Annotated in this window: 59 protein-coding genes and 4 pseudogenes (2 of these 63 cut by a window edge); 39 read left to right on the forward strand and 24 right to left on the reverse strand. The window is 61.9% G+C overall.

The annotated features are described in order from the left end of the window. A protein-coding gene (gene mnmH, locus M3484_RS04175) for a tRNA 2-selenouridine(34) synthase MnmH (protein WP_249495839.1) crosses the window boundary here: on the reverse strand, positions 1-246 show its start. The gene continues 789 nt to the left of window position 1, outside the view; 246 of the gene's 1,035 nt are visible here — the first part of the coding sequence; the start codon lies at positions 244-246; its stop codon lies off the left edge, out of view. Positions 247-487: 241 nt separating this feature from the next. Between mnmH and M3484_RS04180 the strand changes: the two genes are divergently transcribed. The 8 genes from M3484_RS04180 (at position 488) to M3484_RS04215 (ending at position 9,262) form a co-directional block, all read left to right on the forward strand. Continuing rightward, on the forward strand, positions 488-1,660 hold the full coding sequence (locus M3484_RS04180) for a M24 family metallopeptidase (RefSeq protein ID WP_249495840.1): 1,173 nt from the start codon (positions 488-490) through the stop codon (positions 1,658-1,660). Positions 1,661-1,821: 161 nt separating this feature from the next. Then, positions 1,822-3,426: an ABC transporter substrate-binding protein gene (locus M3484_RS04185; RefSeq protein WP_092898183.1), complete on the forward strand. Its 1,605-nt coding sequence runs from the start codon at positions 1,822-1,824 to the stop codon at positions 3,424-3,426. Positions 3,427-3,504: 78 nt separating this feature from the next. Beyond that, entirely contained in the window at positions 3,505-4,512 is a 1,008-nt protein-coding gene (locus M3484_RS04190) for an ABC transporter permease subunit (RefSeq protein WP_092898185.1), read from the forward strand. Then, the gene (locus M3484_RS04195; RefSeq protein ID WP_092898187.1) at positions 4,509-5,411 is read left to right on the forward strand and encodes an ABC transporter permease subunit; all 903 of its coding nucleotides are present in this window, start codon (positions 4,509-4,511) and stop codon (positions 5,409-5,411) included. The genes M3484_RS04190 and M3484_RS04195 overlap by 4 nt, the downstream gene beginning before the upstream one ends. A gap of 4 nt (positions 5,412-5,415) precedes the next feature. After that, a complete protein-coding gene (locus M3484_RS04200; RefSeq protein ID WP_249495841.1) occupies positions 5,416-6,252 on the forward strand; it encodes an ABC transporter ATP-binding protein in 837 nt (278 codons plus the stop codon). After that, positions 6,249-7,103, forward strand: coding sequence for an ATP-binding cassette domain-containing protein (locus M3484_RS04205; protein WP_092898191.1), 855 nt, complete (start codon positions 6,249-6,251; stop codon positions 7,101-7,103). The genes M3484_RS04200 and M3484_RS04205 overlap by 4 nt, the downstream gene beginning before the upstream one ends. A gap of 629 nt (positions 7,104-7,732) precedes the next feature. After that, on the forward strand, positions 7,733-8,065 hold the full coding sequence (locus tag M3484_RS04210; RefSeq protein WP_092898195.1) for a hypothetical protein: 333 nt from the start codon (positions 7,733-7,735) through the stop codon (positions 8,063-8,065). A 573-nt stretch (positions 8,066-8,638) separates the two neighbouring features. Next, positions 8,639-9,262: a nicotinate-nucleotide adenylyltransferase gene (locus M3484_RS04215; RefSeq protein ID WP_249495842.1), complete on the forward strand. Its 624-nt coding sequence runs from the start codon at positions 8,639-8,641 to the stop codon at positions 9,260-9,262. Between the two features lie 61 nt (positions 9,263-9,323). Here M3484_RS04215 and M3484_RS04220 read toward each other — a convergent pair. Further along, positions 9,324-9,558: pseudogene (locus M3484_RS04220) on the reverse strand (IS5/IS1182 family transposase); the annotation flags it as partial. A 131-nt stretch (positions 9,559-9,689) separates the two neighbouring features. Here M3484_RS04220 and M3484_RS04225 point away from each other — a divergent pair. Beyond that, positions 9,690-10,529, forward strand: coding sequence for a hypothetical protein (locus tag M3484_RS04225; protein WP_249495843.1), 840 nt, complete (start codon positions 9,690-9,692; stop codon positions 10,527-10,529). Positions 10,530-10,631: 102 nt separating this feature from the next. On the opposite strand, the gene guaD is transcribed toward M3484_RS04225, so the two are convergent. Further along, positions 10,632-11,906, reverse strand: a complete 1,275-nt coding sequence (gene guaD / locus M3484_RS04230) for a guanine deaminase (protein ID WP_249495844.1) — start codon at positions 11,904-11,906, stop codon at positions 10,632-10,634. Positions 11,907-12,071: 165 nt separating this feature from the next. Here guaD and mgtE point away from each other — a divergent pair, with 165 nt between their 5' ends. From mgtE to M3484_RS04245, 3 genes are read left to right on the forward strand one after another with little or no spacing between them, the layout of a single operon-like run. Beyond that, positions 12,072-13,442, forward strand: a complete 1,371-nt coding sequence (mgtE, locus tag M3484_RS04235) for a magnesium transporter (protein ID WP_249495845.1) — start codon at positions 12,072-12,074, stop codon at positions 13,440-13,442. Beyond that, positions 13,439-13,984, forward strand: a complete 546-nt coding sequence (locus M3484_RS04240) for a 5-formyltetrahydrofolate cyclo-ligase (protein ID WP_249495846.1) — start codon at positions 13,439-13,441, stop codon at positions 13,982-13,984. The genes mgtE and M3484_RS04240 overlap by 4 nt, the downstream gene beginning before the upstream one ends. Continuing rightward, positions 13,981-14,538, forward strand: a complete 558-nt coding sequence (locus tag M3484_RS04245) for a hypothetical protein (RefSeq protein WP_249495847.1) — start codon at positions 13,981-13,983, stop codon at positions 14,536-14,538. Before M3484_RS04240 ends, M3484_RS04245 begins: the two co-directional genes overlap by 4 nt. Positions 14,539-14,545: 7 nt before the next feature. Here the strand turns inward: M3484_RS04245 and M3484_RS04250 are convergent, their stop codons facing one another. Then, positions 14,546-15,631, reverse strand: coding sequence for a substrate-binding domain-containing protein (locus M3484_RS04250; RefSeq protein WP_092898213.1), 1,086 nt, complete (start codon positions 15,629-15,631; stop codon positions 14,546-14,548). Between the two features lie 196 nt (positions 15,632-15,827). Here M3484_RS04250 and M3484_RS04255 point away from each other — a divergent pair, with 196 nt between their 5' ends. From M3484_RS04255 to M3484_RS23930, 4 genes and pseudogenes are all read left to right on the forward strand, one after another. Beyond that, positions 15,828-17,285: an aldehyde dehydrogenase family protein gene (locus M3484_RS04255; protein WP_249495848.1), complete on the forward strand. Its 1,458-nt coding sequence runs from the start codon at positions 15,828-15,830 to the stop codon at positions 17,283-17,285. A gap of 117 nt (positions 17,286-17,402) precedes the next feature. Beyond that, complete coding sequence (locus tag M3484_RS04260; RefSeq protein ID WP_092898217.1) at positions 17,403-18,365, forward strand: methionyl-tRNA formyltransferase; 963 nt, start codon at positions 17,403-17,405, stop codon at positions 18,363-18,365. A 276-nt stretch (positions 18,366-18,641) separates the two neighbouring features. After that, a pseudogene (locus M3484_RS23925) lies at positions 18,642-18,731 on the forward strand (hypothetical protein); the annotation flags it as partial. Then, positions 18,716-18,853 (forward strand): hypothetical protein, encoded by a 138-nt coding sequence (locus tag M3484_RS23930; protein ID WP_502942430.1) that lies wholly within the window; start codon positions 18,716-18,718, stop codon positions 18,851-18,853. The pseudogene M3484_RS23925 and the gene M3484_RS23930, both read left to right, overlap by 16 nt. A gap of 35 nt (positions 18,854-18,888) precedes the next feature. On the opposite strand, the gene M3484_RS04265 is transcribed toward M3484_RS23930, so the two are convergent. The 3 genes from M3484_RS04265 to M3484_RS04275 are packed head-to-tail and all read right to left on the reverse strand — an operon-like array spanning position 18,889 to position 20,466. Continuing rightward, positions 18,889-19,407 carry a periplasmic heavy metal sensor gene (locus M3484_RS04265; protein ID WP_249495849.1) on the reverse strand — a complete coding sequence of 173 codons (519 nt, stop codon included), beginning with the start codon at positions 19,405-19,407 and terminating at the stop codon, positions 18,889-18,891. A gap of 12 nt (positions 19,408-19,419) precedes the next feature. Continuing rightward, on the reverse strand, positions 19,420-19,854 hold the full coding sequence (locus M3484_RS04270) for a hypothetical protein (protein WP_249495850.1): 435 nt from the start codon (positions 19,852-19,854) through the stop codon (positions 19,420-19,422). 3 nt (positions 19,855-19,857) lie between these two features. Next, positions 19,858-20,466 (reverse strand): RNA polymerase sigma factor, encoded by a 609-nt coding sequence (locus M3484_RS04275; protein ID WP_249495851.1) that lies wholly within the window; start codon positions 20,464-20,466, stop codon positions 19,858-19,860. 339 nt (positions 20,467-20,805) lie between these two features. On the opposite strand from M3484_RS04275, the gene M3484_RS04280 reads away from it, so the two are divergent. Further along, positions 20,806-21,288, forward strand: coding sequence for a DUF983 domain-containing protein (locus M3484_RS04280; RefSeq protein WP_249495852.1), 483 nt, complete (start codon positions 20,806-20,808; stop codon positions 21,286-21,288). Beyond that, complete coding sequence (locus tag M3484_RS04285) at positions 21,260-21,892, forward strand: NUDIX hydrolase (protein WP_249495853.1); 633 nt, start codon at positions 21,260-21,262, stop codon at positions 21,890-21,892. The genes M3484_RS04280 and M3484_RS04285 overlap by 29 nt, the downstream gene beginning before the upstream one ends. Before the next feature lie 81 nt (positions 21,893-21,973). On the opposite strand, the gene M3484_RS04290 is transcribed toward M3484_RS04285, so the two are convergent. The 3 genes from M3484_RS04290 to M3484_RS04300 form a co-directional block, all read right to left on the reverse strand. Further along, positions 21,974-22,510 carry a lipocalin/fatty acid-binding family protein gene (locus M3484_RS04290; RefSeq protein ID WP_249495854.1) on the reverse strand — a complete coding sequence of 179 codons (537 nt, stop codon included), beginning with the start codon at positions 22,508-22,510 and terminating at the stop codon, positions 21,974-21,976. Further along, complete coding sequence (locus tag M3484_RS04295; RefSeq protein WP_249495855.1) at positions 22,498-23,082, reverse strand: hypothetical protein; 585 nt, start codon at positions 23,080-23,082, stop codon at positions 22,498-22,500. The genes M3484_RS04290 and M3484_RS04295 overlap by 13 nt, the downstream gene beginning before the upstream one ends. 95 nt (positions 23,083-23,177) lie before the next feature. Beyond that, positions 23,178-24,218: an aldo/keto reductase gene (locus tag M3484_RS04300; protein ID WP_249495856.1), complete on the reverse strand. Its 1,041-nt coding sequence runs from the start codon at positions 24,216-24,218 to the stop codon at positions 23,178-23,180. A gap of 330 nt (positions 24,219-24,548) precedes the next feature. Between M3484_RS04300 and M3484_RS04305 the strand changes: the two genes are divergently transcribed. From M3484_RS04305 to M3484_RS04330, 6 genes are all read left to right on the forward strand, one after another. After that, positions 24,549-25,298, forward strand: coding sequence for an SDR family NAD(P)-dependent oxidoreductase (locus tag M3484_RS04305; RefSeq protein WP_249495857.1), 750 nt, complete (start codon positions 24,549-24,551; stop codon positions 25,296-25,298). A 242-nt stretch (positions 25,299-25,540) separates the two neighbouring features. Then, a complete protein-coding gene (gene metG, locus M3484_RS04310; protein WP_249495858.1) occupies positions 25,541-27,259 on the forward strand; it encodes a methionine--tRNA ligase in 1,719 nt (572 codons plus the stop codon). 223 nt (positions 27,260-27,482) lie between these two features. Continuing rightward, positions 27,483-27,914: a hypothetical protein gene (locus M3484_RS04315; protein ID WP_249495859.1), complete on the forward strand. Its 432-nt coding sequence runs from the start codon at positions 27,483-27,485 to the stop codon at positions 27,912-27,914. 279 nt (positions 27,915-28,193) lie between these two features. Beyond that, positions 28,194-28,460: a hypothetical protein gene (locus M3484_RS04320; RefSeq protein ID WP_249495860.1), complete on the forward strand. Its 267-nt coding sequence runs from the start codon at positions 28,194-28,196 to the stop codon at positions 28,458-28,460. Positions 28,461-28,850: 390 nt separating this feature from the next. Next, complete coding sequence (locus tag M3484_RS04325; protein ID WP_216279343.1) at positions 28,851-29,489, forward strand: hypothetical protein; 639 nt, start codon at positions 28,851-28,853, stop codon at positions 29,487-29,489. 135 nt (positions 29,490-29,624) lie between these two features. Continuing rightward, complete coding sequence (locus tag M3484_RS04330) at positions 29,625-29,927, forward strand: DUF2218 domain-containing protein (protein WP_249495861.1); 303 nt, start codon at positions 29,625-29,627, stop codon at positions 29,925-29,927. A 711-nt stretch (positions 29,928-30,638) separates the two neighbouring features. On the opposite strand, the gene dusA is transcribed toward M3484_RS04330, so the two are convergent. Next, a complete protein-coding gene (gene dusA, locus M3484_RS04335; protein ID WP_283258279.1) occupies positions 30,639-31,622 on the reverse strand; it encodes a tRNA dihydrouridine(20/20a) synthase DusA in 984 nt (327 codons plus the stop codon). Between the two features lie 113 nt (positions 31,623-31,735). On the opposite strand from dusA, the gene M3484_RS04340 reads away from it, so the two are divergent. Then, positions 31,736-32,824 (forward strand): site-specific integrase, encoded by a 1,089-nt coding sequence (locus M3484_RS04340; RefSeq protein ID WP_249495863.1) that lies wholly within the window; start codon positions 31,736-31,738, stop codon positions 32,822-32,824. A 55-nt stretch (positions 32,825-32,879) separates the two neighbouring features. Continuing rightward, positions 32,880-33,233 carry a DUF1304 domain-containing protein gene (locus M3484_RS04345; protein ID WP_249495864.1) on the forward strand — a complete coding sequence of 118 codons (354 nt, stop codon included), beginning with the start codon at positions 32,880-32,882 and terminating at the stop codon, positions 33,231-33,233. Between the two features lie 19 nt (positions 33,234-33,252). On the opposite strand, the gene M3484_RS04350 is transcribed toward M3484_RS04345, so the two are convergent. Together M3484_RS04350 and M3484_RS04355 are read right to left on the reverse strand one after the other, a co-directional pair. Next, positions 33,253-34,020 carry an alpha/beta hydrolase family protein gene (locus M3484_RS04350; protein WP_249495865.1) on the reverse strand — a complete coding sequence of 256 codons (768 nt, stop codon included), beginning with the start codon at positions 34,018-34,020 and terminating at the stop codon, positions 33,253-33,255. A 29-nt stretch (positions 34,021-34,049) separates the two neighbouring features. Next, positions 34,050-34,211, reverse strand: a pseudogene (locus M3484_RS04355) (ClbS/DfsB family four-helix bundle protein); the annotation flags it as partial. Between the two features lie 50 nt (positions 34,212-34,261). On the opposite strand from M3484_RS04355, the gene M3484_RS04360 reads away from it, so the two are divergent. After that, positions 34,262-34,612 (forward strand): DUF1801 domain-containing protein, encoded by a 351-nt coding sequence (locus M3484_RS04360; RefSeq protein WP_198836431.1) that lies wholly within the window; start codon positions 34,262-34,264, stop codon positions 34,610-34,612. Positions 34,613-34,769: 157 nt separating this feature from the next. After that, complete coding sequence (locus tag M3484_RS04365; protein WP_249495866.1) at positions 34,770-35,030, forward strand: MliC family protein; 261 nt, start codon at positions 34,770-34,772, stop codon at positions 35,028-35,030. A 38-nt stretch (positions 35,031-35,068) separates the two neighbouring features. On the opposite strand, the gene M3484_RS04370 is transcribed toward M3484_RS04365, so the two are convergent. Then, positions 35,069-35,959 (reverse strand): LysR family transcriptional regulator, encoded by an 891-nt coding sequence (locus M3484_RS04370; RefSeq protein WP_249495867.1) that lies wholly within the window; start codon positions 35,957-35,959, stop codon positions 35,069-35,071. Positions 35,960-36,037: 78 nt separating this feature from the next. Here M3484_RS04370 and M3484_RS04375 point away from each other — a divergent pair, with 78 nt between their 5' ends. Continuing rightward, positions 36,038-37,048 (forward strand): SDR family oxidoreductase, encoded by a 1,011-nt coding sequence (locus tag M3484_RS04375; RefSeq protein WP_249495868.1) that lies wholly within the window; start codon positions 36,038-36,040, stop codon positions 37,046-37,048. A gap of 560 nt (positions 37,049-37,608) precedes the next feature. Beyond that, the gene (locus M3484_RS04380) at positions 37,609-39,357 is read left to right on the forward strand and encodes an AIPR family protein (RefSeq protein WP_249495869.1); all 1,749 of its coding nucleotides are present in this window, start codon (positions 37,609-37,611) and stop codon (positions 39,355-39,357) included. A gap of 297 nt (positions 39,358-39,654) precedes the next feature. Here the strand turns inward: M3484_RS04380 and M3484_RS04385 are convergent, their stop codons facing one another. After that, positions 39,655-40,590 carry an AraC family transcriptional regulator gene (locus M3484_RS04385; protein WP_249495870.1) on the reverse strand — a complete coding sequence of 312 codons (936 nt, stop codon included), beginning with the start codon at positions 40,588-40,590 and terminating at the stop codon, positions 39,655-39,657. 140 nt (positions 40,591-40,730) lie between these two features. On the opposite strand from M3484_RS04385, the gene M3484_RS04390 reads away from it, so the two are divergent. The 5 genes and pseudogenes from M3484_RS04390 to M3484_RS23580 form a co-directional block, all read left to right on the forward strand. Beyond that, positions 40,731-41,768, forward strand: a complete 1,038-nt coding sequence (locus M3484_RS04390; RefSeq protein WP_249495871.1) for an aldo/keto reductase — start codon at positions 40,731-40,733, stop codon at positions 41,766-41,768. A gap of 115 nt (positions 41,769-41,883) precedes the next feature. Continuing rightward, positions 41,884-42,441: a DJ-1/PfpI family protein gene (locus tag M3484_RS04395; protein WP_249495872.1), complete on the forward strand. Its 558-nt coding sequence runs from the start codon at positions 41,884-41,886 to the stop codon at positions 42,439-42,441. Between the two features lie 25 nt (positions 42,442-42,466). Next, positions 42,467-42,829, forward strand: a complete 363-nt coding sequence (locus M3484_RS04400) for a ribbon-helix-helix domain-containing protein (protein WP_198839191.1) — start codon at positions 42,467-42,469, stop codon at positions 42,827-42,829. 184 nt (positions 42,830-43,013) lie between these two features. Continuing rightward, complete coding sequence (locus M3484_RS04405) at positions 43,014-43,868, forward strand: Fic family protein (RefSeq protein ID WP_283258280.1); 855 nt, start codon at positions 43,014-43,016, stop codon at positions 43,866-43,868. Positions 43,869-43,883: 15 nt separating this feature from the next. Continuing rightward, a pseudogene (locus tag M3484_RS23580) lies at positions 43,884-44,102 on the forward strand (Fic family protein); the annotation flags it as partial. Positions 44,103-44,165: 63 nt separating this feature from the next. On the opposite strand, the gene M3484_RS04410 reads toward M3484_RS23580, so the two are convergent. Continuing rightward, positions 44,166-45,353: a benzoate/H(+) symporter BenE family transporter gene (locus M3484_RS04410; protein ID WP_249495873.1), complete on the reverse strand. Its 1,188-nt coding sequence runs from the start codon at positions 45,351-45,353 to the stop codon at positions 44,166-44,168. A gap of 212 nt (positions 45,354-45,565) precedes the next feature. On the opposite strand from M3484_RS04410, the gene pdxR reads away from it, so the two are divergent. Continuing rightward, positions 45,566-47,074, forward strand: a complete 1,509-nt coding sequence (gene pdxR, locus M3484_RS04415) for a MocR-like pyridoxine biosynthesis transcription factor PdxR (RefSeq protein WP_249495874.1) — start codon at positions 45,566-45,568, stop codon at positions 47,072-47,074. 88 nt (positions 47,075-47,162) lie between these two features. Next, complete coding sequence (locus M3484_RS04420) at positions 47,163-47,954, forward strand: YggS family pyridoxal phosphate-dependent enzyme (RefSeq protein WP_249495875.1); 792 nt, start codon at positions 47,163-47,165, stop codon at positions 47,952-47,954. Positions 47,955-47,971: 17 nt separating this feature from the next. Here the strand turns inward: M3484_RS04420 and M3484_RS04425 are convergent, their stop codons facing one another. The 8 genes from M3484_RS04425 to M3484_RS04460 all read right to left on the reverse strand — a co-directional run bounded on the left by M3484_RS04425 (position 47,972) and on the right by M3484_RS04460 (position 53,454). After that, positions 47,972-48,466, reverse strand: a complete 495-nt coding sequence (locus M3484_RS04425) for a GNAT family N-acetyltransferase (protein WP_249495876.1) — start codon at positions 48,464-48,466, stop codon at positions 47,972-47,974. Positions 48,467-48,865: 399 nt separating this feature from the next. Then, positions 48,866-49,645, reverse strand: coding sequence for an alpha/beta fold hydrolase (locus M3484_RS04430; RefSeq protein ID WP_249495877.1), 780 nt, complete (start codon positions 49,643-49,645; stop codon positions 48,866-48,868). 114 nt (positions 49,646-49,759) lie between these two features. After that, complete coding sequence (locus M3484_RS04435) at positions 49,760-50,278, reverse strand: GNAT family N-acetyltransferase (protein WP_249495878.1); 519 nt, start codon at positions 50,276-50,278, stop codon at positions 49,760-49,762. A gap of 4 nt (positions 50,279-50,282) precedes the next feature. Then, the gene (locus M3484_RS04440; protein WP_249495879.1) at positions 50,283-50,846 is read right to left on the reverse strand and encodes a helix-turn-helix transcriptional regulator; all 564 of its coding nucleotides are present in this window, start codon (positions 50,844-50,846) and stop codon (positions 50,283-50,285) included. A 179-nt stretch (positions 50,847-51,025) separates the two neighbouring features. Then, a complete protein-coding gene (locus M3484_RS04445) occupies positions 51,026-51,379 on the reverse strand; it encodes a hypothetical protein (RefSeq protein WP_249495880.1) in 354 nt (117 codons plus the stop codon). Between the two features lie 100 nt (positions 51,380-51,479). Then, on the reverse strand, positions 51,480-52,265 hold the full coding sequence (locus M3484_RS04450; protein ID WP_249495881.1) for a hypothetical protein: 786 nt from the start codon (positions 52,263-52,265) through the stop codon (positions 51,480-51,482). Continuing rightward, entirely contained in the window at positions 52,231-52,470 is a 240-nt protein-coding gene (locus M3484_RS04455) for a hypothetical protein (RefSeq protein WP_249495882.1), read from the reverse strand. The genes M3484_RS04450 and M3484_RS04455 overlap by 35 nt, the downstream gene beginning before the upstream one ends. 105 nt (positions 52,471-52,575) lie before the next feature. Further along, positions 52,576-53,454: an AraC family transcriptional regulator N-terminal domain-containing protein gene (locus M3484_RS04460; RefSeq protein ID WP_249495883.1), complete on the reverse strand. Its 879-nt coding sequence runs from the start codon at positions 53,452-53,454 to the stop codon at positions 52,576-52,578. Positions 53,455-53,623: 169 nt separating this feature from the next. Between M3484_RS04460 and M3484_RS04465 the strand changes: the two genes are divergently transcribed. Together M3484_RS04465 and M3484_RS04470 are read left to right on the forward strand one after the other, a co-directional pair. Then, positions 53,624-54,379: an SDR family NAD(P)-dependent oxidoreductase gene (locus M3484_RS04465; protein ID WP_249495884.1), complete on the forward strand. Its 756-nt coding sequence runs from the start codon at positions 53,624-53,626 to the stop codon at positions 54,377-54,379. Positions 54,380-54,587: 208 nt separating this feature from the next. After that, positions 54,588-54,992, forward strand: the 5' portion of a protein-coding gene (locus M3484_RS04470; RefSeq protein ID WP_249495885.1) for a YoaK family protein. The gene runs 330 nt beyond the window's last position; only the first 405 of its 735 coding nucleotides appear in the window; it begins with the start codon at positions 54,588-54,590; the stop codon falls past the right edge of the window.

The raw sequence follows: 54,992 nt of genomic DNA on the forward strand, positions 1-54,992 counted from the left end.
CATGGCGGCAAGCGGCCCTTCGAGATGGCGCGCGACATTGCGCGAAATCAGCGCCGCGCCGAGTTTGCGCGCCTCGAAAGGCGCGACCTGTTTGTAGATCGTGCCGACGCGGGCGCGTTCCTCATCATCGAGGACAGGAAGACTGATGGCGCCGGGCAGGTGATCGGCTGCAAATTCTGACGGCGACCGAACATCGATGACGCTGTCGAAGCCCTGTCTTCTAAGATCATGAAGTGAGTTCAGCATGATGGACATGCGGCAGCGTTATTCCAAATCCCGCGCCTGGAAAAGACGCCATCAGACCCCGCATGACGAAGGGGACGCGTTTCATGCGCCCCTCCCCACAGGCAGATGGCGGACGTGGGCCGGGGCGGAACCGGAACACCTCGTCATCGGCACCGAAATTCCGCCGTCACCGGCCGCCGCTCTTGCTCCGGGCCGAAAGGAAAGGGACAAAGGTGGCAGATCAGCCGGGGAGTGGCAGAAGATGAGCTTTGACAAGGCGCTTGGCGGGTTTCGTCCGGTTTCGGTTCCGGCAATTGGCGGCGCGGAATATGAAGCGCGGGTCGGGGCTTTGCAGGCGGGGATGCGGGCGGCGGATATCGGCGCGGTCTGGCTCGACGCCTCTTCCTCGCTGAGCTACTTCCTCGGCCACAGCCTCGGCCTTTCAGAGCGGATCCACGGCGCCCTGATCCCCGCCAGAGGCGCGCCGGTTCATATCAGCCCTACTTTTGAAGAGCCGAAGCTGCGCTCGTTGTTGCGCGAAGACGGGCATATAGCCACCTGGCAGGAAGACGAAGACCCCTATGCGCTGATCGCAGCCGAGGTCGCCCGGATTGCCGGCGAAGGCGCGGTCCTGGCGCTTGACCCCGCGACGCCATGGCTTTTCGCGGCACCGTTACAGGCCGCAATGGCGGGACGGATCACGGTGGCGAAACCGCTGATCTCGGCGCTGCGCCAGGTCAAATCGGCCGCCGAGATTGCCATTATCCGGACAGCGATGGAGGCCAGCTATCAGGTCCAGAAAGCCGTCTGGCAGAACCTGCGCGCCGGGATATCGACCTCCGAGACCTGTGCTTTCATCTCGGCCGCACATAAGGCGCTCGGGCTAAAACCGCTTTTCGCGGCGGCACAATTCGGCGTGGCCACCGCCTATCCGCATGGCGTGCCCGAGCCGCAGATCCTCGCCCAGGGCGATATGGTTCTGATCGATATGGGCGGGGTATTGCACGGATATTGCTCAGATATCACCCGCAGTTACGTCTTCGGCACGCCAAGCGCGCGCCAGCGGGAGCTATGGGGACATGAACATGCGGCCCATGCGGCGGCTTTTAAGGCGGCCCGGATCGGAGCCCCCTGCGAAGCCGTGGATCTGGCCGCGCGCGACAGCCTGACCGCTGCCGGTTTCGGCCCCGGATACGCGGTTCCCGGCCTGCCCCACCGCACCGGACACGGGCTTGGGATGGACATTCATGAAGAGCCCTTTATCGTCAGAGGCAACCGGACTCCGCTTGCCCCCGGCATGTGTTTTTCAATCGAACCGATGCTTTGCCTCTATGGCGAATGCGGCATCCGGCTGGAGGATATTGCCTGGATGGCGGAAGACGGCCCGCGCTGGTTTTGCCCGCCTTCGGCAAGCCTGGACCAGCCTTTTGACTGAATGCTGCCCGGCCTGTCATTGTGGCAGGAATTTCGTTCGCTTTTCGACCAAATAAAGTGGAACATCGACATTCTGACGATGTAAGAAATCAGAATAAAGTCCGGACATTTAGCACGAATCCGGAACAAAAAAACGTCAACAGTGAGTGAAAGGAACCACTTATGAAGCTTCTCTCGCGCAGCCTGATTGCTGCCTCGGCGCTGGCGCTCAGCGCCGCAGCGCCCGCCATGGCGAAAACCTTCATCTATTGCTCGGAGGCCTCGCCCGAGGGCTTCGATCCGGCCCCCTATACCGCCGGCACCACTTTTGACGCCGGCGCGCATCCGGTTTACAGCCGCCTCGCCGAGTTCAAGAAGGGCACGACCGAAGCCGAACCGGCGCTGGCAGAGTCCTGGGATGTGTCGGAAGACGGCACCGAATATACTTTCCACCTGCGCAAGGGCGTGAAGTTCCATTCGAACGACAAATTCACCCCGACCCGCGATTTCAACGCCGATGACGTGATCTTCTCCTTTGAGCGTCAGTCCAGCGCCGACCACCCCTGGCACCAGTATATCCCCGGCATCACCTACGAATATTACACTTCGATGGATATGCCGAACCTGGTGAAATCGGTCGAGAAGGTCGATGATTACACCGTCAAGGTGACGCTGAACCAGCCCGAGGCCCCTTTCATCGCCAATATCGCCATGCCCTTCATGTCGATCGTGTCGAAAGAATATGCCGATGCGCTGGACGCCGCCGGCACCCGCGAAGATTTCAACAATCTGCCGATTGGCACCGGCCCGTTCAAATTCGTGGCCTATCAGAAAGATGCTGTGATCCGGTATCAGAAAAACGCCGATTACTGGGGTCCTGCCCCGCTGATCGACGATCTGGTCTTCGCGATCACCCCGGATGCGGCCGTTCGTCTGCAAAAGCTGAAGGCCGGTGAATGCCACCTGATGCCGTTCCCGGCGCCCGCCGATCTGGCAGCAATCGCGGCTGATCCGAACCTCAAGCTGGACGAACAGGCTGGCCTGAATGTCGGCTACCTCGCCTATAACACTACGCTGGCGCCCTTCGACAATCCGAAGGTCCGCAAGGCGCTGAACATGGCGATCAATAAGGAAGCCATCGTCTCGACCGTGTTCGAGGGCCATGCAGAGCCCGCCAAGAACCCGATCCCGCCGACCATGTGGTCCTATAACAACGCCATCATCGATGACCCCTATGATCCTGAGGCCTCGAAGAAGATGCTTGAGGAAGAGGGCGTCTCGGGTCTCTCGATGGAGATCTGGGCGATGCCGGTGCAGCGGCCCTATATGCCGAATGCCCGCCGCACCGCCGAGATGATGCAGGAAGACCTGTCGAAAGTCGGCGTCAAGGCCGAGATCGTCTCGTATGAATGGGGCGAATATCTCGACAAGTCGATGGAGCCGGGCCGCAAAGGCGCCGTTATCCTCGGCTGGACCGGCGACAATGGCGACCCCGACAACTTCCTCTCGGTTCTGCTGAGCTGCGCCGGTGCGGCACCTGGCGGTGCGAACCGCGCCTTCTGGTGCAACGAGGATTTCTCGGCATTGCTGCAAAAGGCCAAGGTCACGTCGGACCAGGCCGAGCGCACCAAGCTTTATGAAGAGGCCCAGGTCATCTTCAAGGATCAGGCGCCCTGGTTCACCATCGCCCATTCGACGCAATATGTGCCGATGAGCAACAAGGTGACCGGCTTCGTACAAAGCCCGCTTGGCGATTACACCTTCGACACTGTCGATATCGCCGAGTAATCAGCCCGGAACTCTCCACCCGGACGCGCGGGAAGGCCAGGCCTTCACCGCGCGTCTCTTTCAGGGGCAAAGAGGCGTATGATCCGTTTCATCCTTTCGCGACTTTTGTATCTGGTGCCGACCTTCCTTGGGATCACCATCGTAGCCTTCTCGTTCCCGCGTTTGCTGAAGGGCGATCCGGTGCTGCTGATGGCGGGCGAACGTGGCGTCTCGCCCGAACGCCATGCCGAGATCTCGGCGCAGCTGGGATTCGATAAGAACATCGTCCTGCAATATTTCGATTTCGTCGGGCGGCTGTTTCAGGGCGATTTCGGCAATTCACTGGTGACAAAAAAGCCGGTCCTGTCGGAATTCCTGACGCTCTTCCCCGCAACGATCGAGCTCGGCTTTGTCGCCATCGTGCTGGCGACGCTGGTTGGTGTGCCAATAGGCGTGCTGGCGGCGATCAAGCGCGGTTCCTGGTTCGATCAGCTGTCGATGTCTGCAGCCCTTGTGGGCTTTTCGATGCCGATCTTCTGGTGGGGCCTGCTGCTGATCATCGTCTTTTCTGGCAATCTTGGCTGGACACCGGTCTCGGGCCGGATCTCGCTGATGTATTTCTTCCCCAATGTCACAGGCTTCATGCTGATCGACAGCCTGCTTTCAGGGCAAAAGGGTGCCTTCGCCTCGGCTTTGCATCACCTGATCCTGCCTTCCATCGTGCTGGCGACGATCCCGCTGGCGGTGATCGCGCGGCAGACGCGGTCCGCCATGCTGGAAGTCCTGGGCGAGGATTATGTCCGAACAGCCCGCGCCAAGGGGATGCCGGCGCGCCGGGTGATCGGCGTCCATGCTTTGCGCAACGCCATGATCCCGGTCGTCACCACCATCGGCTTGCAGATCGGCGTATTGCTGGCGGGCGCGATCCTGACCGAGACGATCTTCTCCTGGCCGGGGATCGGCAAATGGATGATCGATTCCATCTCGCGCCGCGATTATCCGGCGGTGCAGTCGGGCCTTTTGCTGGTCGCGGGCGTCGTCATGCTGGTCAATCTTCTGGTCGACCTGACCTATGGCCTCATCAATCCGAGGATCCGCAACAAATGAGCGACACTTTCGTCAAACTCACCGATGCGCAGATCCGTCGCCGGATGCTCGCCGAATTCTGGTTCTATTTCTCGCGCAATCGCGGCGCGGTGATCGGGCTTTGCGTCTTTGTCCTTCTGGTGCTGATGGCCTGCTTTGCCGATCTGCTCGTGCCGCACAGCCCGACGCTGCAATATCGCGGCATGGAGAAACTGCCACCGGCCTGGGCGGCGGGCGGCAATTCCCAGTTCTGGCTTGGCACCGATGCGGTCGGGCGCGATATGCTGTCGCGGCTGATCAAGGGCTCGCAATATTCGATGTTCATCGGGGTGGTGGTGGTGTCCATCGCACTGGTGGGCGGCATCGTGATCGGCCTGATCGCCGGCTTCTTCGGCGGCTGGGTCGATGTGGTGATCATGCGGGTGATGGATGTGATCCTCGCCTTCCCGTCCTTGCTGCTGGCACTGGTGCTGGTGGCGGTGCTGGGGCCCGGGCTGACCAATGCGATGATCGCCATCGCCATCGTCTATCAGCCGCATTTCGCCCGGCTCACCCGGGCGGCAGTGATGTCGGAGCTGAAGCGCGACTATGTCTCGGCGGCGCGGGTCTCGGGGGCGGGCAATCTGCGGCTGATGTTTAAGACAATCCTGCCGAACTGTCTTGCACCGCTGATCGTCCAGGCGACGCTGTCGTTTTCCTCGGCGGTGCTTGATGCGGCAGCGCTTGGCTTTCTCGGCATGGGGGCGCAGCCACCGACCGCCGAATGGGGCACCATGCTGGCCGAGGCGCGCGAATTCATTCTCAGCCATTGGTGGATCGTCACCTTCCCGGGCCTTGCCATCCTGATCTCGGTGCTGGCGATCAACCTGATGGGTGACGGGCTGCGCGACGCGCTTGATCCGAAACTGAAGCGGAGCTGAGACGATGGCGCTATTGAAAATCCGCAATCTGACGGTGCGCTTCGCCACCTCGACCGGCTCTTTCACCGCCGTCGATGGCATCGATACCCAGGTCGACCGCGGCGAGGTACTGGCCATCGTCGGCGAGAGCGGCTCGGGGAAATCGGTCTCGATGCTGGCGGTGATGGGGCTTTTGCCTGATACCGCCACCATCACCGCTGATGAGATGAGCTATGACGGCCACGACCTTTTGCATATGACAAAGGCCGAACGCCGCCAGCTGATCGGGCGTGAGATCACCATGATCTTCCAGGAACCGATTGCCTCGCTGAACCCGTCCTTCACGGTGGGGTTCCAGATCGAAGAGGTGCTGCGTTTCAACCTCGGCATGTCGCGCCGGGAGGCCCGCGCCCGCGCGCTGGAACTGTTCCGCCAGGTCGGCATCCCCCTGCCCGAGGAAAAGCTGGGTTCCTATCCGCATCAGATGTCGGGCGGGCAATGTCAGCGCGTGATGATCGCCATGGCGATAGCCTCGAAACCGCGCCTTCTGATCGCGGATGAGCCGACCACCGCGCTTGACGTGACGATCCAGAAACAGATCCTCGATCTGTTGATGGATCTGCAGGAGGAATATGGCATGGCGCTGATCCTGATCACCCATGACATGGGGGTCGTCGCAGAAACAGCCGACCGGGTGGTGGTGCAGTATAAGGGCAAAAAGATGGAAGAGGCCGATGTGCTTTCGCTGTTCGAAGCCCCACAGCACCCCTATACGCGGGCGCTCCTTTCGGCTCTCCCCGAGAATGCGACCGGCGACCGGCTGCCGACTGTCTCTGATTTCTTCGGGGAGGCGGTGCGATGAGCGTGGTTCTTGAAGGCCGGAACATCACCCAGGAATATCACACCGGCGGCGGTATGTTCGGCGCCTCAAAGACCGTCCAGGCGCTGAAAGGCGTCAGTTTTTCGGTGGAAAAGGGCAAGACGCTGGCGATTGTCGGCGAAAGCGGGTCAGGCAAATCGACGCTGGCAAGGATCATCGCGCTGATCGACGCCCCCTCTGGCGGGGATCTCCTGATCGAAGGCCAGCCGGTCAATATCGCCGTGAAGCGCCCCGATCCGGTGCTGCGCTCCAAGGTTCAGATGGTGTTCCAGAACCCCTATGGCAGTCTCAATCCTCGCCAGAAGATCGGCTCGGTGCTGATGGAGCCGCTGGTGATCAACCGGCCCGGGATCGGAGCCGAAGAACGCCGCGCCCTGGCCGAGGCGATGCTGGTCAGGGTTGGCCTTGGACCCGAACATTTCAACCGCTTTCCGCATATGTTTTCAGGCGGGCAGCGGCAGCGGATCGCGATCGCGCGCGCTTTGATGCTGAACCCGTCTTTGCTGGTGCTGGACGAGCCGGTCTCGGCGCTGGATTTGTCCGTCCAGGCGCAGGTGCTGAACCTCCTCGCCGATCTGCAGGAGGAATTCGGGCTCACCTATGTTTTCGTCAGCCATGACCTGTCTGTGGTGCGCTATATTGCCGATGATGTGATGGTGATCAGCCAGGGCCTGGCGGTCGAACAGGGCAAGCGAGAGGCGGTTTTCGCAAATCCGACCGATGCCTATACCCGCCAGCTTTTCGCCGCGACCCCGGTCACCGATGTCGAGGCAATCCGCGCCCGGGTGGCAAAGCGCCAGGCCGCGCGCGAGGCGGCAGGCGCCGCGCGCTGAAGCCCTGCCCGGTTAATATCAGCGCCCGCCCTGGCAGATCCCCGGAGGGGCGCAATCTGTGCGCTTGCAGCCATCCGCCGCGGCTGTGGTCTCGCTGACCGCCCTGCCCCCTCCCGATGACGCAAGGCCAGCAGCAGATTGCGGATGGGGAGCCCATCACCGGGGGCATAAGCCTCGCCCGGTGCCCCATGTTTCTGCGCTTCATGCGGGCAGCACCACAGGGATGTCAGGAGATGACAGCGCTGCATCCCGCGCCATGTCTGACCGCGGCCGGCCATCGAGGCCAGGCTTACGCTCTGCGCGCAAAGAATTTGCGCATGAGATGAGCTGCCTGAATAGCGGCATGCCGGCGAAGCGTTCAGAGCGTCGGTCTGCCGATTTTACCATCTCTCCGCCATTGCGGCAGCGCCTCTTGCGCGAGGAGCAGACGACACCCGGCCTGACCCCATTTCGGTCGGGTGGAAAGCCAAGCCGAAGAGCCGCGCGGGCAAGAATTGACGCGATCCCGGGGCAAACAGAAAAACGGATGAAATGGCCAGATTGTCGCCACATTGTGACCACATTACCCAGACGATACTCAACCCACAGTTGGTTACCGAGTCTTAAGCAATACCTAAGAGGAGGATGCCATGTTTCTTGTCTCACTGACCGCCGCAACCCTTGCCGGAGCTTTCGCAGCCGGAGTCGCCTATTGCCTCGGATCTGATGTCTTTGGCATTGTCGTGACCTATGCAATCGCGGGCAACATCACCTTTGCAGCCATCATTGCAATGCTCACATCCGGCGCCCAGACCAGCGATATCGACTTCCAGCAACAAGCGGAACTTGATCTTCTCGCGATGAAACTGGACCTCATGCGCCAGAATGAAAGCGGAAAACGCGTAAGCCTGTTCCGTCAGGAGCGTCACGGTCAAAAGCGCAGGTCCCGGGTGGTTCCCCGGCCGATACGCTCTGTGAACTGAGTGCCCATGCGACCATCGGGTCGGAGATGAGCGCGCCCTGCGCCAGATCTTCCCCGGTTCGGTGATTGGCCAGGGGGCATGCGCGGGCATCAAAAGCCATCGCATGGTCCCCGTTGCCACCTGCGTCACGATCGCGGCGTCGACCAGCGCCTGGCCGTCCCCCGCAAGAAACCGCGCCAGTGCCACCCGCATCGCCACAGGTTTTTCGGCGGGGCGAAAACGGAATTCAAGACAACCCCGGCCACCTTGCCCTCCTGGTGTGGAAAAAGCGGGAGCTTCGGCCTGATGCTGATCGCTCGCCATCAAGTCGCGGATGATATGCCGCGCGACGTCAGGTGACAGCCGTGGCCCACTCTGCCCCCCGCGATCGGGCGAGGTCAGGCCCGCCCCATCGTTACCGCCGGATACGCCCAAAGGCTCTGCCACGGTCTTTGAGCAGGCACGCCTGCGATCAGGTGGTCATCCGGGGCGACACCGTCGCCCGGCGACAATCCGGATTGCCAGTGCCGTTTTCCCTGACGGCGCCGCTATCCATCGTTCCATAGCCGTCATGAATGAAATATGAACCCGGCTATGGCACAGGGCTTTCCTTTCGCGACACGCGGCATGGTTGTGGGTCTTCTCGGCGGATCATTCGATCCGGCGCATGAGGGGCATGTCCATATCACCCGTGAGGCGTTGAAGCGGATGGGGCTTGATCAGGTCTGGTGGCTGGTCTCGCCCGGAAATCCGCTCAAGGCGCGTCAGCCGGCACCGCTTTCGGTGCGGCTGCAACAGGCGCGGCGGGTCATGCGGCATCCGAAGGTCCGGATCACTGATCTCGAGCGGCGCCTCGGCACACGTTATACCGCAGATACCATCGCGATGCTGCGGGCGATCTACCCGGGCGTGACCTTTGTCTGGCTGATGGGGGCCGATAATCTCGCGGATTTCCATCGCTGGGACCGCTGGCGGCGGATCATGGAGACGGTGCCGGTTGCGGTCCTCGCGCGGCCAGGCGCGGGGCTGCGCGCGCGGCTGTCACCGGCGGCACATATCTATGGCGGCAATCGCGTCGGGCGGGGCGAAACCCTTGCGCGGATGAAGCCACCGGCCTGGGTTTTCATTAATCTGCCGATGAAGGATGCCTCGTCTACCGAGATCCGGGCGATGGGGGGCTGGCGGGCGCCGGAGGGGGGCGCTGCCCCCGGCTCCTGACGGAGCCTCCCCCGGGATATTTCAGGACAGATGAAACAGGCCCTGGCCTCGCGAGGTATTCCACGACCTCTGTGACTGAGATGCCGGGCGCGGTGTAACCGTTCAGAACGGCGATACGGACCCGAGGTTCTGCGAACTGGCGGTCGAAGTCCCGCATTGTGGCGCGGCCCCAGCAGTTTCGCACACCGCATCTTCGTCCGGACGCGGCCTCGGCGGTGGCATCCCCTCCCTCGTCGCCAGAGGGCACGACCGCGATACGTCGATGCCCGCAGTGCTGCGTTTCGTGCAACTGCGCCTGGCCGGGCCATTTGGATCTGGTCCCGGTCTCCTCGTTTTGTGCCGAACTCGGCCGGGCTGCGATCGCCAAGTGGATTCCCAAATCGCGGAAGCTGCAGCCTGATCGTGCCTGGTGGCCACGTGACGTTGATTGACGATCAACCCATCTTTTGCGTTGGTCACCAGCGAAAGCAGCACCTCATCGCTCTTAACACGTTCTCCTCGGGAACAGGTTCTTGAGGAGCTTGAACGGGACGGGACCGCGATTTCAGCGGACCAACCGGCTGAGTGGCAGATTTTTGGATTTGCGGATGCGACCGAAACGCTCGGTCGGCTGAACGTCGGGCTTAAACGAGACGCCTTCTGTGAGGCTTTGTCGTTGAGTGCGCGCCAGCTCGCTGAATTGCAGCAGGGTGGGCTTTTAGTGGCCGAGAGGGCTGATCGCTATGACCCGCTGGTGGCGCAGGACCTTGTGGACGGTCTGTTGGTCGGGGCGGAGCCTGTCTATGTCGCCATGCATGACTGGTGCAGCTTAACCGAGGCGACAAAGCGCCTGAAGCTGACTTTGCCGCAATTGATCGCCGACATCCAACAGGAAAAATTCCTGAGGATCGGAAAATACCTTCCAAAGACAGGCTTCGCTTCCGTGCTGGTCAACCTCGGCCATCTCGGCCAGGACGATGAGGCGATTTCGATGGAGGCCTTTGCGGCCGGCCTCGGGCTTCGCACAAGTGAACTCGCGATGTTCTATCGTCGGAGTGAGTTGCCTCTTCGCAAGGTCAGGGGGCCACGAGGCGGGGCTCAGTCACGACTTTCAGCGGCAGACAGGCAAGTTTTACTTGAGCGCTATATCAGTTTTCGCAGTCTCGGGATCAGCGCTGGCCTCGCCTGGGATGAGCTGACGGCAAGGTTGGAAGACGAAGGGATTGCTCCGGTTGGGGGGAGCACCCGGATCTATGACCGGGCTGATGTCGCTCATTTTCTCGGCTGAAGCTGAGATGGGCGTCAGATTTCGCTTGACGGGCTTGCGCACGCTATACCTTGCGTTTGCGCAAGCTTCCCCTTTTTTTGGCACTCAGCTGTCACCAGCCGTTCACCGCAGCCTGCCCCCGACCCAGACCGCGCGGATGGCGCGGTCGTCGCCCATCATCACCGTCGGGAACAGCGCCTGCCAGGGGGTTTCGGCGCGGGCGGCGGCCTGGGCGATGGCCGGGGTGGAGGTCAGGTCGATCACCGCCAGATCGGCTTCCATCCCGGGGGCGATATTGCCGATCTGGCCTTCGGCATGCAGTGCGCGGGCCGAGCCGACGGTTGCCAGCCACCAGAGCTGCGCCGGATGCAGCGCCTCGCCGCGCAGCTGCGCGACCTCATAGGCAGCGGCCATGGTGCGCAGCATGGAAAACGACGATCCGCCGCCGGTATCGGTGGCCAGCCCGACCCGCAGGCTGCGGGCAAGGCCCATGTCGAAAAGCCCCGAGCCGATGAAGGTATTTGAGGTCGGGCAATGCACCAGCGAGGCACCGGCCTCGGTCAGCCGCGCCTTTTCGCGTTCCGTCAGCCAGATCGCATGGCCGTAAACCGCGCCCTCGCGCAACAGCCCCTGGGTCTCGTAAGTATCGAGATAATCGCGCGATTGCGGGAAGAGGTCTTTCACCCAGGCGATCTCATCCGTCTGTTCCGAGAGATGCGTCTGCATCAGGCAATCGGGGTTCTCGCGCCACAAAGAGCCAAGCGCCGCCAGCTGCTCCGGCGTCGAGGTCGGCGAAAACCGCGGCGTGATCACATAGGACAGCCGGTCTCTGCCGTGCCATTTCTCCAGCAATGCCTTGCTGTCATCATAGGCGGATTGCGCGGTATCGCGCAAACCCTCGGGGGCGTTGCGGTCCATACAGGTCTTGCCGGCATAGACCCGCATCCCCCGCGCCTCGGCCGCGCTGAAAATCGCATCGACCGAGGCCGGATGGATCGTGGCATAGGAACAGACCGTCGTGGTGCCGCGTGCCAGCACCAGATCGAGATAGCGACCGGCGATCTCAGCTGCATAGGCAGGATCGGCAAAGCGCATTTCCTCGGGGAAAGTATAGAGGTTCAGCCAGTCGATCAGCCGCTTGCCCCAGGAGGCGATGATCGCCGTCTGCGGGTAATGCACATGCGCGTCGATAAACCCGGCCGAGATCAGACACTCGCCGTAATCATGCAGCCGTGCGCCAGGATGGGCCGCGCGCAGATCGCCCGCCTGCCCCACCGCCATGATCCGGCCGTTCTCCACGAGGACAGCGCCCCGGCTCAGATGCCTGGCCGCCGCCTCACCCTCCACAAAGGGATCACCGGTGAAGCTCAGCACCTGTCCCAGCAGCAGATCCGCCATTCGCCTCTCCGATCCGTTCACATCCTGTCAGCAAAACACCGCCGCCATGTTACAATAAGCCATCATCAGCGAAAGGAAATCCGCCGCTTGCCCCCTGTTTCCCGCATACGGCTTCCGGTAAACCCCGGGAATGCGGTGCCCGGCTGGTGCGGTGAAGGAGTATCCATGAAGGAAACGGTTCAAGAGCGCGACGAAGAGGAACTGGCCGCCGAACGCCTGACCCAGGTGCTTGAGGCCGTTGCGGCAAAGGATACCGCGCGGCTTGATATGCTGCTTGATCCGCTGCACGCCGCCGATATCGCCGATATCCTTGAACAGATCTCCTCAGCAGACCGCAGCGGTCTGCTGGCGCTCTGGCATGGCGGCATCGACGGCGATGTGCTTTCCGAGATCGACGAGTCGATCCGCGAAGAGGTGATCGAATCACTGCCGGACGAGGTGGTGGCCGAGGCTGTCCGCGAGCTCGACACCGATGACGTCGTCGATATTCTCGAGGATCTCGACGAGCCAGCGCAGGAAAAAATCCTTGATGCGCTGGAAGATGCCGACCGGATCGCGGTCGAACAGGCGATGTCTTACCCGGAATATTCCGCCGGGCGTCTGATGCAGCGCGAAGTGGTGATCGCCCCGGAACACTGGAGTGTCGGCGAGACGATCGACTTTCTGCGCGGCGCCGACTGGCTGCCGGATCAGTTCTATCATGTCATCCTCGCCGATCCGAGGATGCGCCCCATCGGCTATGTCACCCTGGGCCGCATCCTCTCGGCCCCGCGCGATGCAAAGCTGAAAGACATCACCGAAGAGAGTTTCCGCACCGTCAGGGCGACCGATGCAGAGGCCGATGTCGCCTATTACTTCAACCAGTATCACCTGATCTCCTGCCCGGTGGTGGATGAGGACGGGCGGCTGGTCGGCGTCATCACCATTGATGACGCGATGAATGTGCTCGACGAAGAACATGAAGAAGACATGCTGCGCCTCGCCGGTGTTTCGGATGAGAGCTCGATCCAGGACGGGGTGATCGCGACGGTCAGAAGCCGCCTGCCCTGGCTGGTGGTCAATCTTTTCACCGCCTCGCTTTCCGCATTGGTGATTTCACAATTCGAAGGGGTGATTGCCTCGCTGGTGCTGCTGGCGGCTCTGATGCCGATTGTGGCCTCGACCGGAGGGATTGCAGGCACGCAGTCGCTGGCGGTGGCGGTGCGCTCGCTTGCGACGCGCGATCTGACCCCGGCAAACGCGCGCCGGGTGATCTGGCGTGAACTCCGGGCGGGAATGGTGAACGGGATCTTCCTCGCGCTGGTGCTGGCCTTTGCGGCAGTCGTGTTCTTCCACGACCCCTGGCTTGGATCGGTGCTGGCGATGGCGATGATCTGCAATCAGGTGGTGGCGGCAACGGGCGGGGTTCTGGTGCCGCTTGCCTTTAACCGGATGGGGATGGACCCGGCGCTTGCCTCGGGCACCTTTGTGACTACACTGACCGATGTGATGGGCTATCTTGCCTTTCTTGGCTTCGCTGCACTGGTGCTGTTGTGAAAGAAATCAAAGCTGAAATTCGCAGAAAGGCGGCCGAAGCCCGCGCGATCGCCTATGCGAAAGGGCAAGGTCAGGCAGCCGATCTGCTGGCGGATTACCTTGCGGCGCATTCCGGCAAGGTGCTTTCGGGCTATATGCCCTTCCGGACCGAGATCGACCCCCTGCCCGCCATGGCTGCGCATCAGGGGCCCGTTTCGCTGCCGGTGATCCCAGGCCGCGACCAGCCGCTCAGGTTTCGCGAATGGAGCCCGGGTGCCCCCCTGGTCGAGGGCACTTTCAAGGCGCTGATCCCGGCAGAGGGCGCCTGGCTGGAACCCGAGATCCTGATCGTGCCCATGCTGGCCTTTGATGCGCGCGGCTACCGGCTGGGCTATGGCGGCGGCTTTTACGACCGCACGCTCGAAGCCCTGCGTGCGCGCCGCCCGACGCTGGCAGTCGGTTTCGCCTTTGACGCGCAGGAGATGGACGAGGTCCCGATCGAAAGCACCGATCAGCGGCTCGATGTGATGATCACCGAAAGCGGCGTCAGGGTTTTCGGGTGATCCGCAGCCTGGTCCTCGGCCTCCTCGCCGCGGGCCCCGCAACAGCCGGTTGCTTCACCACAGAGGACCTGCCCGCGCGCGCAGTCTATTCCGATGGTGCCGCGCTTGAATATCTCGACCTGACGGATGATGTGCTGACCTATCGCAGCGGCCAGATCACCTCGCGCCTGGCGGCAGGTCTCTGGCCGCTTGCGAGCGAGGCACCTGGCTTCCGGATCAGCTATGACTGGAACGCCCCCCTGCCCCTGCCCGGACCAGAAGCGATCCGGGATCAGGGCGGCGAGATCACCCTGCAGGCCCGGATGACGCGGCAAAAAGCAGCGCCGGTGACAGTCTCGCTCACCATCCGGGTCCTGGACGAAGAGGCGGTGACCTGGGAAGATTGCATCTACACCAGCTTCCGGATCCATAAGGTGATGACGGCGGCGGATGGCCGGAAGATGATGGATGCCAGGCTTTTGTTCGCGCCGTCGGCCATGCTGGCCATATCGACCGAATCCTTAGATCTGACGGATGATACATCGCGGGTCAGCCAGCTGAAATCGCTCGAATAGCGCCATATCAGCCGCGCGCGCGGAACACCTCGCGGATCGTCTTGACCTTACCCGGCTCCTTCACCTGATAGCCCGGCAGCTGCGAGATCTCGCGCGCGAATTCCGGCCCGCGCATCACCGCCAACACCCGCTCCATCGCCGGGTGGTCCAGGATGCGGCGATGGCAGATAAAAACGTAATCCTCGGTCAGCACCGGCACGAAATCGAGCCCAAACTGCCGCGCCGCCGCCTCGACGCCAAAGGCCACATCGGCAAAGCCCGAGGCGACATAGGCCGCAACCGCCGCATGGGTGAATTCGGAATGCGAATAGCCGTTGATCGCCGCGCCCTGAACCTGGTGCTGCGCCAGCAGCTGATCGAACAGGATCCGCGTGCCGCTGTCGGGATCGCGGTTCACCAGCCGCACGCCTGAGCGCGTCAGATCATGGCAATGGGTGATCCCCAGCGGATTCCCCTTGCCCACAATCAACCCCATCTCGCGCGTCACGAACGAGATCACCCGATGTTCCTCGGGATCAAGCCAGCCGCGCGTCATCGCAAGCGTGCGTGCGCGCAACTCGCCCTGTGGCAGATGCATCCCGGCAAGATCACAGGTGTTTTCCACCATCGAAACCAGGGAATTCGAATTCGAGACATAGCGGAAATCAACGCTGCCCTCGAAATCCCGCGCCAGCAGCTCACGCAGTTTCGGCACCGCAAAGCCATGGCTTGCCCGCACCCGCAGCTCGAGCCGCCCGCTGGCAAGCGTCTGGTTCACCTCGGTCTGCAATTCCTGCGCCAGGTTTTGCAGCAAAGGGCGCAGCCGCGCCTCAAGCCGTTCCGCCGCCCAGACCAGCTTGTCGCCGAAGGCCGTCAGGCTGGTGCCGCTGCCCTGCTTGCGCTCCACCAGATCCGAGCCGAAAAATTCCGACCATTTGACCAGCAGGTTCCAGGCATGGCGATAAGACATCCCCGCCCTGGCCGCCGCGACCGAGAGCTTGCCGGTATTGCGGATATCCGACAGCAGGCCCAGCGTGATCTCCAGCCGTTCCTGGGTCTCACGACGCTGAAACGCCCAGACCGGCGCGATTTCAACCCTGACTGACCTGTCCATCTTATGAAATCCTGTTCATGTATTTTGCCTGCAAGTCCGGCACAAGATTGCCAGACCTTGGTCGGCAAGTCATGTAACCTGTATCATATTCACAGAATTTTTCACCAGGGTAAGGTTATTTTCATCAGGCGATTCCCGGAGGAGAGTGGATCGCCCGGTCAATATATGAACTGACGTGCATATGATGGAGGGAACTATGCTCGACCAGAGGACCGGCGGGATCTATCCGCTGCTGATCGGCGGCGAGACGCGGCCCGCACTTTCGGGGCGCACATTCGAGACGCTGAACCCCGCAACCGGCGCCCATCTTGCCCATGTGGCCGAGGCCGGGGTCGAGGATGTCAATCTCGCCGTCGCTTCTGCGCGCAAGGCGTTTGAAGAGGTCTGGGCCCCGATGCGCGCCGCCGACCGTGGCGCGCTTCTTCTGCGTTTCGCCGAGGTGATCCGGAGCCACAGCGAGGAACTGGTCGAGCTGGAAAGCCTTGATTCGGGCAAGCCGGTTTCCGCGATCCGCCGCCAGGATCTGCCGGCGGTGATCGACACCCTGACCTATTACGCGGGCTGGGCCGACAAGATCACCGGCACCGTGACCCCTGCCCGCCCCGATGCGCTGACCTATACGGTGCGCGAGCCGCTGGGTGTGGTCGGCGCCATCATCCCGTGGAATTTCCCGCTGATGATCGGCATGTGGAAAATCGCACCGGCACTGGCCTGTGGCTGCACGGTGGTGCTGAAACCGGCCGAGATCACGCCGCTGACCGCGATCCGGCTGGGCGAGCTTGCGCTGGAAGCCGGGCTGCCGCCGGGCGTGCTGAACGTGGTGCCGGGCTTTGGCAAGGTCGCGGGCCAGGCCATCGTGGATCACCCCGATATCGACAAGGTGACCTTCACCGGCTCGCCGGTTGTCGGGCGCCAGATCCTGCAGGGTTCGGCAGGGAACCTGAAACGCGTGACGCTCGAACTCGGCGGGAAATCCGCCAATATCATCTTCCCCGATGCCGATATCGACGCGGCAGTGCGGGCGGCGGGTTCGGGGATCTTCTTCAATACCGGGCAGGTCTGCTCGGCCGGCTCGCGCATCCTCGTCCATGAATCGATCCATGACGAGGTGGCTGAAAAGCTCGCGGCCCGGGCCAAAGGCATGCGGCTCGGCAACCCGCAGGAGTCGGGCACTTCGATGGGGCCTGTGGTCTCGGAAGTGCAGATGAAGCGCATTCTCGATTATATCGAGATCGGCCGGGCCGAGGGCGCAGAGGTCGTGACCGGCGGTGCCCGCCACGGCGACCAGGGCTATTTCATCGAGCCGACCGTCTTCGCCAATGTCCGCCACGACATGCGTATCTCGCAAGAAGAAATCTTCGGCCCGGTCGCGGCAGTGGTTCCCTTCAAAGACGATGATGATGCGCTGCGCCTGGCCAATGGCACCGTCTACAGCCTTGCCGCCGGGGTCTGGACCTCTGACATGACCCGCGCCCACCGCTTCACCCGCAAGCTGAAGGCCGGCACCGTCTGGGTCAACACCTATGGCCCGACCGATATCCGGCTGCCCTGGGGTGGCGTGCGCGATTCCGGTTTCGGGCGCGAACATGGCGAAGAGGCCATCGCCAATTTCACCGAACCGAAAGTGGTCTGGATCAATACCGGACCTGCCTGACCTGCCCCCCTAACTCCCTGAAGCCTTTTCCCGAGGCTCACTTCGGGGTCCGTCTGACTGGTCACGGCCAGGGTGACGGACCCCGCTTTTCCCAAAATTCCGATAAAGGATCCTCCGATGCGTATCGCGATCATCGGCCAGCAGGCCTTTGGCAAAGCCGTTCTTGAAGCCTTCCTCGCGCGTGGCGATGATGTCGCCGCCGTCTTCTGTGCGCCCGAAAAGCCTGGTGCCAAACCCGATCCGCTGCGGCTTGCGGCCGAAGAAAAGGGTGTGAAGACCCTGCAGCTCCCCAATCTGACCAGCGAGGCGGCGGCAGAGGCGCTGCGCGCACTCGATGTCGACCTCGCCGTCATGGCCTATGTGCTGCAATTCGCGCCGCAGGGCTTTGTGACCATCCCGAAACATGGCGCCATCTGCTATCACCCCTCGCTTTTGCCGAAATATCGCGGCCCGAGCGCGATCAGCTGGCCGCTGATCCGGGGCGAGACCGAGACCGGGCTGACGATCTTCCGCCCCAATGACGGGCTGGATGAGGGCGATATCGTTTTGCAAAAGACCACTGCGGTCAGCGCCGACGACACGCTGGGCACCGTCTATTTCGACCGGCTTTTCCCGATGGGTGTGGCCGCGATGCTTGAGGCCGCCGATCTGATCCTTGCGGGCAAACACAGCGAGACCGTGCAGGATGAGAGCCAGGCCACCTATGAGGGCTGGTGCCGCGACCCCGAAGCGCGGATCAACTGGTCGGCCCATGCGATCGATATCCATAACCTGATCCGGGGCTGCGATCCGGCACCCGGCGCCTGGATGCTGGTCGGTGATGAGAAGATCCGCATCTATGAGAGCCATCTGATCCCCGCACGCCGCTTTGCCGATGTGAAAGGCAAGCCCGGCACCATCGCTGCGATCGGGGGCGGCAAGGTGCAGGTCGCATTGCAGGGCGGTCTGGTCGAGATCGGCCGCGTCCGCACTGCCCAGGGCGAAAAGCTCAGCGCGGCAGACTATGCCAGCCGCCTCGGCCTTGCGATCGGCGACCGGATCGACAGCCATAACGCCGGTCTGCGCACCGCTGCAGAATGACAAAAAAACCGCCCGGGCCTTACGGTCCGGGCGGTTTTTCAGCGACAATTGCCCGTCTTCCAGGGCAATGGCATTTAGCCCACCGTGATGCAGCCGGGAGGGTCGATGCAATCGACCACAGCTGCGAGGCCATAATCGCGGATCTGATCCATCATCGCGCCCGCACGCTTACAGCTCTGGGGCAGGCCCTGCGCGAAGCCGATTGCGGTGTGCTGTTTCTCAATCAGATCGACGCGCGCGGCCTAGACTGACCCCTGTATTGCGCTTCTGCGAGTGGTGCTGCGGGCACCTGAAACGATTGACGAATTCGACCACACCCAGCTTGCGGCAATTACCCGTGCCTGCCGCAACTGCACGGGCCCGTCCGCTGCGGGACGCATGATTTTTTTGCGGGCTCGCGTCAGGAAAAGGCCAGTCAGAATGATGCCGACGGGTTTCGCAAACATCTTGCGCGTTTCGGGCTGAACCGGGCGGCGATCCGCGCCTGACTGGCGCCTGAAACCCCGTCTAGAAAGTCCTGTGCTCAGTCCTTTTTCTTCTTCGGCTGCAACGCGTGTTCCAGCCGTTCCGCATAGGTGCGGCGCTCGGTCTCGTTCAGGGTGGCCAGATAGGCACCGATCACCTCGCTGGCGCTGATCAGGCGGCGGCTGTTGCTTTCCGAGATCGTCGCCAGCGCGTCCTGCATTGCTCCGGCATCAAAAGGCTCGGCCCGAAGCGCGGCCAGAAGCGGGTCATAATCGGCGCGCAGCTGCGCATGGCCGCGCTTGAGATCGGGGTTTCGGCTGACCCAGGCCTCGCGCATCGCGTGCCAGTCCTCGCCCCGCATCGCCGTTGCCAGCGGCCCGAGCCCATTGTCGCGCCTTGCGCCTGACCCATGTTCCCCGCCGCTTCTGGCGCCCGATTGCATATCGGACCAGGCCCCCAGCCAGGCGCCGGCGAACAGGCCGCCAATTGCCAGATTAAGCGCCAGTGAGGCCGCCAGAAGCGCCCTGACCCAGCCGCGCGTTCCAGGTTGTTTCGCGCTGTTTTGCGGATCACTCACACCCATCTCTCCTCAGCCTCCGGCCAGAAAATAGATCGCCACCGGCTCCAGTTCGGGCCCGTCATCGCCTTCGGTCACAGTCATGGCCCCGGCCGCGGTCAAAAACCCGTCGCCGAGCCCGGCCGGATCGGAATAGCCCAGAAACAGCGCAAGCGCGGCCACCGCGCCAAGGCTGGCCACCACGCCGCTGCCGCCAAATCCCGCGCTGAAGGAAGACCAGAGCCGCGCGATCCCTGCAAGGAAACCGGCACCCGCCGGGCGTAAAACCCGCGAGGGCGCGCCCGAAGGCGCCGGCATCGCCGCAAGGCCCGCCTGCAACACATGCGCCATCAGCGCCCCGGATGGTTCGGGTGCGGTCGCCCGCGCAAGAAGAAAGACGCGGTCAAGCTCGGCGCCCGTCAGCTCCGGCGCATTCCGTTCTGGTCCAGTCAGCTCTGTCTTGCCCATCGCTCAATCCCCTGCAAACCCCAAAAGCGCCCGATACGGCCCGAGCGCCTGCGCCAGACCGCGGCGCCCGCGTGCGGTCAGGCTTTCGACCGCTTCGATCCCCACGCCCATCACCGCCGCGATCTCGGGGTTCGAGAGCCCCTCGATATGGCGCAGGACCACCGCCTCGCGCTGACGCTCGGGCAAGGCGGCCAGCGCGCGGTCCAGCGCGGCCATCCGCTCCGACACGATCAGCCGCGCCTCGGCCCCCGGAGCACCATCTGCCGCTTCGGGCGCATCGCTCAGTTCCAGCGGTGCGCCGCCAGTATGACGGTGGCGGCGCTGCCGGCTGCGGATCCGGTCGGTCGCCAGATTGGCCACCACCCGGTAGAGCCAGGTCGAGACCTTCGCCTCTCCCTCGCGCCAGCCCGGGGCCGCGCGCCAGAGCCGCAGCATCGCCTCTTGCGCAATGTCTTCCGCCTCGGCCCGGTCGCCCGCCATCATCCGGCTGGCAAATGACAGGACCGGCGGCAAAAGCCGCGCCGTCAGAAGCCGGGCCGCAACGGCATCGCCCTGCGCATAGCGCGCGAGCAAAACCGCCTCATCCTCGTCCTCGACCGTATCCCGGGGCATCCTCATTCCCATCTGTTACCCCGGAACCCGGGGCCACCGCAAAGCCCGGCTTGCGGCCCCGCCCTTAACCGATCTTTCTCTGAGCGACCCGCGAAGCAGCCCGCTATCCGATATAGCCTGTCCGAAACCGGCCCTTCCCGTATTGTCTGACAGCTTTATAACGACACGGATCTGCGCTTCCGTCGCGGCATTGCGGATAAATCGCGCCCGCCACCGCCAGAGCATTCCCGATCAGGGACCTGCGCCGGCGCGGGATGCGACTAAACATCCCTGTGAAACAGGTTTCAAACTGCCTAATCTGACGGCAGGGACGAGAATCGAAGAGGCAGAAGACGCGGCATGCAGAGCAGCAATCTGAAAACCGCTTCCGGCTATGATCTGCTGGCGGAAGGGCGGGCTGACAAAGAAGCCGGAGGCACAGCAGAGCAGACAGCGCCAGACCAGGATGCCGGAGAACGGCCTTTGCGCCCGGCCATGTTGCGCGGCTGGCGCCGCCGCTGCCCGTCCTGTGGCGCGGGGCCGCTGTTTCAGGGCTTTCTCAAGGTGCGCGATCACTGTCCGGTCTGTAATGAGGCGCTGTTTCACCAGCGCGCCGATGACGGGCCGGCCTATGTGACGATCCTGATCGTGGGCCATATCATCGGGCCGCTGATGCTTGCGATCTATATCAGATGGACGCCCGATCCGCTTATTACCGCTGCGCTTTTGTCGGTGGCGAGTGTGGCGATGTCGCTGTTTTTGCTGCCCCGGATCAAGGGGGCATTTGTCGGATTGCAATGGTCGCGGAGGATGCATGGCTTTGGGGGTAATGAGCGTGGATGAGCCACAGATCCGCGACGCGGCCACGGTGATCCTCACCCGGCGCGAAGGCGGTGAGGCGCGGATCCTTATGGGTCAGCGCGGCGCGAAAGCGGTCTTCATGCCGTCGAAATTCGTCTTTCCGGGCGGTGGGCTGGATGCAACGGATGAGGATGCCGGGGTCACGGCGCTGACGGCGGATTGCGCCGCAAGGCTGGCGCAGATCAGCCCGGGTGTGCCCGGCGGGGCAGCGCCTGGCCGGCTGGTCACGGCCGCCCTGCGCGAGCTGCGCGAAGAGACCGGGCTCGGCTATCAGCCGGGGACGGCGAAGCTGCGCTATGTGTTTCGCGCCATCACGCCGCCCGGGCGGCCGCGCCGTTTTGATGCGCGGTTTTTCCTTGCCGATGCGGCCGGGCTGGACGGCGACCCGGATGATTTCTCGCAGGCCTCGGATGAGCTGTCGCATCTGGCCTGGCTGGGGCTTGATGAGGCAAGGCGGCTCGATCTGCCCTTTGTCACCGAAGTGGTTCTGGCCGAGATCAGCAATCTTCTGCGCGGTGGCGATCAGCCCGGCGTGCCGTTTTTCGACAATTCCGGCGCGCGGCCGGCGTTTCGGCGGATTCTGTAGGGACGGGTTTCTCGCCGGGGGCTGATGCCTCCGGCGGGATTGTCTTCGTCATGAGCAGGCGGCATTGCCGGAAAGACCCGGTCAGAAGGGCTTCAGCCGGTCTTTCGGATAGCCGTTGAAATCGAAGATCTCGGCGGCGGCGCGCAAGCGGTCTGGGCCGATGCGGCCCCGGTCAAGCACAAAGCCGAATTCGCCCCTTGGCGTCGCGATGGCGAGGGTGCGGTAGCCGCTGTCGACCCAGATCACCCACCATTCTCCCATTCCGGGCACAGTGAATCTGCCGGGGCCGGTCACGGTCACGGGGCCGGAAGCGGTGATCTCGCGCCCGTCGAGGCAGAGCCGGGCTTTGACGGAAAGTTGGCCGGAAGCTGTCTGGCTGAAGACAGCGCCGCCGGGTGCGCAGCTCTGGGCCGCGCCCCTTGTAAAGGCGGCGGCCTGCCGCCAGTCGCCTGTGATCCGGGCGGGCTGGAAGGCGGCCGCGGACCAGATCCCGGCGCCAGAGTTGCGAAACACCGTGCGGCCGACGGTTTCAGGCTCGCGGGGGGAGCAGGCCTGGAGGGCAAGGGCAAGCCCCGCCCCGGCAAGCACAAGGCGGATCAGACGCGTCATTGCAGGCATTCGGTCATTCTCCGGCCACTGTCATCGAGGATCTCACTGCAGCCAAACAGCGGCGTGAACGGCGCGCAGGTGCCCGACCGCGCGAGGCATTGCCCCTCGCATTGCGTCGACGCCGTACAGCGCTTGCCGGAATCTTTGGTGCTCCAGACACAACTGTTGAAGCCGGACCCGGTTTTGGCCCAGTTGCCCCCGGCCTTTTCACAGGTCAGGCGGGCCTCGGCGGTGAAAGGGTTGGTCTCGACCGGCGCAGCTTCGGGCGGGGCAACTTCGGGCGGGACCGTTTCGGGCGGCGCGGGCGCTGCAGCAGCGGCGGCTTCAGCCGGGGCATTGCCGGAAGTCGCGACTGCGGCCGCGGCGGGTGCCGTCTTTGCCACCGGCGCGCCGACAGCAGCGCCGGGGGGCCCAAGCGCTGTGGTTTCGATCGCGTCGCCAGTGATAACCGTCGTCGCGGTTTTTTCCGCACCCGCCTTGCCCGCGCCGGATTTCTCGAATCCCGGCAGGCAGCCGCCAAGCGTCAGCGCAAGCGCAACCGCCCCGGCCAATGTCGAAAACCGATACCCGATACCTGTCATCCGGCTGTTCCGCCGCTCTTGCCCGTGTTTATCATTATCGCGCGAGACTGCCCCGAAACGGCCAGGCGGGCAAGCGCGAAGCGCCCCGCACCGGCTCAGAACGGGCGCGGATGCAGGCGATAGACCTCGTTCAGATCGTCCAGCACCTCGGGCGACAAATTCAGCCCCGCCGCGCCGATGCAGGTCGTGAGATCGGCAAGCCTGGTCGCCCCGATGATCGGGATCGTGGTGAAGGGCCGCGTGCGGCAAAAGGCAATCGCCATCTGAACCGGATCGAGCCCGTGATCCGCCGCCACCGCAAGGCAGGCCGCCACCGCCGGAAAGACCTGCGGCGTGATGCGGCCACCCAGATCCGGGACCCGCGCCCGGCGGCTGTCAGAGGGGGTCACATCGCCGGCATATTTCCCAGACAAAAGCCCCGCCGCCAGCGTCGAATAGGCCAGAAGCGGCAGATCCTCGATCAGGGAAAGCTCGGCATGATCGGTGTCGAACTGGCGGCACAGAAGCGAATATTCGTTCTGCGCGCTGACCATGCGCGGCAGGCCCAGCGTGTCGGCCAGATGCAGCCAGCGCGCCGTGCCCCAGACGGTCTCGTTCGAGAGCCCGATGGCGCGGATCTTGCCCTCGGCGATCAGGCTTTGCGCGGCGGTCAGGATATCGGTCATCGCGGCGGTCTCGGCGGTGCGGTCGATGCCGGTCGGCGCATAGCTCCAGTTCTGGCGGAAATGGTAGCTGCCGCGATTGGGCCAGTGCAGCTGATAAAGGTCGATATAATCGGTGTTCAGCCGCCGGAGCGAGGCCTCTGCCGCCTCTCTCAGGCTGGTGCCGGTAATCGGCTGGCCGGGGCGGACATGCTGGCCGGTCCCGGTGATCTTGGTGGCAATCACCAGCCGGTCGCGCCCGCCCCGCGCTTTGATCCAGGAACCCACGATCTCTTCGCTGACGCCCACGGTTTCGGCCCGGACCGGGTTGACCGGATACATCTCGGCGGTGTCCCAGAAGGTGATGCCGCGATCCAGCGCCAGATCGGCCTGGACATGGCCCTCGGCCTCGGTATTCTGGCTGCCCCAGGTCATGGTGCCGAGGCAGAGCTCTGAGACGGTCAGGCCGGAACGACCGAGGGGAATCATTTTCATGGCAGAGCTCCTTTTGCGGGCGAGACTGCGGGCACCGGAGGCAGGAGGCAAGGCCGCCCGGACAGGCCGGCGCATGAGAGCCAGGGTTGTGCAAAAGGCCGCCAAACCAGCACCCGGCATGGCCCGTCTGAAATCGCAGGTCGGTGATCGGCGGCTGATCCTGCGGTATCGCTGTCTGCGGCAATGCCCGGAACTCCGCCCCCTGCGACCCGGATTTCACATCAGTACATCCCCTTCCGCAGGGACGGTTTGCGCCAGATCAAGGCAGGGACGCCCCGGAAGGCCCAGACTGTACCCTGAGCCCATCCCGGACACAGAGGAGCCCTGAATATGGAAATCAGGTTTGACGGAAAAACGGCACTGGTAACCGGGGCCGGATCGGGGATCGGTGAGGCGGTCGCGCTGGATCTGGCCGCCTCCGGTGCTGTCGTGGTCGTGTCGGATCTGACCGAGGATGCAGCGCAAAAGACGGTTGCAAAGATCATCGCCGCAGGGGGCGCGGCGGTTGCGGCTTACGGCGATGTTGCGGATCCTGCGGTGGTGGAGGCCCAGATCGCGCTGGCCGAACAGCATGGCGGGCTGCATCTTCTGGTCAACAATGCCGGGATCGGCGGCCCCTCGGTCCCGACAGGCGCCTATCCGCTGGATGGCTGGGACCGGGTGATCGCCGTCAATCTGAACGCGGTTTTCTACGGCCTGCGTTTTGGCCTGCCCGCAATGGAGCGCGCAGGCGGCGGTGCGGTGGTCAATATGGCCTCGATCCTCGGCAGTCAGGGCTTTGCCGGATCTGCGGCCTATGTCGCGGCGAAACATGCCGTGCTGGGCCTGACGAAAACCGCCGCGATGGAATATGGCGGCAAGGGCATCCGGGTGAACGCGGTCGGCCCCGCCTTTATCGACACGCCGCTGCTTTCGGGCTTCGACAAGGAGACCCGCGACTGGCTGATCTCGAAACATCCTGTCGGCAGGCTGGGGCGCGCAGACGAGGTCTCGTCGCTGGCCCTGTTCCTGCTCTCGGACCAGGCGAGCTTTGTTACCGGAAGCTATCACCTGGTCGATGGGGGTTATTGCGCGCCGTAAAAGAGGGGGGCACTGCCCTTCGATACCTCTCAGGCCCCGCCTTTGGCGGAGCCTCCCCCGGGATATTTCCGGACAGGTGAAAGCCCTGCCCCGCCCAGAGCGATGATCCGGCCCTGCCCCGGTCATGACAGGCGGTCCCCGGGGGGCAGCCCGGCCCGGAGGGGGCGGTTTTTCGCAAAGCTCTGGCCCTTGGCGGCGCCCCGCGTTAAACCCCGGATCCGAACCGGTCGAAAGGCGTCTTCATGGCCCGCATTCTCATCACCTCTGCAATTCCTTATATCAACGGGATCAAGCATCTGGGGAACCTTGTTGGTTCGCAGCTGCCTGCGGATCTGTTTGCCCGTTATATGCGCGGCCGCGGCAATGAGGTGATGTTCATCTGCGCGACCGATGAGCATGGCACCCCCGCAGAGCTTGCAGCTGCAAAGGCCGGTAAGCCGGTCGAGGATTATTGCCGCGAGATGCATCTCGTCCAGGCCGATCTGGCAAAAGGCTTCCGGCTGAGCTTTGACCATTTCGGGCGCTCCTCCAGCCCGGAAAACCACCGTCTGACCCAGCATTTCGCCGGGGTTCTGGCCGATAACGGGCTGATCCGCGAAGTCACGGAAAAGCAGTTCTATTCCATCGATGATGGCCGTTTCCTGCCCGACCGCTATATCGAGGGCACCTGCCCCAATTGCGGGTTTGAGAGCGCGCGCGGCGATCAATGCGACAATTGCACCAAGCAGCTTGACCCGACCGATCTGATCAATCCGCATTCGACCATCTCCGGCTCGACCAATCTCGAGCTGCGCGAGACCAAACATCTCTACCTGCGCCAGTCGGCGCTGAAGGGCAATATCGAGGCCTGGATCGACGGCAAGAAAGACTGGCCAGTCCTGACCACGTCGATTGCGAAGAAATGGCTGCACGATGGCGATGGCCTGCAGGATCGCGGCATCACCCGCGACCTGAAATGGGGCATCCCGGTGAAAAAGGGGGACCAGCCCTGGCCGGGGATGGAAGGCAAAGTCTTCTATGTCTGGTTCGACGCGCCCATCGAATATATCGCCTGCACTGCCGAATGGGCGGATGCGAATGGCCGTCCGGCCGCTGACTGGGAACGCTGGTGGCGCACCGATAAAGGCGCCTCTGACGTCACCTATTACCAGTTCATGGGCAAGGATAACGTCCCCTTCCACACGCTGTCCTTCCCGGCAACGATCATTGGGTCAAACGAGCCGTGGAAGCTCGTGGATTACCTCAAATCCTTCAATTACCTGAATTATGACGGCGGCCAGTTCTCGACCTCGCGCGGGCGCGGTGTGTTCATGGATCAGGCGCTCTCGATCCTGCCCTCGGATTACTGGCGCTGGTGGCTGCTGTCCCATGCCCCCGAAAGTGCGGATTCCGAATTCACATGGGAGAATTTCCAGGTCTCGGTGAACAAGGATCTCGCCGATGTGCTGGGGAATTTCGTCTCCCGCATCACCAAATTCGCGCGGTCGAAATTCGGCGATGATGTGCCGGCAGGCGGCGCCTATGGCCCGCAGGAGGCGGCGCTGATCGCCGATCTGAGCACACGGATCCGCGAATATGAACGGCTGATGGATGCGATCGAAGTGCGCAAGGCGGCGGCCGAGCTGCGCGCGATCTGGGTTGCCGGCAATGAATATCTGCAATCCGCCGCGCCCTGGTCGGTGGTGAAAACCGACCCCGAAGCCGCCCAGGCTATCGTGCGCTTCGGCTTCAACCTGATCCGGCTTTACGCGGTGCTCTCGCGCCCCTTCATCCCGGATGCCGCGGCGGCGATGATGGCGTCGCTTGGCCGCGAGGACTGGGCCTGGCCCGAGGATGTTGCCGATGCCATGGCCGGCGTGGTCGCGGGCAGCGCCTTCACCGTGCCCGAAAACCTCTTCCGCAAGATCACCGATGAAGAGCGCGCCGACTGGCAACAGCGCTTTGCCGGCATCCGCAGCTGAAGCCGCCACCTTTTCCGGCACCGGGCGCGGCAGGTAACCTGCGCCCGGGCCATTCCTGACAGGGAAAATCCGCCCTGTCACCATTTCATGACGATGTAATTCATTTGCCGGGTTCACAGGGATCCAGCAATCTCGGCACGTGCCGGTCCCGAAATCCTGGGCGAGACAGCACATCCCAATTTCACCCGGAAGGCACCGCGCCCTTCCGGAACCGGAGAAACACATGAAACGCTTTATTACGCTTCTGGCTTTTGCCGCCGCCGTAACTGCTTCCGGCGTTCCTGTAACCGCCGAGATCCCCGCCGCCCCGCCTGCGATGAAACCCGCCGAACAGGCTGAAAAGGGCTCCACCCTGCAAACCGCCAATGCGATGATCAATTATGGTCGTTCCAAAGGTGATGCGCTGGCGATGATCGCGGGCGTCAAGATGATGCTCGACGTGACGGCCGGCACCACGATTGAAACCGGCGGCACGCCGGTCGATCTGGGCAAGGTGCTGGATGAGGCCGTAGCCCTGGCCAAGGATGACCCGCTGATCATCGCCAAAGCCGACAGCCTGCGCGATGCCGCCGAAACCCAGAACCGTGCCATGTGTTACTGGGAATACTGGTGCGACTGGTATGGCTACTGCGAATACTGGTATGTCTGCTACTGATCAGAGCACAGGCATATCCTGATCAGCACACCCCTGCCGGAGCAATCCGGCAGGCTTCTTTATCTCGCGGCCCCCGGACTCCGCAATGCTGCAGATGCGAAGAAATTCCTGCGATTGCGAAAAATTCGCCAGATGTATAGCAAATATTTCCTGAAATTTAAACATGAAGGGAAATAGTTCTGTCCCGGGGCAAAAACTGAGAACCACAGGCCTCCCGTTCCATGGCAGACTGTCGCCACTGCTCGTTCCGCTTCCCGAAACTGCCAGAGGGAGAAACATATGAACGACATTTCCCGGAAGCGACACGCTCTGACACGGGGGCCGGTTCTGGCGGCAATCGTTTTTGCGCTCGCCTATGGCTCCGCCATGATGCTCGTGATCGCGCCGCGCGGCCTCCTCGGCGGGTCCCAACCGGTGATGGCAGAAGGGGGCATGTTCTCCGGTGCCATGTTCTCCGGGGGCGCTGCGTCTGATCAGCCGCAGCTCCTGCGGGCCGGGTTCACCCCAGTCCCTTCCGACCGTTCTGCCTATGGGATCCGGGACTGACAGACCAGGTGGCTGGTCAGTTTGCCGGATGGCCAAATCGATAAACCAGTTCAATCGCCCGGCCCGGAGCTTTCCGCGCCGGGCGTTTTTCTGATTTCTCGCAGCACTGCCTCGCGAGGAAGTGAACACGCCCCCGTAGCAAGCCCCTGAAAAGATAGCAAACATTCAACTTGATCAATTCCGAGTATTTTAATAGGAAATGCATGTCCAGCTTTTCGCCAGATATGTCCGGGCGCGCCGCCCGATGTCATCCTGACTTTACGATCTGCGACTTGTCTGCTCTCCCACGCCCGCCCCAGTTTACCGAAACAGCGACCGTTTCCGCACAGGACCCGCATAAGCCGGGACTGCACCTTGCGAAACGGCCCCCGACCGGAGCCACCTGCCCCGATGCCTGAACATCTCGCCGATGCCGATGCCTTGCCGCTTGCCTCGCTGGGGCTCGATGCTTTCGAGACCGGGATGCTCGCCGTCACCCGTCATTTCATGACCGCCTTCGCGCGGCCCGAAAGCCAGGCCTGGCAGAGCGCCTATACGATTGCCGCCGAACGCTGGGGCCAGGCGCGGGGCCCGCAGATCGCGCATGGGCTGCTTGCGGTGATTCAGGCGCTGCGCCAGGCCCGGGACGAGGATTTCCATTACGCCAACCCGCTCTGCATTTCCTGCCGCGATCAGGTGACGCCCGAAGAGGCCGCCTTTTGCCTCATGCTGCACGCAATGCGCCGCGACCGCGCCGATCTCGCGCGCGGCCCGGTGCTGGAAGTCACCGGCGGCCGAATGGATCCGCTGCTGATCCAGGTGGCCCTGTCTTTCGCGGCGCGTTTCCCGGCAGAGGATGCGGAAAATACTGCCGCCGCAAAGGCCGCCGCAAAATCTGCCACCCAGGCAGAGGGCCTGAACCCTGCCCCTGTTGCCGCCGGCACCGCCTCGCAGCGACCCTCACTGAGACCCTCACTGGCCCCCTCGCAACGACCGGCCCATCGCCCGACCCATCCCCCTGCGGCACGGCATCTGCGTCTCGTGCATTGATCGCACAACTGTCGCAACCTGTCGCACGTCAGTGCGAATTTGCACACTCGTGCACCCGGGCTGAGCGTAAACCCGGTCTTGCCCGGCGGAGATTCCGCTCTTAGATCCGGAAGGACAAAAGCGAAGGATCCAGCGATGTTGACATCATCGGCGCGTTTCGAGACTCCGAATGGCTCGAAATATATGCAACAACTGTTCCGGCATTTCGCCCATAAGATCGAGGTCGAAGTGGACGCGCATCACGGGCGGGCCACGCTCGGCCCGGGACCGCTCGAGATGGAGGCCGATGCCAGCGGCCTTTCGGTGAAGGTCTCGGCCGAAGATGTGCGCGGCATCATCGAAGCGCGCTATATTGTCGACAAACATCTGGTGGTCTTTGCCTTCCGCGACGGCTTTTCCGGCTTTGCCTGGACGCTGGACGAGACGGCCCCTGCCTGAAACGGGGCCGCGACCTGCAGGCGGACGCGCCTTTCGGCAAAGCCACGCTGCACCTGCAGGCCAAAAAGGTTTCCGGTCGGCATGGAGTGGCAGAACCAGGCCATGATCGTTTCACTGGTTTAAAAGACCATGGCGCAGGATTTGATCCTGGCGGTTTGTGAGGGTCCGCCTGCTGACGGGGTTCGGGTCTGGTTACAAAAGCGCCGCGCACGATCTGGGGCGCTGTGACGGACAGTCAGTTATATGGCCGTCATGCCTGCGCCGAAGGTTGCTTCCCTAAGTCGCGGCCTCGATCAGACCCCATGATCGTGGGCAGATTTGACTGGGCCGGTGCACGCCAAGGTGTCGCAGGCGCCTTTTGGCGCGCCTGAGGCAAGAGGGTCATAATGGGCGCAGCCATTTTCACCAATCAGGGCAACCGCGATGCGGTCGCGCAGATCACAGAACAGGGTCCGGACGATCCGGTCCGGGGCGGGAAGGCGCCAGGTTAGGGTACCATCCTACCCTTGTTGGCGGACCGCCCGAGGAACTGGCCCAGATGCCGCATATTTGCACGAAACAGCCGGATAACCGGATCACGGTCCAGGGCGGTAACCCGCCAGCCAGGCCAGATGAACAGGCCGATGTCGGATCACGACTAAGAACAACATTCTCAGCATGGGATTAAATCAGCCGCCAGGCAGGCCTGCGCCCGGCTCGGTCGAAGGTCTGTCACGCAGGCAGCCGCGTGAACTGCTCCAGAGCCTCCAGCACGACATCAACGCCTGCGCCCTCACGGCTCGCTTTCGTTGACAGAACCTGACGCCAGCCCCGCGCGCCGGGCAGTCCGTGAAACAGCCCCAGCATATGGCGGGTGACCTGATGCAGCCGCCCGCCATCAGCGATATGGGCGTCGATATAGGGAAGCATCTGCCGCACCACCCCGTCGCGCGACAGCGTCCGCTCTTCGCCCCAGAGATCATCCGCCCCGATCAGCACATGGCCGGGATCGTGGTACGCCGCCCGACCGACCATCACCCCGTCAAGCCCCTGATCAAGCAGGGTTCTGGCGGTCGCGAGATCGGCAACACCTCCGTTGAGGCAGATGGTCAGTTCCGGGAACCGGGCCTTCATCCGCAAGACAAGGTCATAGTTCAGCGGCGGAATTTCGCGGTTCTCTTTCGGCGAGAGACCCTGCAACCAGGCCTTGCGCGCATGGATGATGAAATGCGTGATCCCGACCCTCGCGAGGCGCTCGATAAAGGCAGGCAGCACCGCCTCTTCGTCCTGATCATCGACCCCGATCCGGCATTTTACCGTCACCGGCACATCTGCCTCGGCCTGCATCGCGGTCACACATTCCGCGACGAGATCGGGATCCTTCATCAGCACTGCGCCGAAACAGCCCGACTGCACCCGGTCGGAAGGGCAGCCGCAATTCAGGTTCACCTCATCATAGCCCCAGGGGCGCGCGATCCGCACAGCCTCGCCCAGTTCACGCGGGTCAGACCCGCCAAGCTGCAACGCCACCGGATGCTCTTCGCCGGAAAAATCCAGCAGCCGCGCTTTGGGCCCGTGAAGGATCGCAGGCGCAGTCACCATCTCGGTATAGAGCATGGCGCGTCGGCTCATGATCCTGTGAAAATAACGACAATTTCTGTCCGTCCAATCCATCATAGGGGCCACGGATATTCTATACGATTGATTTTTATGCATTTTTATAGTATCTTCAATCCGTTGACCCAGTTTGCCCCTACGCCAGGTTACGCCCTGATATCCCCGAATTTCCCCCTTTACGACGACTCATTGCACACAGAGCGCACACGAAAATGGCCTCGATCTCCAAGCTTCCATCCGGCGCATACCGGGTCCAGATCAGACGGAAAGGCCGCTACGCGAGCGAGACTTTCCTGCGTCGGGAGGACGCGCTGAAATGGGCCCGGCAAGCTGAGACACTCGTCGATCAGGGGCTTCCCCCCAACAGATCGTCCATCTCTCGTCTGCACACCTTCGGTGACCTGATTGACCTTCATATAGCTGATATGTGTGCGGTAGGGAAACCACCCCGCCGCAGCAAGGAAGCTACCCTTGCGACACTCAAGCGCGACCTCGGCAAGGAGAAGGTAGCTCACCTCGATCGACACAAGCTGATCGAGTATGGGCGCAAGCGCGCGGATCAGGGTGCCGGCCCTGTAACCCTCGGCATCGACATCGGCGTGATCAAGATGATCCTTACCCATGCTGCCGCTGTTCACGGGCTGGAGATTTCAGCTGAACCCGTCGATCTCGCCCGCGTGGCGCTCAAGCGGCTCGGTCTGATAGGTAAGGGCGTCGAGAGAGATCGCCGACCGACAACGGCTGAACTCAACCGCCTTTTCCGTTGCTTTGATGATAACGCACGTTTGACGATGCCAATGTCCCGCATCGTACAGTTTGCCATCGCGACCGCGCTCCGTCTCGACGAAATTTGTCGGGTTGATTGGAATGATCTGGACATAGGGCGGCGTATGTTGGTGATCCGCGACCGTAAAGATCCTCGGAAAAAAACTGGCAATGATCAAAGGATACCTCTGTTTGCTGCGACTGGGTTCGACGCATGGGCCTTGGCAATGGAACAAGCCAAGCACCTTGGGACCCCGAAAGGACCGATTTTCCCGTACAATTCCCGATCCGTAGGAACAGCGTTCCGTCGCGCATGCGCCGAGGTCGAGGTCGAAGACCTGCACTTTCATGACCTGCGACATGAGGGCACAAGCAGATTGTTTGAGTTTGGTCTTTCCATCGAACAAGTTGCTCTGGTGACAGGGCACAAGGATTGGAAGATGCTACGTCGATACACCCATATTCGTCCTGAAGCTCTGCACGGTCTTGTTTCTGCGCGAGCGCCCTACCCCGCCCACACCTTCGCAGCCGAGTGATAGGGGCGAGCTACCGGGATACGTCGGAAACACCGAAACTGAAGGAGGTTCGTCCATGATCGCCAACATTCTGATCGCTGCGATTGCGGCGCTTCACTTCTACATCTTGGTCATCGAGATGTTTCTTTGGACCACACCAAGGGCCCGGCGCGCGTTCAATCTGACCGAAGACCTCGCGGCAAAGACTAAAGTGATGGCCGCCAATCAGGGCCTTTACAACGGGTTTCTGGCGGCGGGGCTTATCACGGGCCTTGTGATGGGGCCGGCCGGAATGGCTTTCAAACTGTTCTTTCTGATCTGTGTGGCAGTTGCAGGGATTTTCGGTGCGGCGACCGCGACGAGCAAGATCTTGTTCATCCAGACGTTGCCCGCGCTGCTGGCGCTTGGCACACTTCTGGCGGGAATATGAGACATAGCGGCGAAGGCGCTCAGAACGGGACCTGAGCGTCGAGATATTCGTCCATATGGGCGGCCCAGAGTGCCGGCTTGAACATCAGCCCGTGACCCGCGCGCAGAGCGACAAACTGGCCCAGGCCGCCCGCCTCCAGAAACTGCGCATGGTTTTTCACGCAATGGGCGATGCTGTAATATGGGTCATTGCTGCCGTGGAGCCAAAGTGTGGAAACACCTGCGGTTGCCCCGCGACGGAAGAGGTGCGGGTTAAGCGTCTCATAGCCCGGGCAGGCTTGCCCGAGCCAGCCACCATTGAAATTGACCGCCGCCCTGAACAACCCCGGTCGCATACCCGCAAAGGCGATGGCGAGGATCCCGCCCCGCGACACTCCGCCGATGGCCAGACGGGTCATGTCGACGCCTGCCAGCGCGGGCAGATAAGTCATCACATCGTCGATATCTTCGACCGCGCGCTCAAAACCGGCCAATGCAATTGCCGAGTGACACGAATAGCCCCCCTCCGGTGCCAGCCCTTCGCCATAGACGCCGCCTGATTTCCCTCTTCCGCGCCGCTGAGGGAAGATTGTCATCCAGCCGCGCTGCGCGAAATATCCGGCGACGACGGCAGGGCTGATCGTGCGCCGGAAGACCGCCTCATTCAGCCCGCGTCCGGTCGATCCATGGTTGAAGACCATTGCCGGAAAGCGGCCCGCGCCGGGTGGGGTTGCGATGACGAGTTCCAGCTCTGCGCCCGCCTCGCGGGAGGGAACGAAAGTCTTTGTGATACTATAGAGGCGCGACATAATTGGCCCTGTTTGTGCAGCCAGCGGTGGATCCGGCCGCGTACCTTGGTGTAATGGGATAAGGTATTAACCTGGATCATCCGGCCCTTCGTCCATTTTCCATACCACGGCTTGCCACAAAGCTCGGCATCGGAGCGGGCGGTGATCGTCTCTGACAGCCGCGCTTTGGCTGATTGCAAACAGGTCGACAATGCGGATGGTTGACCCGAAAGGGCTGCGGCCCCGATCAGGGAAGGACCAGATGGACAGGATCGCGCAATATCTGGAGGACCTGCGCCTGCAGGGATCTGAGCTTTACCCGATTGTCAGCGCACTGCGTCAGCTGGCGCTGGCGGCGGGACCGGGCGTTACCGAGGACTTCAAGTATGGCGGTATTCTGTTCGCCACGTCGCGTAATTTCTGCGGTGTCTTCGCCTATAAATCCCATGTGACTGTCGAGTTCAGCGAAGGTCATACACTTTCGGATCCCTTCCTGATGCTTGAGGGCAAGGGCAAGCTGCGCCGTCATATCCGGCTGGAAAGCGAAGCAGACATCAAGACAAAGCAGGTGGCCGCCTATATCACTGCCGCCGCCGTTCACAGCCGTTCGTGATTTGCAGGCAGGCAAGACGGCGCATTATGCTCGATGAAAATAAGGGGCTTTCTCCATGCGTACCCTTATCCTGGGTTTTGGTGCTGAAATGATCTCCGGTTCGGCCTTTGCCGAGGTGTCCTTGTCGATCCCGTTGTAAGCCTGAGCGACCAGCACAGTGAAAACCGTAACCTATAGCTGCGCCGGGGGAGAGCCCTTCCAGGTGCAATATCTCAATGCCGGGGCCAATGCGCTGGCATTTGTGCTTGTCGATGGTGAGGAGCGCATCTTCGTCAATGTCGTTTCAGGGTCGGGCGCACGCTATGCTTCGGGCCCGTATATCTGGTGGTCGAAGGGCGAAAACGCCACGCTTGAGAATGAGCTGGAGGAAGGCAGCCTAAAGGGCTGCGTTTCAAAGGATTTTCCGGAATACCACTAAGGAGCCGGGCAGCGGCACAGGACGCGGAAGTGTGCTTTTCACGCATCAGGCAGTCCGGCTGCGCCTGAGCCCAGCATCCGCACCTTCAGCAAGTCCAGGAATGCTCTGATCTGAGGCTGCCGCAGGGCTTGTGGCCGTGTGACAAGAAAGACCTCCAACCCGGGCAGTGACAGATCGGGGAATGGCTCGGCTAGCCCGGTTGCCAGAACCCGGGGCAAGACTGCGGCGCCATGGCCACGCCGGACCGCCTCGAGTTGAGCCGCAAATGAAGACACCCGGATGCGGATGTTGCCGAATCCGGCGGCCCGCGCGGCTTTCACATGTGGAAGCTGGTCTTGTGGCGGCAACAACCCGATCATTGGCAGGCTCTCGGGTGCATTGCCAAGCGGGGATGCCAGATCCGGCATGGCAAATATGCCAAACGCCACGTCGGGCAAGCGCGTGTAGATCAGCGAGGGCTCGCCCATATGCAGCGTGCGGATGGCGATATCCGAGGCACCCTGCGACAGTTTCACCAAATCGGGTGTGACGGTGAAATCCACCGTGCATCCAGGATGCCGTGTCGTGAATTCCACCGCCGCATCGGTGACGGGGCCGATGAAGCCCTCGCCTGCGGTGACCCTGACGCGACCAGAAAGGCCGGTGGTTTCCGGTGTCGGCACCAGCGCAGTTTCAAAATCCTGCGCCGCCTGGACCAGGGCTGCGCCACGCGCGGTCAGCCTGGTGCCATCCGCCCCCCGCTCGACCAGCGCCGCGCCGATCCCGGCCTCGAGCTGAGTGATCCGGCGCGAGAGCGTCGAGGCCGCCATCCCGAGCGCTTCGCCCGCGCGCAGGAAACTGCCGCGCCGCGCTACCGCCAGCAAAAGGCGCAGATCATCCCAGTTCATCTCGTCACCTCGCTTTGCACTCAGGCAAAGCCGTTTTGCCATGGTGCACGTTCTGCGCAAAGCCCTGCCGCGCTATCTACAGGGCAACAGGCGCATTCCGCGCCGGGCAGGATAATCGACATGCACACCGTCTTCGTCACCGGCGCGACCGGGCTTCTGGGCAACAACCTCGTGCGGCTCTTGCTGGAGCGCGGCCTGGTGGTGCGGGCGCTGGCCCGATCGCAGGCAAAGGCAAGGGCGCAGTTCGGCGAAATCCCCGGGCTGACGATCATAGAGGGCGATATGCAGGATGTTGCGGGTTTTGCGCCGGCGCTCACGGGCTGCGATGTGGTCTTTCACACCGCTGCCTATTTCCGCGAGAGCTATGGCGGCGGCAAGCATTGGGCGATGTTGAAACGGATCAATGTCGATGCGACGGCCGAGCTGATCGCCGCCTCATATGCGACAGGTGTGCGCCGGCTCATCCATACCAGCTCCATCGCCGTGGTGAACGGTCCGCGCGGCGCGCTGATCAATGAGAGCATGACCCGCGACCCGCGGGATGCCGATGACTACTACCGTAGCAAGATACAGTCCGATGCTGTTGTGCAGGATTTCCTGCGCAGCCACCCCGAGATGTTTGCGGCCTTCGTCATGCCGGGCTGGATGCATGGCCCCGGTGATCTGGGGCCGACGGCGGCGGGGCAGTTCACGCTGGATTATCTGAAACGGGCGCTGCCCGGGATTCCACCCGGAACATTCTCATTCGTCGATGCGCGGGATGTGGCCTTCGCCATGGCCGCTGCAGCCGAGAAAGCACGAAGGGGCGAGCACTATCTCGCCGCCGGACACCATATCGCCATGCCGGATTTAGTACAAATCTACCAGCAGGTCACCGGGGTTCCCGCACCGAAGCGCAAGATTCCGGTCGCGATCCTGTGGCCCATTGCGGCATTGCAGGAACTGGTCGCCCGGATCACCGGGCGCCCGGCACTTCTGAGCCTTGCCACCGTGCGCACCATGCGGGCCGAAGCCGAGCGCACGCGTTTCAATCCAGCGAAATCACGCGACGAGCTTGGCCTGACCTTCCGCCCAATCGCCGAGACGATCCGCGACGAAGTGGCATGGTTCAAAAAGCAGGGCATGGTGTGACGCTTTAGATGAAATTGATCTGGCGCGTGAAGCCTCCGGTGATGCTGTCGGACAACGCGAACCTATTTGATGCCCCCCACGGCGGCAGTACGCGAACTCTATCGACGAACTGCTGGGCTCTGTGCTTGTCATCGCAAGATGAGTTGTCATTATCCGGAGGAGACCCTGCGGTCGTGAAGAACGGCCCTTAGCCGCCGGTCGAGCACCGCTCATTCAGCGGTGTAGCTTACCCAAAGCGGACGGATGTTGCGTTTTGCAACAAATCTGGAGCGATTGTCACTGATCGGGGCGAAGCGGACCTAGATCGCGCAGCACCTGGCCAATCGCGCCAGGGGGGCGCGACACTTCGACATTAGGCAACAGTGAAGCTGCGCTACCCCCTATTCCAATACTCGTCTCATAAAGCTCACATCGCCTGTTGACCAACACACATAAAACACTACATTTTCGTGTTATTCCGGGTGCGGATCATGTCGCCTCCCTCATCTGAGGGGTAATCATCCCGCACTTACACCTAATGGTGTGAAAGTAAATTGCTCATGAATGGCAAGGGAGACATAATGAACTGGGAAAAACCGTTCAATCAGCTGAAGGAAGACAACGATCTCAGCAGAGATTCAATTGGCGTGTTTGCAATTAACCTAAAATTCGGATTGGATGATTTTCAAGCCATTGCCAGTGAGGCTATAACGGGCGGTGGCGACGATAAAAAATGCGATATCCTCTATGTTGACAAGGAAAAACAGGTTGCCGTAATTGCTCAATGCTACCTGGCCAATGCCATCAAAGTGGCAGCTCCTGCAAATAAGGCATCTGACCTTAATACCGCCATCACGTGGCTTCTAAATACCGACATGGATCACTTGCCTGAAGGCTTGCGCGGCAGAGCAGATGAGTTGCGTTCAGCAATCCAAGAGGGTGAGATCAGGCAGCTTCATATCTGGTATGTCCACAATTGCCCGGCTTCCAAGAATGTCAAAAATGAGCTCATTGGTGTAGAGGCATCTGCAAGAAAGGCACTCAAGCACATCCAGGGCGGCGATGATATATCCGTTTTTTCAGAAGAAGTTTGTCGGGATACGCTGGAAAAACTGTATAATCAAGCCGAACGCACGATCATTGTAACAGATAAAATTGAGACCTACGTCCCAGACGCATTTGAGATTCACAGTGACGAATGGAGCGCATTGTCTACGGTCGTGAAGGGCGCCTGGCTTCGACGTTTGTATAAGAAGCATACCACGGATTTATTTTCCGCAAACCTCCGCGGATATTTGGGGTCTAGGCAAAGTGATTCCAATATCAACAATGGAATCAAGGAGACTGCAGACACTGAGCCCGAGAATTTTTACGTTTACAACAATGGAATCACTGCCATCGTTTTGGGCTATTCCCTAGGAAGAAAAACGAAATCCGGCAAAAAGCTTACGATTGAGGGAATTTCAATCGTCAACGGCGCGCAAACTACTGGATCAATATCTAGTCTTAGCGACGATGTTAGCTCTGACCTCCAAGTTCCTATACGGTTTGTGAAAGCGAAAACGGATGCAATCGTCTCGCATGTCGTTCAGTTCAATAACACTCAGAATAAAATTCAAGCGGCAGATTTCCGAAGCAATGACCCTATCCAAGACCGACTGCGGCATGAATTTAAGGCCGTTCCGAATGCAGAATACGAAGGCGGAAGGCGAGGCGGTGCGAGCGACGTAATTAAAAGAAGCAAATACACATTGCCATCCTACACTGTAGGGCAGGCATTGGCGGCATTTCATGGTGACCCAGTAACTGCGTATGACAAAAAATCTGAACTATGGACTAACGAGAAATACTATAGGCACATATTCACAGATCGAACGTCAGCTCGTCATATAGTCTTTTGCTACTCCCTACTCTCACTTGTTAATTCAAGGAAGTTGGAATTACAACAGAAGCAAAGAAATGCAGGACTGACGGAGGTTGAAGAAAGATCGATCAAATTCCTGAATAAGAAAGGATCTGCATATCTTGTGCTGTGGGTCGCTTCTCAGTGCATGGAAACAATCTTGGGAAAAGCTATTCCCAATAAGTTCGATATACACTTCAAGAAGAATATTTCACCTAGTGATGCCACAAAAGAGTGGCTCCCCATATTTGATCTTATCATGTCTCTTTCCGGCCAGCTGGACAGTGCATTCTCTCGAAGCCGCATCTCGAATGACGCAGTGGGAAAGTCTGTTCCAAATTTTGTTGGGGTGATAGATTCATTGAAAGAGATACATAAGCCGACCTTTGATAAATTTGCTTCCTCCGTCGACGTGAAGCACAAATAAAACGAGCAAGAAGCAGGCGGATGGAGCCGCCTGCTCCACCAATCCATCATAGATGAAGCTGTTCGTAAGATCTGCCTCCGCATCAATAGGTAGGTATTTCATTCAATAAGTGCAAAGCGGCTTCATACCGCCAGCACCGAGAAAAAATCATTATATTTGAGTGGCAGGCTTGGGGCCAATTCACGCCCGACGGCATAGCGCAAGACAGGCTCGGCGAATGGCTGCTATCTCGTCCTCGGCCTATATGATGCCGCACCTGCGACAGTCCGCTTTCCGCCCTTGATTTGCGTACACGCCTCACACATCAACTCGCGGAATCAAGCTTCTACGGATCTCCTGCCCGTCCCGCCCGGGGGACGATCCAAACAGGCGGCGATACTCGCGGCTGAACTGCGACGGGCTTTCATACCCGATGGCATAGCCAATCCGCGCGACATCGGCGCCGTCAGCAAGCAGCAGGCGCCGCGCCTCCTGCAGACGCAACTGCTTTTGGTATTGAACCGGCGTCATCGCCGTCACGGCCTTGAAGTGGCGGTGGAACGTGGCGGGGCTCATCCCCGCGATATCGGCCAGGTCCCGCACGTTCAACTGATCCGCAAAGCTCTCGCGGATGCAGGCGACGGCCCGACCGATCCGCGCCATATGACTGCCAGCCAACCCGATCTGGCGAAGCGCAGGTCCCATCGGTCCGTTCAGCAAGAGCCAGGTGATCTCGCGTCGGATCATCGGCGCAAGGATTTCAATGTCACGCGGCCGGGCGCAGAGGGTCAGCAGGCGGCAGAGCGGATCGACAAGCTCCGGATCAAGGGCATGAACCGCCAGCGCCGCCGCGGCGGGCGCTTCCTCTGCTCCCCCCAACTCCAGCAGCAGGTCGGAGATCGTCGCGGGATCCAGCGCGAGACTGAAGGCCAGATAGGGACGTTCCGGCGTCGCACGGGTGATCTCGGCCCGGATCGGCACCTCCATCGACGCGATCAGGCATTTCCCCTCATCATAGCGATAGGCCCGATCGCCGAGCATGCTGGTCTTGGCGCCCTGCACCACAACGCACAGCGAGGGGCGGTAGACAGCGTGGATTGGGCCAGTCGGTGCCGTGACCGAGGTCAGCAGCAGGCCATCGACCGGGGTTTCCCGGCCATGCGCGCGCCATTGGCGGTCAATCAGGTCCTTGAACGGCAAGAGGTCATTGGTTTCCATGCCCTGCAATGTAGTCGGCAGCATGGCAGCACGCATCCCGAATTCCACCCGAATGAGAGGATCGTGCAAGAATATGCGAGGATCCGCGTCGCCGGTCCGCATGGGACAGCGCTATCTTCACCCTGCACCGGCAGCGCTGCTCCCGGCCCTGCCCCACACTGCGAAAGGAACTGCCCATGCGGTATCGCACTCTCGGCCCGAGCGGCCTTCTGGTCTCGGAACTCTGCCTCGGAACCATGACCTTTGGCGGATCGGACGGCATGTGGGGACAGATCGGCCAGTTGCAGCAGGATGAGGCCGACATACTGGTCAGGGCCGCGTTTGACGCTGGCATCAATTTCATCGACACCGCCAATGTCTATGCCGGCGGCGAGAGCGAGCGGATCCTCGGCCAGTCGATCCGCAATCTCGGCATCCCGCGCGACGATGTGGTGATTGCAACCAAGGTGCTGGGACCAATGGGCGACGGGCCGAACGCCCGCGGCGCCTCTCGCGCGCATATTATGGCGCAGGCCAAGGCCAGCCTTTCGCGGTTACAGATGGACCATATCGACCTCTACCAGATCCATGGCTTCGATCCGGTGACGCCGATTGCCGAGACGCTGGAGGCGCTCGACACGCTCGTCCGGCAAGGCCATGTGCGCTACATTGGGCTGTCGAACTGGGCGGCGTGGCAGATCGTCAGGGCCATCGGCATCGCCGAGGCGCGGAAGCTGGCACCGATCCTGTCACTTCAGGCCTATTACACTCTGGTGGGCCGCGATCTGGAACGCGAGATCGTTCCGATGCTGCGCTCCGAGGGCCTTGGCCTGATGGTCTGGAGCCCGCTGGCCGGGGGCTTCCTCTCGGGCAAGTACAACGGCGGAACGATGGCGAATGACGGCCGGCGGGCGAGCTTCAACTTCCCACCTGTCGATCTGGCGCGCGGCGATGCCGCCATCGAGGTGATGCGCGATATCGCCTCAGCCAAGGACTGCACGGTGGCGCAAATAGCCCTCGCCTGGCTGCTGCACCAGCCAGTGGTGACCAGCGTGATCGTCGGTGCCAAGCGGATCGAACAGTTGCAAGACAATATCCGTTCGACCGAGGTGGCGCTGACCGCCGAGGATCTGGCCGCGCTCGACCGCGTGACGAAACTGCCGCCCGAATATCCGGGCTGGATGCTGGAGCGCCAATCGCAATACCGGGCACCCTTCGCCCCGCAAAAAGGCTGATCCCCGCGCAACGCCCCGCCGCATCTGTGGCGGGGCGCTGTAGTATTCCGTTAACACCCGCCCCGCCGCCCCCTGCCCTATCCTTTCTGCACCGCGAGCCAAGGGAGGATGCGAGATGGCGAAGATCCTGATGATCACCGGCGATTTCACCGAAGACTATGAGACCATGGTCCCGTTCCAGACGCTGCTGGCCTGCGACCACAGCGTCGATGCCGTCTGCCCCGGCAAGAAGGCGGGCGATACAGTCAAGACCGCGATCCATGATTTCGAGGGCGACCAGACCTATTCCGAAAAACCGGGCCACAATTTCGCGCTGAACGCCGATTTCGATGGCGTGGATGCCGCCAGCTATGACGCGCTGGTGGTACCCGGTGGCCGGGCACCGGAATATCTGCGGCTGAACCCGGAGGTTCTGGCCAAGGTCCGGCATTTCTTCGACGCCGGAAAACCCGTCGCGGCAATCTGCCACGGCGCGCAGTTGCTGGCCGCCGCCGGGGTTCTCAAAGGCCGCACCTGCTCGGCCTATCCTGCCTGCGCCTATGAGGTCACCGCCTCGGGCGGGACTTTCGCCGATATTGCGGTGACAGAGGCTGTGACCGATGGCAATCTGGTGACAGCGCCCGCCTGGCCTGCGCATCCCGCCTGGCTGAAACAGTTCATGGCGATCCTCTGACATCAACGGGAAGGGAGGCCCTGCGATGTGCGAACTCTTCATCAAGGCCGATGCCGAACAATGGCAGAGCCGAACGCATAGCTTGCGCATCGACGGGGTCGCCACATCGATCCGGATCGAGAACCATTTCTGGGACACCCTGACCGAGATCGGTGCGCGCGACGGGATGACCGTCGCGCAACTCATTACCCGACTCTGGCATGAGGCAATGGATGCCGATCACGACCTCGGCAATTTCACCTCATTCCTGAGGGTCTGCTGCAACCGCTATCATGCACTGATCGCGGCGGGTGAGATCTCGACGGACCTTTCGGTCCCGATAGCCGAGCATCCGGCGCGCGAAATCTTGGCCCGCGAAACCGCCCGCCGGAACCTGCGGGTGAACTGAAGGGGCTCTTGATCCGAAAGCACCAGGCGTCGATACTTGGGCGAGTTGGGGGCCGGACATGATCTCCCAACCTGCAAAATCCCCAATGTGTCGATATAAGAACGTCTAATCGACATGTATATTTAACCTGTCGATAGCGTCGACACATCAGCTTTGTATGTCGATCAGATCTCAGGTGATCGACATGACCTTCCGCCCCGACCGTCCCTTCAATGACCTCCCCGCGCTTCCACCAAAACAGGACATCGAGACAAGAGCAGTTCTGAAAGCTTGTATCGAGGCGCTTGCAGCATTGGCGGAACTGCGGGTGTCCGGCCAAATCATCCCCAATCAGGCCGTACTCATCAACTCGATCCCGCTGCTTGAAGCGCAGGCGAGTTCGGAGATCGAGAACATCGTTACGACCACCGACCGCCTGTTCCGCTTTGCCAATGATATCGGCGGACAGGCCGACCCTGCGACCAAGGAGGCATTACGCTATCGCACTGCCTTGCACCGGGGGTTCGGCATACTCAAGCAGCGCCCGCTCTCGACAGCCATCGCAGTCGAGAGCGGGCGCACGATCAAGGGGGTTGCGCTCGACATCCGTAATACACCCGGCACCGCCCTGATGAACGACACCTCCGGCACCGCAATCTACACCCCGCCCGAGGGCGAAGACCTGCTGCGCACCACGCTCGCCAACTGGGAAAGCTACATCCACGAGGCCAGAGAGATCGACCCGCTGATCCGCTTGGCCGTGATGCACTATCAGTTCGAGGCGATCCATCCCTTCATCGACGGTAATGGTCGTACCGGGCGAGTGCTGAACCTGCTCTATCTGGTCGACAAGGGGCTTCTGGATATCCCGGTGCTGTACCTCAGCCGTCACATCATCCTGAACAAGGTCCAATACTATCGGTACCTTCTGGAGGTCACCACCCAGGGTGCCTGGGAGCAGTGGCTACTGTTCATGCTCGAGGCCGTCCGCGCGACGGCGGAGTGGACAACGGGCCGTATCAGGGCGATCCGCGACCTTCTGGAACAGACGGCGGCATAGCTTCGCCAGAGCCAGCCGAAGATCTATTCACGGGAACTGGTCGAGCTGATCTTTGTGAACCCCTATTGCCGGATCAGCGATCTGGTCGATTCCGGCGTCGCCAAACGGCAGACAGCCGCAGTCTACCTCAAAGCAATGGTTGCTGAAGGGCTGCTCGGAGAGGAGAAGATCGGGCGCGAGAACCTCTATATCAATCCTGCATTGCTGGCCTTGCTGTCAGAGCCGCAGCGATAATCCGACCCTGCATTTCGTCGCGGCGGCAATCCACGCGTCAGGCCCGGCTATGACCCGGTTCATTCAATCATTCCCGCGCCGCCGGAGTGACAACACGCCCCAGGCAACAAGTCCGATTATCAGCCCCCAGAAAGCCCCGCCAATCCCGAAGAGCTGAATATTCGCGGCGGAGGCAAGGAAGGTGATCAACGCCGGTTCGCGGGTGGTCGGCTCGGACATGGCTGTTGCGAGACTGCCCCCGATCGTGCCCAGCAAGGCGAGCCCCGCCAGAGTGGCGATGAAGCCAGCCGGAAAGGCCATGAATACCGCTGCCAGCGTGACGCCGAAAACTCCGATCAGCGTATAGAACAGCCCGGCAGCAATCCCCCCGATCCAGCGTCTGGCCGGATCCTCATGCGCCTCGGGGCCTGTCACGATGGCTGCGGTGATCGCCGCCACATTGAACGCATGTGCGCCAAACGGTGCCATCAGAGCCGAGCCGAGGCCTGTCACCGTCACGATTGGATTGGCGCTGACCCGGTAGCCCTCATTGCGCAGAACCAGCATGCCCGGCATGTACTGGCCCGTAAGCGTGATCAGGAAGAGCGGCAGCGCAAGGCTGAGCGCCGCATTCAGCGTGAACACCGGCATCGTAAAGACCGGAACAGCCAATTCCAGCCGCACCCCCGACAGATCAACTTCGCCGCGCGCCAGCAGCCAGACCAGCCCGATCACCAGAATGCCGATGATCGCATAGCGCGCGGTGAACCGCTTCACGACAAGATAGCTGACGAACAGCAGGATCACGAGGGCCGGATCGGCATTGGCGGCACCAAAGGCACCGATCCCGAATTGCAGCAGGATCCCGCCCAGAAGGGCGGCGGCGATGGCGGGCGGAATGAGGCGGATCAGCCGATCGAAAAACCCCGAAAGTCCAAGCACGACAAAGGCCAGCGCCGAGAGGATATAGGCACCGATGGCCTCGGGGTAGCTGACGGCGCCGAGCGACATGACCAGAAAGGCCGCCCCCGGCGTCGACCATGCGGTGATGATCGGCATCCGGTAGCGCCAGCTGAGGAAGAGACCACTCATGCCAACCCCGACCGAGACCGCCCAGACCCAGGATGCGGTCTGGGCTGCATCAAGACCGGCAAGCTGCGCCGCCTGAAAGACCAGAACGAAGGTGCCGCCATAGTTCACGATGACCGAGATCAGCCCCGCCATCACCGGGGGCAACAGGTCTTTGGAGCGGGGTGAAGCCAGGGTGGTCATGATGCAGGCAGTCCTTCGGAGAGTGTTTGTCCGGGCCTAGCTGCAGATTGGGCGGTCCGATCCCGCCAATTCTTGCCCAACGGGCAGACCATTGGCAGAAAGATCGCGCCGTTTCTTCGTGGTAGTAAATCACACCACCTCGACAGCCCTGTGGCTGCGCCCAAAAAATCGGTATGGAATGATCACATCAGCATAAGATCAGGGCAGACCAATTGTTTCGCCATACCCAGCTCGAAACCGTCAAAGCCTGGCTGATCCGCCCCGATTACGCGGGACTGCCACTGCACAGCCGCATCCAGCGCGCCATCCGGCAGTTGATCCTCGACGGGGCGCTGGCGGCGGGCAAGCCCCTGCCCGCCACACGCAGCCTTGCGACCTCGCTGGGGGTGTCGCGCGATACCGTCGAGACGGCCTATGGCCAACTTCATGCCGAAGGCTTTGTCATTCGTCGGGTCGGCAGCGGCAGCTTCGTCGCCCCAATCAGCGATCTGCTGCCCGTGGCTCCGAAGGTACGCCCCCCACCAGCCCGAGAGACCAGCGTGATCAGAGCAGGCCTCAGCACCCGTGGCGCAGCGATGGTCGCACAGGGCGGCACCCATGCGGGCGGCCCGGTCCGGCTGTTTCAGCAGGGCCTGCCCGAAACCCGCAACTTCCCGATCCGCATCTGGGAACGGCTGGAGCGTCAGGTTCTGAAAGACCACGGCACCGCTGCGCTGTCGATGACCGATCCGCAAGGTGCCGCCCCGTTGCGGCAGGCAATTGCCGATTACGTCAATCTCGAACGCGGCGCGCGGGTCACGGCGGATCGCGTGCTGATCCTGACAAGCTCGCAACAGGCGATGGCACTGACGGCAAATCTGCTGCTGGACCCGGGCGAGCGGATCTTTGTCGAAGACCCCGGCTATCACGGCGCGCGTCAGGCCTTTGCGGCGGCAGGCGCGGTGCCGGTGCCAATCCCGCTTGATCGCGAAGGCCTGATCGTCAGTCAGATGTTTGCCAGCCCGGAGAAGGCGCGGGTGGTTTCGCTCACGCCCTCGCACCAGTTCCCGACCGGGGCAACGCTGTCACTTGAGCGGCGGCTTGCACTGATCGACTGGGCCACACGGCGCGGCGGCTGGATCATCGAGGATGATTACGACAGCGAGTTCCATTATGCTGGAAGGCCCACAGCCTGCGTCCAGGGTCTCGATCCGCATCAGCGCACGATCTATATCGGAACCTTCACCAAATCGCTCTTTCCCGGCCTCAGGATCGGCTATCTGATCCTGCCGCCGGACCTCGTGGCCCCCTTCACCATCGCGCGCACCCAGCAAGACGGCCACCCCGCCTCGATCCCGCAACTGGTGCTGGCGCGCTTCATCGAAGGCGGGCATTTCAGTGCGCATATCCGGCTGATGCGGAATATCTATGCCGAACGGATGCGGATCCTTGCCCGGCTGATCGAGACACATCTGAGCGGGCTGGTCGCAGCGCAGGTTCCCACCGGCGGCTTGCAAATGCCCTGCCTTCTGACCTGCGATCTGCCCGAGGACCGGGTGATCGCCGCCGCAGCCCGGGCGGGGCTCGGCCTGACCGGTCTCTCGGCCCTGCATACAACCGCGCGGCCTCGGCCGGGCTTCCTGATGGGGTTTGCCGCCTTTACACCAGCCGAACTGGAAAAGGGCATTCGCATTCTCGCGACTGTGCTGAGCGATTTGGCTGGCGGGGCACGCCGCCCCTGAATGGTCTGGTCATCGGTGCGAAAATGGCCGGATCGCTGCGATCCATCTGCGATTACCCTCGCGCAGCACAATCCTGAAAAGTTCGGCCATGTCCCCTGTTCCTTCTCCGGCAGACCTGCTCTCGGATGCAGATATCGACCGCTTCGGCAGCGCCCCGGCGCAGCGTTTCGCGCAGAACCTGGCGCTGGTTCAGGACAGGATCGCAGCCGCCTGCGCCCGCGCGGGTCGCGCCCCCGGCGAGGTAAGGCTCTTGCCGGTGACCAAGACCGTGCCCGCCCCCGTTCTGCGCCACGCCTTTGCCGCCGGGATCCGGGATTTCGGCGAGAACAAGCTGCAGGAGGCGCGCGACAAGCAGGCAGCCCTCGCCGATCTGCCGATCCGCTGGAGCATTATCGGGCATCTGCAGACGAACAAGGTAAAGTATCTGGTGCGGTTCGCGTCAGAGCTCCACGCCCTCGACAGTCTGCGGCTGGCGGCAGAACTGCACCGCAGGCTTGAGGCCCTGGGCCGTGATCTCGACGTGTTCATCCAGGTCAATACCTCTGGCGAGGACAGCAAATACGGTCTTTCCCCGGAGGCATTGCCCGCCTTCATCGACCAGTTGACAGACTTCCCGCGCCTCAGACCGCAGGGCCTGATGACCCTCGCGATCCTCAGTGCCGATCAGGTCCGGGTCCGGCGCTGCTTTGCGCTGCTGCGCGGCTTGCGTGACGCGGCACAGGCGCGCTGCCCCGGGATCACACGGCTTTCGATGGGAATGACCAGCGATTTCGAGATCGCCATCGAGGAAGGCGCCGATGTGGTCAGGGTGGGTCAGGCCATCTTCGGCCCCCGCCCAAAATCGGCGGGAGCCTTCTGGCCCGGGCTGGACGATGTCTGACCCGGCCCGCCGCCCTCTCAGATCGGCTTCTCGTAAGTGACCCAATTCGCGGCATTGGCCACATCATCATAGAGCCGCCGCGCCGTCGCATTGTCCTGCGCTGTCACCCAGGACAGCATCGGCCAGCCCCGGTTGTGGGCGATCTGACTCAATGCCCCGATCAGCAGGCGACCGACACCCCGCCCCCGCAGTGACGGATCGACATAGAGATCATCGAGAAATCCCGCATCCCGGCCCAGGAGCGGGCGCGGCTGCGGCCAGAAATGCGCGAAGCCGACCGGCTTGCCCGCAACGACGGCCACCAGCCCTTCAAGCGGGTGGGCATGATCAAGCAGCCAGGCCCAGGTGCGGTCGAGAATGTCCTCCGTCATCTGGACTTTGTAGAAAGCGGCATAGCCCTTGTAGAGTTCGCGCCAGGACGCGGCATCCGCCAGCACCACGCTACGGATTTCGATATCGACCCGGGCGCTTTCGACTGGAGCCGGAGCGGGGGCGTAGATGGGATCGTTCAATGCATGTCTCCTGAAAGTTGGCGGCACTCGCGCCGCGACCCGTCAGAGGAATGCCAGAAAGCGGACTGATCTGATCCGGCCAATTAGGAGAAGTGAAGCGGACCAATCCTGCGTGCTGATGAGCAGTATCCCGCAGCCCCGGGGCAGTGGAGCGCCGTCAGTGTATTCCTCGGATCACGACGAGGCCGCCATTCAACGTTCGCGGTCTTGCACTGGGTCGACCAGGATGTTTTCGAGGATCTCGAGCCTTATCTCACGAGGTCCCCGGCCGGCATTGCTATATCCCTCCGACCGACATCAGCTGAACTCAGACCCGCAGCAGACCAAGCCTCTGCGTTGCCGCACGCAGCAAATCCGCCATTCGCCGATGCGGGCAACACACTCTCTGCCAAAGGATTGTCACTGGTCTGGCTGCGACTGACTGGCGATAAACGACCTCAACGCCGGAATGACATCCTCTGGGCTGTCCTCGAGCAGGGTATGAGAGGCGAAGGGCAGATTCAGCAGACGCGCGCCTTCCACCTGTTCAGCCAGTTCGAAAGCCTGAGCACGGGAAACCAGAAAATCCTCATCTCCGTGAACAACAAGAAGCGGAGTTTTGATCGACCGCACCGATGCGCCTGGATAGGCGTGCTCGTCGCTGCCAAGCCACATGGATTTGGTCGCATCAAACAATCTGCCGAAGTTGGGCTCAGTGTTTTCGGCCTCATAGGCCTCGACTTGCTCTGCAAACATGCCTCGCCACTCGTCCACGGTGATACCCTGATAGGTTTCGCGCGTCGGGTCATCGGCAGACAGATGCCAATGCGCACCGACCGTCACCAAGAAGCGCGGCTGAACTATGCCGGATGCGGCGAGACGAAGCGCAACAATGCCCCCGTCGCTGTGGCCGATGATACCGGCATTGGCCAACCCCAGCTCGGCCAGCACCCCGGCGGTATCCTGTTCCAGTCTGTGATAGCTGAGGGGCCCCTTCCCCAGGGGCGAGCGGCCATGCCCTCGGCTGTCAATGGCGAGAAGCCGGAACTCGGCCGCCAGATGTTTTGCCAGCGGAAGAAAGTCGTTCCGACACCCCAGCCCACCATGCAGCAGGATAATCGGGACCCCATCTGCCTTCCCTGCTTCTGCCACGAACAGGGCGGCATCCCCTGCGGTTACGATCTTTCCACTGTCAAACATAGGGCTTTCTTTCTGAATAGAGGCAAAGGGCAATCGCCAGTTGGAAGGGCCAACCGCCCCTGCCTAGAGACATGCGCTTGGCGTCACATGTGGCCAAGGGGCGACGTTGGGTGTTCACGAGCCGCCGATTCTTTTCCAGAACAGGATTGTCGGCGACAGCCCGCCATGGGGTTTCAGAGCAAAATCCGGGATGATCCCGGCCTCAGTGTAACCAAGCTTTGCGTAGAGGCCCGCCGCGCCACCCTCCGCCGCAGTATCAAGCACCAACAGCGATTTCCCATGCTTCAGCGCCAGCGCCTCGGCCGCATGCATCAGCTCTCGTGCGATGCCACGCCCCCGATACCGGACCGCTGTCATCATTTTTGCGATCTCGGCCCGGTGCGGCTGGTTGTCAGGAAAGCCGAGGACAAGAGTAACTGTCGCAGCCAGCACTTCGCCCTCAAACGCACCGAGCACAACCCGGTCACCGGCTGCCATATCCGACAAGGCGCCCGCCCAGAAAGCTTTTGCGCGATCAAGGCCGAGCGGATGCAAAAAGCTGACCGATCCACCCGATGCCACCGTTTCGGACAGGAGGTCAGCCAGCTGATCCAGATGATCGGCCGAAACAGGGCAAATTTTCAGATCGCGCATGTGTTCATGACCTTGAGAGGTGAACCGTATAGAGGCAGGGAACCTCTCCGGGGTTGGAGAATTTCACCTCGGCTGGAGGCCCAAACCCTATGCTGTCCCCGGTGGTGAGGTCGTGTTGATGCAATCCTTCCGTCAACCGAAGCCAGCCCTCCCGCACAGTCACAACCTGCCGTATCCGCAGATAGGACTCAGCAGGCATTGAAACCGACTGACCTTTGGGCAGCGTGACCTCGACGATCTCAATGGGGTGCTCGGGATGGCAGTAGATCTGCTTGCGCGAATACCCTGTCTGCGGATCGGTCCAGACGGGAGCATCGCTGTTGCGTTGTACCCATGATCGGCTCTCTGCCTTCAGAAGCAGCCCTGCCAACGTAAGATCGAAAGCCATAGCCAGACGGATGAGAACCCCGGCGGTGGGGCTGACCAACCCCCGTTCGATCTTGCTGATTGCGGCTTTGGACACGCCCGCGCGATCAGCAAGCTCGGCCAAAGACCAGTTGCGCGCTTCCCGTTCCTGAAGCAGGGATCGGGCAATCCGGGTTTCAGCGCTGTTTACAATAGTGTCCATTTGGATATTTAGAGACACGTCAGCATCACGATGTCAACGTCTCCATGCCGGACGTCGCGTTGACAGCCTGATCCCGTCGGGGGCGCTGAAACTGGTCAGCCGCGGCAGCCCAGTGGGGCCGCGCGTTGCGCTATCTCCCCACCTTGGAGTTCCCGACATGCGCGAGTTGACGCAACCTTTCAGGTTTCCTGGGTTCGCTCTGATTCAACCAGGATGTTTTCGAGGATCTCGAGCGTTATTTCACGAAGCCCCAACTCGGCACTGCCATAGGCCTCGCCCTCAGCAAGTTCATAGATCCTGAAGGCAAGCCCTTGGTCGCCCAGGAAACGCAACACTTTCCGAAGGGTGCCCATCCCGCCATCATACCAGCTGTTGCTGAACATCTCCGCGCAGATAAGGGGTTGGCGACTTGCGACGGCGCGTTTGAGTGCGGTCAGGCTGTCGGCCGTCAGCCTCTGCAGCCCAATCAACACGCGAGCGGCGATCTCGCTGTCGTCCAGCACGATGGCGATATGGGGGAGGTGCGCATTCATGGCAAAGTTCCCAATCCGGTGGCCGTCGCCATGTCACGCGCAGATCCACAGAACTTGGCGCAATGGCGCGCAAGGGGAGATCGTCGACACCCCAGACCACTCAAGGTTGCCCGACCATTGGCAGCACCCGCAGCAATGAGACCCGCATTCCGTCCTCAAGATCGCCACAGGTGACGCGCATCAGCGCAACCGGAGAAGCATCTGCGGGAAACCGGATCAGCATGGGGTCTTCGGCGATACAGTCCTGCCCAGAGAAGCCCGGGTCGCCAAGCAGATCACCTATCCCGAGGACACCCGGCCGACCATAAGGCTCCATCTCCCCGACCAACCGGTCCATGGCGGCACCGAGGCCGGCGAAGAGTTGGTCGGACCCGAGGAAATAGAAGTTCCCGGAAGTGTCCTCCAAACCGGTCCCTTGCCCGGACAGGTCAAGCGGCCGGGACCAGGGACTGGCATAGAAGGCAGATGCGCCGGACGGCATAGCCTGTCTTTCCGTCAGAATATCGAAAGGATTGCGTGCGCCTGCCAAAGGATCGGTCAGTATTTCCAGCACCTTGCTACCAGAATCCGGAGATTCATCCGGCTGGAGGCGTGATCTGTGGACAGGCCACAGGGTCTCCTCTCCTGAAGTGGTGTCAATTGCGACCAGAAAGACGGTCGAAACAGAGCTTACGTGAGAGCCAAAATTGTCCGCGACGCTGCGCAACACAAATACCTCGTCCAACCCTGCCCCGAAAAACACGTCCCGCACCTCGACCATGTCGGGAGGCGTGGCCATCGCAGGCGATGTCGCGACAGGCAGGGCAAGCACAGCAGCCAGAAAGGATTGTTTCAGCATCATCGCCACGCTTTCAAACCTCAGGTTCACCCGCATGTAACAGGACAAGATCATCATCCTGCCCGAAACAATGGACAAGCCCCAGCCCGCTTATCGAAATGAGGACGCCCTCTTCGATCAGACCGGCCCAGTCCTGCAAAGAAAACCCCTCGACCGCCTCACCGGTCTCGACCGAGAGGACAACCTTCCCTTCTCTGCCACCCCATAGCACCCGATCCCCCGGGCGCACCTCGCGGCCATCACTGTATCGCATTGGAATTTCCCGAAGTTCGGGGCGGGCTGTCCAGAAGGAACGGGTGCCGCAGCCCGGGGAATTCCGGCTGCGCTGTGCGCCCCCCTGGCGCGAGAGGATCGCAGGTCAAGCAATGAGCCGTGCCTCGCGCATATCGCGGCCGGGAGGAGCTCCGTACATCCGCGCATAGTCGCGCGTGAATTGCGGCACGCTCTCATAACCCACCGCATGGGCGGCGTGGCCGATCGCAGCCCCGTCGGCCAGCATCTGGCGGCGTGCCTCGACCAGCCGCAACTGCTTCTGGAACTGCAGCGGCGAGAGCGTGGTGACCGCCCGGAAATGCTGGTGGAAGGAGGATTCGCTCATCCCCGCCAAATCGGCCAGTTCCCCGATGCGCAGGGCGCGGGCATAGTCCTTGCGGATCACCGCAACGGCACGCGCAATGCGGGAGGCATGGCTGTCGGCCAGTCCAAGGTTGCGGATCGCGGAACCATGGCGTCCAGTCAGCAGCCAGTAATGCATCTCGCGCAACAGCGCATCACCAAGAACCGCCTGCGCGCCGGGCTGGCCCAGAATCCGCAACAGCCGCCTTGCCGCGTCCATCACATCCGGGTCGGCGGCCTCAATCCTGACCGGCCCCGGGCTGGCCGCCGCCAGATCAACCTCCGCTGCGAGGCTGCGCAAAAGTGCAGGGTCGAGTTCCAGCGCGACCGCGTAATAGGGCGCGGCGGGGCAGGCCTCGAGGATCCGGCTGGTCGTCGGCACATCGGCGGTGATCAGCAGTGCCTCTCCAGGGCCATAATCAAAGTCACGCCCCGCCATCGTTACCCGCTTGCGCCCCTGCAGGCACATCGCGATCAGCGGCTTTTGCACCTGCACCTGCAACTCCCCCGGCCGCAGCTGGCGCACCACACCGAGACCACGAAACGGTGTCGGCGCATAGCCGAAAGGGCCTGCATGCGCGTCAGCATGGCTGCGGGCAAGATCAAGAAGGCTGCGGGTCACGGGCGGCTCCGGTCCTGTGGTCTGGCCTATCAGGCAACAAACTGGCTCCATTACGCAAGGCCCCCTGCCCGATTTTGAAGGAACAGGCAAGAATTGGCGAGGATCTGGCAACCCCTCGGGGCTACTTCCCCCCATTTTCCCCTCATCCACTCAGAAGAAGGAATATGAGATGAGCAAGATCGCATTGGTGACCGGCGCCAACCGTGGCCTTGGCCGCAACACCGCCCTGTCCATCGCCCGCCATGGCGGCGATGTCATCGTCGCCTATCGCGGCAATGCCACCCAGGCCGCTGAGGTCGTGTCCGAGATCAAGGCACTGGGTCGCAAAGCGGTCGCAGTGCAACTTGATGTCGCGCAGCACGACAGCTTCGTAGCTTTTGCCGACACCCTGCGCGGCGCCTTGCGCGACGCCTGGGGCCGCGAGAGCTTTGACCACCTGGTGAACAATGCCGGCCATGGCGAGTTCACCCCATTCGCTGAGACCACGGAGGCGCAATTCGACGGGATCTTCGATGTGCATGTGAAAGGGGTCTATTTCCTGACCCAAGCGCTGCTGCCGCTGATCGCTGATGGAGGGCGCATCGTGAACTTCTCAACCGGACTGACGCGGTTCTCGGCACCGGGCTTTTCGGCCTATGCCGCCGCCAAAGGGGCGATCGAAGTGCTGACGCGCTATATGGCCAAAGAGCTTGGAGCGCGTGGCATCGCGGTCAATACGGTCGCCCCCGGTGCCATTGAGACCGATTTCGGCGGCGGTGTGGTCCGCGACAACCCGGATTTGAATACGCAATATGCCGGGCTGACGGCACTTGGCCGGGTCGGGTTGCCCGACGATATCGGTCCGATGGTGGCGAGCCTGCTCTCCGACGACAACCGTTGGGTCAATGCACAGCGGATCGAGGTGTCCGGCGGCCAGGCTATCTGAAGTCGCCAACACCACCCCTGCCGATGCAAGAAGCATCGGCAGGGAGATATTCGATCTTTCTTTACGGGCTGAAGAACGGCCCGCCACACCTCGAAACCTGCTGCATTGAGGTTGCGGACGGTAAACCAAAGGCTCACCGTGATACATGCGGGAATGGATCGGCTGCGCCGAGCCCGCATTTGATCATCCGATTGACAGGCTCGAGCCCTTGGCCCAACGCAGACATATCACCCGACCGATCACCTCCGCCCGTGTACTTGTCGGGCACCGCAGATCGCGTGGCAGCGACCTGTCGCTTGCGACGATCCTCGCGGCGGTGGCCGGTGCGGCCAATGCCGGCGGGTTCTTCGCGCTCGGCCAGTATACCTCGCATATGACGGGCTATCTGTCGCAGCTGGCCGACAATCTGGTGCTTGGCAATCTATGGGTGTCGCTGATCGCGGTGCTGGCCCTTGGTGCCTTCATCACCGGCGCAGGCTTCAGCACCTTTGTGATCAACTGGGAACGCCTGCACAGCGCGCGGCGCCAATACGCGCTGCCGATCGCATTGCAGGGTGTCTTCCTGCTGTTCTTCGCGACCGGCGGCATCTTCACCAGTGAGTTGGGCCGTCTC

This window comes from Pseudomonas sp. GX19020 (assembly GCF_023371075.1).
Lineage (GTDB): Bacteria > Pseudomonadota > Alphaproteobacteria > Rhodobacterales > Rhodobacteraceae > Pseudogemmobacter.

What these genes read in the sequence shown, in the direction of transcription:
- M3484_RS04330 (WP_249495861.1), top strand. Translation starts at nt 29,625, where the DNA reads ATGTTGACATCATCGGCGCGTTTCGAGACTCCGAATGGCTCGAAATAT.
- M3484_RS04375 (WP_249495868.1), top strand. Translation starts at nt 36,038, where the DNA reads ATGCACACCGTCTTCGTCACCGGCGCGACCGGGCTTCTGGGCAACAAC.
- M3484_RS04440 (WP_249495879.1), bottom strand. Translation starts at nt 50,846, where the DNA reads ATGGACACTATTGTAAACAGCGCTGAAACCCGGATTGCCCGATCCCTG.
- M3484_RS04200 (WP_249495841.1), top strand. Translation starts at nt 5,416, where the DNA reads ATGGCGCTATTGAAAATCCGCAATCTGACGGTGCGCTTCGCCACCTCG.
- M3484_RS04320 (WP_249495860.1), top strand. Translation starts at nt 28,194, where the DNA reads ATGAACGACATTTCCCGGAAGCGACACGCTCTGACACGGGGGCCGGTT.
- M3484_RS04205 (WP_092898191.1), top strand. Translation starts at nt 6,249, where the DNA reads ATGAGCGTGGTTCTTGAAGGCCGGAACATCACCCAGGAATATCACACC.
- M3484_RS04315 (WP_249495859.1), top strand. Translation starts at nt 27,483, where the DNA reads ATGAAACGCTTTATTACGCTTCTGGCTTTTGCCGCCGCCGTAACTGCT.
- M3484_RS04385 (WP_249495870.1), bottom strand. Translation starts at nt 40,590, where the DNA reads ATGCGTGCTGCCATGCTGCCGACTACATTGCAGGGCATGGAAACCAAT.
- guaD (WP_249495844.1), bottom strand. Translation starts at nt 11,906, where the DNA reads ATGGCGGATCTGCTGCTGGGACAGGTGCTGAGCTTCACCGGTGATCCC.
- M3484_RS04420 (WP_249495875.1), top strand. Translation starts at nt 47,163, where the DNA reads ATGTCCCCTGTTCCTTCTCCGGCAGACCTGCTCTCGGATGCAGATATC.
- M3484_RS04465 (WP_249495884.1), top strand. Translation starts at nt 53,624, where the DNA reads ATGAGCAAGATCGCATTGGTGACCGGCGCCAACCGTGGCCTTGGCCGC.
- M3484_RS04345 (WP_249495864.1), top strand. Translation starts at nt 32,880, where the DNA reads ATGATCGCCAACATTCTGATCGCTGCGATTGCGGCGCTTCACTTCTAC.
- dusA (WP_283258279.1), bottom strand. Translation starts at nt 31,622, where the DNA reads ATGCATAAAAATCAATCGTATAGAATATCCGTGGCCCCTATGATGGAT.
- M3484_RS04360 (WP_198836431.1), top strand. Translation starts at nt 34,262, where the DNA reads ATGGACAGGATCGCGCAATATCTGGAGGACCTGCGCCTGCAGGGATCT.
- M3484_RS04180 (WP_249495840.1), top strand. Translation starts at nt 488, where the DNA reads ATGAGCTTTGACAAGGCGCTTGGCGGGTTTCGTCCGGTTTCGGTTCCG.
- M3484_RS04190 (WP_092898185.1), top strand. Translation starts at nt 3,505, where the DNA reads ATGATCCGTTTCATCCTTTCGCGACTTTTGTATCTGGTGCCGACCTTC.
- M3484_RS04270 (WP_249495850.1), bottom strand. Translation starts at nt 19,854, where the DNA reads ATGGGCAAGACAGAGCTGACTGGACCAGAACGGAATGCGCCGGAGCTG.
- M3484_RS04435 (WP_249495878.1), bottom strand. Translation starts at nt 50,278, where the DNA reads ATGCGCGATCTGAAAATTTGCCCTGTTTCGGCCGATCATCTGGATCAG.
- M3484_RS04280 (WP_249495852.1), top strand. Translation starts at nt 20,806, where the DNA reads ATGCAGAGCAGCAATCTGAAAACCGCTTCCGGCTATGATCTGCTGGCG.
- M3484_RS04390 (WP_249495871.1), top strand. Translation starts at nt 40,731, where the DNA reads ATGCGGTATCGCACTCTCGGCCCGAGCGGCCTTCTGGTCTCGGAACTC.
- M3484_RS04430 (WP_249495877.1), bottom strand. Translation starts at nt 49,645, where the DNA reads ATGTTTGACAGTGGAAAGATCGTAACCGCAGGGGATGCCGCCCTGTTC.
- M3484_RS04445 (WP_249495880.1), bottom strand. Translation starts at nt 51,379, where the DNA reads ATGAATGCGCACCTCCCCCATATCGCCATCGTGCTGGACGACAGCGAG.
- M3484_RS04410 (WP_249495873.1), bottom strand. Translation starts at nt 45,353, where the DNA reads ATGACCACCCTGGCTTCACCCCGCTCCAAAGACCTGTTGCCCCCGGTG.
- M3484_RS04400 (WP_198839191.1), top strand. Translation starts at nt 42,467, where the DNA reads ATGTGCGAACTCTTCATCAAGGCCGATGCCGAACAATGGCAGAGCCGA.
- M3484_RS04195 (WP_092898187.1), top strand. Translation starts at nt 4,509, where the DNA reads ATGAGCGACACTTTCGTCAAACTCACCGATGCGCAGATCCGTCGCCGG.
- M3484_RS04405 (WP_283258280.1), top strand. Translation starts at nt 43,014, where the DNA reads ATGACCTTCCGCCCCGACCGTCCCTTCAATGACCTCCCCGCGCTTCCA.
- M3484_RS04260 (WP_092898217.1), top strand. Translation starts at nt 17,403, where the DNA reads ATGCGTATCGCGATCATCGGCCAGCAGGCCTTTGGCAAAGCCGTTCTT.
- M3484_RS04350 (WP_249495865.1), bottom strand. Translation starts at nt 34,020, where the DNA reads ATGTCGCGCCTCTATAGTATCACAAAGACTTTCGTTCCCTCCCGCGAG.
- M3484_RS04455 (WP_249495882.1), bottom strand. Translation starts at nt 52,470, where the DNA reads ATGCGATACAGTGATGGCCGCGAGGTGCGCCCGGGGGATCGGGTGCTA.
- M3484_RS04275 (WP_249495851.1), bottom strand. Translation starts at nt 20,466, where the DNA reads ATGCCCCGGGATACGGTCGAGGACGAGGATGAGGCGGTTTTGCTCGCG.
- M3484_RS04290 (WP_249495854.1), bottom strand. Translation starts at nt 22,510, where the DNA reads ATGCCTGCAATGACGCGTCTGATCCGCCTTGTGCTTGCCGGGGCGGGG.
- metG (WP_249495858.1), top strand. Translation starts at nt 25,541, where the DNA reads ATGGCCCGCATTCTCATCACCTCTGCAATTCCTTATATCAACGGGATC.
- M3484_RS04210 (WP_092898195.1), top strand. Translation starts at nt 7,733, where the DNA reads ATGTTTCTTGTCTCACTGACCGCCGCAACCCTTGCCGGAGCTTTCGCA.
- mgtE (WP_249495845.1), top strand. Translation starts at nt 12,072, where the DNA reads ATGAAGGAAACGGTTCAAGAGCGCGACGAAGAGGAACTGGCCGCCGAA.
- M3484_RS04250 (WP_092898213.1), bottom strand. Translation starts at nt 15,631, where the DNA reads ATGGACAGGTCAGTCAGGGTTGAAATCGCGCCGGTCTGGGCGTTTCAG.
- M3484_RS04295 (WP_249495855.1), bottom strand. Translation starts at nt 23,082, where the DNA reads ATGACAGGTATCGGGTATCGGTTTTCGACATTGGCCGGGGCGGTTGCG.
- M3484_RS04325 (WP_216279343.1), top strand. Translation starts at nt 28,851, where the DNA reads ATGCCTGAACATCTCGCCGATGCCGATGCCTTGCCGCTTGCCTCGCTG.
- M3484_RS04185 (WP_092898183.1), top strand. Translation starts at nt 1,822, where the DNA reads ATGAAGCTTCTCTCGCGCAGCCTGATTGCTGCCTCGGCGCTGGCGCTC.
- M3484_RS04255 (WP_249495848.1), top strand. Translation starts at nt 15,828, where the DNA reads ATGCTCGACCAGAGGACCGGCGGGATCTATCCGCTGCTGATCGGCGGC.
- M3484_RS04305 (WP_249495857.1), top strand. Translation starts at nt 24,549, where the DNA reads ATGGAAATCAGGTTTGACGGAAAAACGGCACTGGTAACCGGGGCCGGA.
- M3484_RS04395 (WP_249495872.1), top strand. Translation starts at nt 41,884, where the DNA reads ATGGCGAAGATCCTGATGATCACCGGCGATTTCACCGAAGACTATGAG.
- M3484_RS04340 (WP_249495863.1), top strand. Translation starts at nt 31,736, where the DNA reads ATGGCCTCGATCTCCAAGCTTCCATCCGGCGCATACCGGGTCCAGATC.
- M3484_RS04215 (WP_249495842.1), top strand. Translation starts at nt 8,639, where the DNA reads ATGGCACAGGGCTTTCCTTTCGCGACACGCGGCATGGTTGTGGGTCTT.
- M3484_RS04300 (WP_249495856.1), bottom strand. Translation starts at nt 24,218, where the DNA reads ATGAAAATGATTCCCCTCGGTCGTTCCGGCCTGACCGTCTCAGAGCTC.
- M3484_RS04285 (WP_249495853.1), top strand. Translation starts at nt 21,260, where the DNA reads ATGGCTTTGGGGGTAATGAGCGTGGATGAGCCACAGATCCGCGACGCG.
- M3484_RS04380 (WP_249495869.1), top strand. Translation starts at nt 37,609, where the DNA reads ATGAACTGGGAAAAACCGTTCAATCAGCTGAAGGAAGACAACGATCTC.
- M3484_RS04370 (WP_249495867.1), bottom strand. Translation starts at nt 35,959, where the DNA reads ATGGCAAAACGGCTTTGCCTGAGTGCAAAGCGAGGTGACGAGATGAAC.